The sequence below is a fragment of the Geomicrobium sp. JCM 19037 genome, from assembly GCF_000698105.1.
GTDB lineage: Bacteria > Bacillota > Bacilli > Bacillales > Marinococcaceae > Geomicrobium_A.
This window is the reverse complement of sequence record NZ_BAWZ01000034.1, coordinates 1-46,721: the sequence shown is the minus strand read 5'-3', so window position 1 is coordinate 46,721 and position 46,721 is coordinate 1. Positions and strand designations below refer to the sequence as shown.

The following is a 46,721-nucleotide window of genomic DNA, read 5'->3' as shown; positions in this document are numbered from 1 at the left end:
ACCGAGGCTCACCACCTGGCACAAGCATGTGATGGCCGGTCACGTATGTGACAATCCAGCTCAAACCGGGCACTTTCGACACGCAACTGTCACAAATCGCAATATTTGTGACAGTTGACACCGTTTATGTGCGCATTCACGTTTAAAATCATGATTTTTCTTTCTCAAGTGTCACATTAATGAATATATGGGGCATTTGGACTTCTTTCCACACACCGTAGCCAGGAGGCAAAAACGTGAACCGATGTTGCACTTGTACTCCGGAGTGCAAGCATCCGCCTGCAGTGGAAAGCAACAACAAACTGCGCAATTAGGAAAATCTTAAGTTCATTCTATATGGAGCGCAGAAAGCGGAAACTAGCGCGCACAATACGAACCTGCCCTACACGGTATAAACACCCTTAGAGTGATTCCGCTTTTGTCATAACGGTCCAATCGTATGAAACTACGATGAAATTTCCACATCCTAGCATCCCATCATTTTCTTTCGTTCATCCTATATAGATTTAATGACCTGCGATACCTCGTCCCGGCACCCGTTCCTATCGGTCGGAAGACCCGGAATTTGAAGAAGATGGCGGGCCGTTCTCTCCAAAATGCTTCATGCAAAAATCGGAGTACAGATCAAAAACGATCTGTACTCCGATTTTACTTTAGAGGCTTAATTACATTGGAACAGCTTTCTCGAAGAATTCTTCAAGCACAAGATCATGCTCGACGAGAATTTCTGCGATGTCCGTGCCGACGTAACGTAAATGCCACGGTTCATAACTGATTTCTGTAATGTCAACTTTGTGATCAGGATACCGAATGACAAATCCATAGTGGTGGGCATTTTCTTCCACCCATTCGCCTTCCGGTGTAGCCCCAAATTCTTCGCTCAGTAAAAAGGAGTTGCTTTCACTCGATACATCCATCGCTAAACCCGTTTGATGTTCGCTGTTCCCTGGATAAGCAATGGTTTCGCTCGCGGCGTCCTCTCCACGCTCAGTTGCTGCATTTGTAAATATAGCGTCTTGGCGATCAAAAGAGCGATATCCTGAAACAGCAAACAAATGGTAGCCATCTTCCTCAGCTGCGGCAAACAAATCTTCTAAAGCATCGGCAGCAGGTGCCCTTAAATAACGTTTTTCGACATCTTCATCGAAAGAAAAAAAGGACGTCTGGAACGACCAGGTCATCCGGAGAATAGTCTTCAGGTAGTGCGTAGTCGTGGTTGACGAGGACGGAAGGGTTATCAGGGTTTTGGATAACTGCTCTTCCGTCAACTTCCTCAATTACATTGAAGTGTTCTTCTTCAATGGCCCAAGGATTGGTCGTCGCTTCGGCTGATTGTTCATCTTCTACTTCTTCTTGCTCTGGTTGTTCGCTAGTTTCTTCAGGGACAGGCTCTTCATCGGTGTCAGCGCAGCCGACAAGAAGCACTGAAAACAAAAAAACTGCTGCATATATAGATGGGAAACGAGCCATGTGTGTCCCTCGCTTTCTTTGGTCATTAAGACTTCTTTGGTTTTGCCAAAAACAGCAAAACGGAAATAATCGTGAAGGCAACGAGTGCTTGAAATGGAATTGTAATAAACCCGAGCAGGTTCATATACTCCGCACTACAAGGTACGCCAGACTGGCACGGCGCTACACCGCCAAAACCGGGGATTTTTTGTTCAGCGTAATGAAACGCTGAAATGATCGCACCGAGAATCGAGATCGGTAAGGCGTACAATCGAATGTGGGCATCAGAACGAAACGCTGCAATCCCTAAGATGAGTGCGAGTGGGTACATAGCAATTCGTTGATACCAGCACATGTCACACGGGATATAGCCCAGACCTTCACTGTAGTATAGGCTGCCCATCGTTGCAACGATGGCCACAAGCCATGCTACATACAACATGATGCTTTGGCGAGTCATGAGTTTTCCTCAAGTTGTTCCTCAATGATCCGTTCTATTTCATTGTAATCAAACGGGTCACTCACTTCGACATCGTTTACGAAAATGGTCGGCGTTCTCTCAACACCAAACTCTTCAATCAGTTCATGTTCAGCATATAATTCATCCATATATTCTTGCTCCGTAATAGATGTTCGAAGCTCATCTTCATCCACATCAGGCGCGTGTTCTGATGCAATATCCACGACAAAATCGATGTCGACTTGGGAGCCTTGTACACCTGCTGCTTGCATGAGTGCATGATGGAAATCCCAGAATTGATCTTCTGAAGCTTCATGATAGATTTTTTGGCTAGCTAAAGACGCAATCAGTGACTCGTTTTGGAAACCGATAAAGTTCACAAAAGAGAACGAGATGTCTTCGTGATCTAAGTAGTCACTTTCAAGTTGGTCGAATACTTCGCGATCCCACGTGCCACATGCCGGGCATTTATAATCCCCAAATTCCACGATGGATACGGCTGGATCGTCATTGCCATACGTCGCTAGATCATCGATCGGTGGACGGTCTTCATGAGTGCTGGCTGAATTGCTTCCGCCGTTACTGTTCACAACAAATAATAAAGCGGCCATTACGACGACGAGCAATGCCGTAACGATAACAAGAAATTTCATCGGTGCTTTATTGGTTTTAGTATTCTTTCTTTTTTTATTTTTAGCCAATACGTTTCACCTCTCCTAAAATCGGATAAAGAAGTAGTAGTTTGTCACCATCATAACACTATCACGTGAAGCTTATACAGTGAAGGTGTGACATTTCTTAAAAAATCAACCGCCAGTCCGAGGTAAAATTCGATCAATTGCGGAGGAGACTACTTATGTCTAATCGACTAACAACGAACCAAGGTGTCCCTATTCAAGACAACCAGAATTCACGAACGGCAGGTCGTAGAGGACCAACATTATTAGAAGATTATCATCTTGTTGAAAAGCTTGCCCACTTTGACCGGGAGCGAGTGCCCGAACGAGTTGTGCACGCAAGAGGCGCAGGCGCTCACGGTGTATTTATTACAAAAGAGAGCCAGAAACGTTATACGAGGGCTCATTTTCTACAAGAAGCTGGTCAGGAAACACCCGTTTTTGCTAGATTTTCAACGGTGATTCACGGACTTCACTCTCCAGAAACATTACGTGACCCGCGCGGTTTTCGGTGAAGTTCTATACCGAAGAAGGAAACTACGATTTTGTCGGCAACAATTTGCCGGTATTTTTTATTCGCGATGCGATTAAGTTTCCGGATGTGATCCATTCATTAAAGCCTGATCCAACAACGAACTTGCAAGATCCAAACCGTTATTGGGACTTTATGGCAAACTCACCTGAATCGGTGAATATGCAATTACACTTGTTTAATGACGAAGGAATTCCCCGTTCTTATCGACATTTACGAGGGTCAAGTGTGCATGCGTTTAAGTGGATTAACGCACATGGAAATACTACGTATGTAAAATATCGGTGGGTGCCTCGTGCAGGCATTGAAGGCCTCTCTCCTGAAGAAGTAAAAGAGATTCAAGGGGAAGACTTTAACCATGCCACGAGAGATTTGTACGAAAGCATTAAAAACGGTGATTACCCGGAGTGGGATTTGTATATCCAACGTTTAGACCCTGCGGACTTAGACAACTATGATTTTGATCCATTAGATGCGACAAAAGATTGGCCAGAAGAACAGTTTCCGTACGAGCTCGTTGGTACGATGATTCTGAATAAAAATCCGAACAATATTTTCTCAGAAACTGAACAAGTTGGGTTTAATCCTGGTGTTCTCGTACCTGGTATTCAAGCTTCTGAAGATAAGATGTTGCAAGGAGGATATTCTCTTATTCAGATACACAGCGGTACCGTATTGGTGCAAACTACTTGCAGTTGCCGATTAATTGCCCGTTTGCACAGACGAACAACAATACGCAAGACGGGGTAATGGCGAACCCTAACTTTCAGCCAATGGATTCAACGAACTATGAACCGGGTGAACATGCACTTGAAGAGAGCTCAGAAGAGCTGGAGTTTGATCAGCCGTTACAAGGCGATGTTGCTGGACGAAACCGTACAGACAAAGCCGATGATTTCCGCCAACCTGGAGAGTTATACCGTGGATTTGACAGAGAAAAGCAACAGCAAATTATTCGAACATTAACCGAAGAGTGGTCCGGTGTTCATAATGAGCAAGTTGTTTTAAAGCTCATCTGTAATATGTACCGAGCCGATGAGCAATTAGGAAGAACGCTCGCGGACAACCTCAATGTCGATATTACGCCGTATGTTGGTCAAGAAACAAAATAAAGCGTTCATTCATAAGCTGCCTTCAAAGTGCGCACACTTTGAAGGCAGCTTATTGTTTGCCAAAATGGTGTGTAGACCGTTCCGATCATAAAACCATAAATATCTACTAGAACAATGAAGCGGGGACACGGTATACTAGAAAGAAAAAAGATAGGTGGAAATCACATCATGAGCAAACGTGAACAGCAAAGGGCGATGGGGAAATCACATACGTTGCAAACGCATCTTGTTAGTCCACAAGATACGAATCATTTAAATACCATTTTCGGGGGCAATATTCTCGCATACATTGATGAAGCAGCTGCGATTGCTGCGATGAGGCATTCTGGAGAAGTAGTCGTTACAGCATCTGTAGATAGTGTCGATTTTCACGCCTCTGTTCGAAAAGGTGAAATTGTTATCGTGCAAGCGTGGGTAGCGTCTACAGGGCGTTCCTCCATGCTCATTTATGTGCACGTGAGTGTCGAAAATCCGATCACCCACGAAGTGAAAACGACGACCACCTCTTTTGTTACGATGGTCGCTATTGATGAAAATGGAAAATCAACAGAAGTACCAGGAGTATACGCTGAAACACAAACGGAACATGATATTGTTGCACTCGCAAACGATCGCACATCTCGATAAATGCCGACAAGAAACGAGTAGAGAAAAGATAATCTGACACACTTCTTTTACCATTTGTAGAAAAATCATTGCAGGATATACCCATCGATGATAGTCTAATTATGGTTTGAAAACCGTTTCATGATTTTAATTATATTACGTACATTGGGGGGTCCTACAATGGACAGTATCCTATATATCCTTTGGGGAATAGGGGCAATTATTGTTTTAATGGGTCTTGCATACTTATTATCTCTGGATCGCAAATCAATTAATAAACGTACCGTCTTTGGTGCTCTTGCGATTCAAATTCTGATTGGAGCCATTTTTCTTGGTTGGGACGGCGGACAATGGGTACTTCAGCAAATTAGCGGCGCTGTTGTTGAAGTGTTAGGGGCGGCAAATGAAGGGATCGGTTTCCTCTTTGGCGATTTGGCTGAAGTTGGTGGCCATGTTTTCTTTATTGACGTTCTCTCAGTCATCATTTTCTTTGCCGCGCTTATGGGTATTCTTTGGTACATTGGCGTTATGCCATTTATTGTGAACACGCTCGGGTTCGCCATTTCGAAATTGTTAGGGACGAGCCGTGCAGAATCAATTGCGGCAACGGCGAACATCTTTGTTGGTGTTACTGAATCTCCATTATCGATCAAGCCTTATCTGGCAAAGATGACCCGTTCAGAACTATTTACAGTTATGACCGTTGGTTTAGGTACAGTTGCCGGTTCCGTGCTTGCCGGTCTCATTCAAATGGGAACGGATCCAGGGTTCCTTATCGTAGCTAGTTTTATGGCTGCTCCAGCTGGTCTTGTTATGGCGAAGATCGTCATTCCGGAAACTGAGAAAACAGAGACGTCTGAGAATATTAAACTTGAAAAAGATACAGACGTTGCCAACGTTGTAGACGCAGCAGCAAAAGGTACGACAGATGGTCTAAAACTCGCACTGAATGTAGGTGCGATGGTACTCGCTTTCGTATCACTCGTAGGCCTCGTTAACATTGGCCTCGGTCTATTTAGTGACCAGCTCACACTTGAGATCATTATGGGTTATGTGTTTGCCCCGTTTGCGTTTCTTATCGGGATTCCTTGGGAATACGCTCCACTCATTGGTCAAATGATTGGTGAGAAAACGATCATGAACGAATTTATCGCATTTGCCTCACTAAATGATGCAATTGCGACTGGAACATTAACGGACCCACGTATGATTGCAATTGCAACGTTTGCTCTTTGTGGTTTTGCAAACATCGGAACGATTGCAATCCTTATCGGTGGTATGGGTGCTCTCGTGCCGAGTCGTCGTGCAGATATTGCTAGATACGGTCCGCGTGCATTGCTTGCCGCCATCCTCGGTAACCTTATGAATGGTGCGATTGCCGGTATGATGTTCTTCTAATGAAATGGAATTATTGAAAAACGCGAGGGTTATTTCCTCGCGTTTTTCCCGTTTTAACGAAGACATTTTAGGTTATGTAATCGTAAGGAGGTATAGCCATATGCAATTGCTTGATAAACCATTGTTTCGACCGGTTCATTTGCTCGCCCCGGTCCTATCCGTTGAAGTGTTGTTTCTCGTCTCTTTCGTAGCTGGCGGAGCTACACTCGTAAGTATGGAACTTTTATTCGCGCTTATGCCGCAATTATCAATCGGTTTTGTCTCTTTTGTGGAATTGTTTGAGGTAGAATATGCGTCGCTTGCAGGACAAAGTATTGCGCTAGGAATTACGATTTTGATTATTCCAATTCAAGTGCTCATGATGGGTGGATTTATCCATCTGTTGGCATATGCATGGCTAGATGAAAAAGCGGTTCATTGGTCGGCATTTTTCCAAGGAGCAAAGCGGATATTCTGGAAATTGTTATTATTCAACCTTTTACTTGGTGCTGTCGTTTTTGGTGTCGGGCTCATCTTAGGATTGTTCGTTGTAGGAATTGGCATCATGAATGTCGAAGCCGTTATCGTCATGGGAGTCATTTTCGTTGCGGCTATATTGGTGCTGCGCATTCTCTTTTTGTATTTGGAATTTACTATCGTGTTAACTGATTACACATTACTCGAGAGCTTCAAAGAAAGTTTTCGAATTCGAAGAGACGGGTCCACTCCGTATTTTCGAGTCATTGCGCTGATGTTTGTCGTGAGCATCGGGACGACACTCCTCATTTACGCAATGCCACAAATGCTTTGGGTGTATCCAATCATTGGGATCATTTATATCGTTGCGATGGTACGCATTCAATTAGCATTGATGAGAACATTCTTATTAAATGCAGCACAATATGATTCATCGGCACTTTATGTGTACAAAGAGCAATCAGAACCGCAAAAGGTAGAGGAATAGAAAAAGCGTACCCTTATAAGAAGACGTTAGCTTTCCTAACCGGTAGGAAAGCTAACGTCTTTTTTTAGATGGATAGTTCGTTGACCTACACAGGCAGCGCTGTTCAAGATATAAAATATGGGGGGATGAAGAGATGTAAACATCGTCAATCCAATTGGTTCCGTGACTGTAATCAATACAATGAAGAATCTCGTTCTCAGCTACAGACATTGCCGAAAAAAGCTCGTGTACGAAGTGAGCATTATTGAGTTTCTTATTGAACCAGATCGAACATCGGTCTGGTTTTTTCGTATGCGTTACGATTAGGCTACATAAATATTCAAAAATCACTGTACATTTTTCCTTTGATGTTATACTGTATATATAGACATACACATTATAACAGTTAATGGAGGTGTTCATTTGAAGAATGTGCTTGCTTTAATGCGTTTTGAGCTTCAAAAAACAAGCGTAACCCATACATTGTGGTTTCTGTTCGTCTTCACTGGACTCAGTTTTTTCTTAGCAGGGATGTTTCATGAGTTTGGTCACGTGTTGCCCCTTGATTTCTTAATCGTGTTAAGTGTTTGTTTATGGTCGAGTACCTTTTCATTCGCAGGGAAAGGGTTCTTCTTTACAGATCTAGGAGATCGGATGAGTTCACCATTTTACACATACATGAAGCGCTTCCCGATCTCAGAAAGTGAGTTGTTCGTAAGTCGCGCACTGATGAAGCTCGTCGTCGGTACCGTGCTCGTTGGAGCATGTTTACAGCCGCTCTGATCGTTTCACAAAATGCACCGTTTCAGTTCGGTAGCTTTTCGTACGTCGCGTGGATCTTACTGTGGATAAGTTTTAGCCATATTTCCATCATGAATGCCAATGGAGAAATCGGCTATTCACATCGGGAGAGGCCAGCGTTATTCCGAGAAGGAATGTGGTGGAATTTCAGTTTTCTCGTTTTCTATGCACTCGTTCAACTTTTGCTCTTCGTCACGACTGGCTCTACCATGAGTATTTTTTCGATGACAGTGAACGTCTCAAGTTATTATCCAATGGTCGCAGTCGGCATTGCATTATTCATCTCAGGGACGGCCATTTGTTGGTCACTCGTACACGGGACAAGGAAGCTGAAGAGGAGGGAAACGCAGTGAGTAACGTAGTGCAATTGCTCAGTTGGCGATTCGGTCATTATTCAATGATTGAATGGGGGATGATGCTTGTTTGGTTTTTTGCATATGGATTAACGGCAGCGCTGTTAATGGGATTAGACAATCAAAACGTGACGATCGTTAATTATATGATTGAAATTGTGTTTTTCTACGGACTGTTTATATGGATTGGCAATTTTGGTCATCTGTCCACGCAACTGTTTCACGGCAATCCTTTTCCCTATGTGCGAAGACTACCCATTCCAGAATCTGCGCTATTGATGGCACGAATGGTATTGTCGGCAGGGTTCGTGTTTATCGCCGCATTTTTCAGTATTATTATTTTCGTTTTATTAGGGGATGTGCACGTGAACATCTTGTCCCTACTCGTATTTTGGCTTGGCATAAGCTTTTTGCGACGGCACTTGTACTTACAGAGTTCAGGCAGATCAGTCCAAATGAATTCATAGCAAAAGGAATCATAGCTCCACTTTGTGCAGTTGTTTATGTGATCGTTGGTGCTGCTTCCTTTCTCCAAGGAGGGAATACTTTTTACATTTGGACCATTCAATCCATCGCAAAGATGCCGGTCATTGTACCACTCATCGCAATGGTTCTAGGACTGACTGTCATGTTCGGTGTGTATCGATTTGGAAAGCAACAGATTCAAAGAAAGGTGGGTGCTCATGAAATTACCGGTTGAGGTGAATGAACAAAGTCAAGAACCCATCTATCATCAGATTGAAGAACAAATCAAAGCATTAATTGTTTCTGGATCCATACCAGCAGGTACAGCATTACCTTCCATTCGTGCACTAGCGGCTGATCTAGGTTGTAGTGTAATTACTACGCGAAGAGCGTATCAGAACCTTGAACAACACGGCTACATCAAAACACAAAGAGGGAAGGGGACGTTCGTGCAAGAAGTCGATGTGAATGAGCGAGATTCAATGAAAGAAAAGACTGTCACCGAAGCATTGCAAAGAGCGATTCGTACCGCAAATCAACATGACTACACCGAAGAAGAGCTTCGAAAGTTATTTGAGCGTGTATTAAGAGAGGAGACGACCGATGCTTAAGTTGCAAGATGTGACGCGGAAAATGGGGAAAGAAGCTGTTCTAGGGCCGATTGATTTACACATTGCACCGGGGACGATTACGGCGATCGTTGGCAACAACGGTGCAGGGAAGACAACACTATTTCAAGCGATTAGCGGGGATTATCCTGGTTCTGGATCGGTGAGAGTGGAAGGGCATTCTGTTCATTCAATTGCAGGCAAAGCGCAGTTGTCTTACGTTCCGCAAACGTACCCAGAAGTTGAAGCGTTCCGATTAACGGATTTGCAAAAGTTACACAAGGAACATGATTTTTCGTGGCAAGACGACCGATTTCAAGCGATTGCGAGGCAATTCAAACTTCCAATGAAAAAGCCGATACAAAAATTGTCGGTCGGTATGAAACAAAAAGCGGTGATTGCAACCCAGCTCGCAAGAAAAACGAATGTGAAACTACTGGATGAACCGTTCGCTGGTCTAGATATGGAAGGGCAATCACTCGTAGAGCGACTGTTGCTCGAAGAGTTAGAGGCGAACCCAAACGCAACGATTGTTTTTGCCACACACGTCGCCGATGAAGTGCAGCGACTGGCTGATTACGTTTGTTTTATGCATGCGGGCAAGCTATCTGAACCTGTTGAGAAAGATTGGTTACAAGAGCGTTGGAAATACGTTTGGCTTCAAGAAGCGTTGCCGGGAATGGACCGAGCGCCAGGGGTAGAAGAAGTGAGCGTTGACCCGATGCCAAAAATCTTAACGAGAAATGCTTTAGAAACAGAGGCATGGGTGCGTGAAAATGACGGAACGGTAGTGAAGCGTTTAAGTTTACGTTTGCACGAATCGATCCCACACATCTTGCGAAAAGGAGAGCAAAACGATGACGAATAAAACAGTATTGGAGCTAAAAGAGGTAAACAAATGGTTTCGAGATAAACATGCGGTCCAAAACATTTCCTTTGCCGTCCAAGAAGGAAAGATTACCGGTATTCTCGGTCCGAATGGCGCGGGCAAGTCGACACTCATCCGAATTTTAATGGGCATCATTCGTCAAGATGAAGGAGAAGTCGGCTATTTGATCGGTAAAGATCATAATCTTCCACGTGAACTCATCGGCTTTTTGCCTGAAGAAAGAGGGTTATATAAAAACGAGAAGATCATTGATGTGATTCTCTATTTAGCAGACTTGAAAAACTATGATCTGAATAAAGCGAGAGACCGGGCAAGTATGCTATTAGAGAAGCTCGGCCTAAAAGGGTATGAGAAAACGAAGATTGAAGAGTTGTCAAAAGGGATGGCGCAAAAAGTCCAATTTATCGGAAGCATTATCCACGAACCGAAATTCCTCGTTCTTGATGAGCCTTTTTCAGGCTTAGACCCGGTCAGTCAAGACACGTTTAAAGCGGAGATCGAGAGCTTGCAGCGAACGGAACGGCAATTCTTTTGTCATCACACCAGATGAATATAGTAGAACAGTTGTGTGATGAGATTCTCCTCATTCATCACGGTCAGAAAGTGGCTTACAATACGGTTGCAAACATAAAAGAGCAATTCGCAAACTATAAGTGTGTGCTTGTTGGTATTAATGAAGTCGTGAACTTTGAGGAAGACAGTCGGGTGGAGCGAATGGAGCGAGAAGGGCAAACGGTTACGATTCATTTTCAACAAGATGTTCACCCACTTCGCTTTGTTCGCGATTTACCAGATTCACTCGAGTGGGATGAGATGCATATCGATCGAAAATCATTACATGACATCTTTGTATCGATAGCGAAAGAGGAGGGATAACGATGGGAAAGTGGACGAAAGTGGCACGTTGGGAAATTCGGAGAAACCTCAAAAATAAAACATTTATTATCTCTTCATTGATGACTCCTGCTATTTTTCTAGTCATGTTCTTTATTTTTGGTGCGATCGGCGGGGACGATACAGCAACTGAAGTGGGTCCAGACTTAGAAGAGCGTGACATGACAGAGTTATACGTGATGGACGAGGCCGAAGCATATGAGGATTTTGCGTCTACGGTTGAGGCTCTTGGGTTGCCATATGAGCCGGTAGAAACAGAGATGACTGAGGCACAATTACATGAGCAAGGTGAAGAACAGTCGATTGCTTATTTAGTCTTAGGTAGTGATCAATTTGAGGCCGGAGTGTCCGAAAACCACACTACGTCTCCTTTTGAATTGCAAGCGGATCTAGAGCTTGTTCAACAATCGATGCTGCTCGGGGAGTTTGGTGTCGAGCCTGAAGCTGTAGGAGAGGTATTGGCTTCGTCTCATGTTACGGTGTCAACGCTTCAATCAGGTATCGATGAAGATCCGTTGGCGGAATTTATCCCTGCAATTTTTGGTGGCGTCGTTCTTCTTAGTATTATCATTACCGGAATGATGACATTAAACAGTTCGATGCAAGAGAAAAAAGACAAGATGGCGGAGACATTACTTTCGTCAGTCACTCCGAATGACATGATGAAAGGGAAGATTTTTGGGTACTTTGTGCTCGGCATGTTGCAAGTAACTTTATGGTTGGTCATCGGAATTCCGATCGCACAGTTTTACGGAGACCTCCCAGTTCTTGAAAACATTGTTTCCCCGCTTACTCTTTTATTCTTATTATATGGCGTACTCGGTTACTTGTTTTTTGCATCCATGTACGTTGCGCTTGGCGCTACGATCGAAGATGCGACGACTGCAGGAAACTTTACAGGGATTTTTATGATGCTTCCGTTTTTGCTTTCCCGTTTATCGGCGCCTTTATTGCTGACCCGTCAGGCGTCATCGCAACGGTAGCAAGTTACTTCCCGTTTACAAGTTCAATGGCGATGATTGTTCGTGTCGTGATGTTAGATGAATTCCCACTCCTTGAAGTGATCTTGTCTCTTGTTGTGCTCATCATTTGTGTAGCATTAATGATGAAGATTGCTGGGAAAATTTATAAAACAGGCATGCTTATGCACGGTAAAAATGCAACCCCAGCCGAGATGTGGAAGTGGATTCGACAATAAAGGACTCATGAACGATACGCACACCACCCACCTTTCATTGGTGTACGGTGTGCGTCTTTGTTGTTTTCAAAATACGTGCTTTGAGTAACTCTCTTTGCCGAGAGTACTCGGATGGAGTAGAATATAGAGACAAGTGATAAACACAAGGGGTTGAGGACGATGAATTTTGACGAGATCATTGAACGAAATCAGACGAATTCAATGAAATGGGATGCCGTGAAAACGATATATAAATCCGATGATGTCTGGCCAATGTGGGTCGCTGATATGGACTTTAAAGCGCCCCAGCCTGTCCTAGACGCTCTCCATAACGTGACTGAACACGGGGTGTTTGGCTATCACCTCCCGCCAGAATCATTAAGAGAAGCGATTTCTGAATGGATGCTTAAGCGCTTCGATTGGCAAGTAGAGACGAAACAGATAACATTTACGCCCGGGGTTGTACCGGCAATTCATCACCTCATTCAAGCACTTACGAATGAAGGCGACAAGGTGATCATTCAACCGCCAGTGTATTACCCGTTCTTTTCATTAGTGAATGTGAATAAACGCGAGTTGCTAGAAAACTTCTTGTTGGAAGATTCTGGGTCGTATCAGATGGACATGGATGACCTTGAAACCCACATGAAGAACGGTGCAAAAATGCTCATTTTATGTAACCCCCATAATCCGAGCGGTCGGATGTGGAAACATGATGAGCTTGTAAAACTGCTTGAACTGTGTAAGAAGTATAATGTAACGCTCGTCTCCGATGAGATTCATTCCGACGTGATTTTGCACGGTAAGCATGTTCCGTTAGCGTCCATAGCTGGAGCAGAAGACGTTCAAGTAGCCACATGCATGGCCCCGAGTAAGACGTTCAATCTTGCAGCATTGCAACTTTCTTATGTGATTTCTAACGATGATGAGTTGCAGAGAAAGCTTGAACTGCAGATGAAAAAAACGTTCAGTGGCATTGGCAGTCCATTTGCATCGGCAGCAGCCGAAGCTGCGTACCGTGAGGGGGAGCCTTGGCTCGAAGATATGCTTGCTTATGTTCAAAGCAATGTGGACTACGTGAAACAACGTTTAGATGAACAGATGCCAAAAATCCGCTACATGGACCCTGAATCAACGTACCTCCTTTGGTTAGACTTTAGAGCCTTGAATTTTGAGGAGAAAGATCTGGAGCAATGGCTACGACAAGATGCTAGACTTGCATTGAATGATGGCCATACATTTGGGAAGCCAGGGTCTGGATTTGCAAGAATGAATCTCGGATGCCCAAGAAGTCATGTGAAAGAAGGACTAGATCGGCTACAAAAAGCGTATGAGCAACTCGTATAGTCTGGCATACCCATTTTTTACTGCAAAATTTAAAGGAAAATGTACATGTTTATCGAACCTATGTAATAGACATGTATAGACGATTTTCCAAAAGGGCGAAAAGGGGAATGTCTGAATGGATTTGATTGAAGAATTCAAGCAAGCATTGGAGCGTCCGCTGACCGACCAGGAAGAACGTTTCCTGATCTGGCTTCAAGAAGACAATAAACGAAACAATCAGCGATCTCACTCAATGAATTCATGGATGTGATGAATAGATGAAGACGTTTAGACTAAAGGGATTGCGATTACTACTAGAAAAAGATACAGAGCCGGGTCAAGAGAAGATTGAATTGCATGAGGGACTTGTCATTAACCGTGAAGAGGGCGGTTGGTGGCTTCTTGAAGTCGTCGTTGATGCCGACGCGAAGAAAGTGTTCGACCCACTCAAAGAACAAGAAACCGATGTCATGATGGAAGTCATTATTTCCCATGAGAACAATGACCCGGCGACGATGGTCGGGCGCATTCGCTCTGGGAGAGAGCTTGAGTCCACATATTCTTATTTAATTGACAGTAAGATGGCGATGAAAAAAGAAGATGTATTCAATTACATTTTGGATTCGCTCATTGCCGATGGCTACACGGGAGATCAGTTGATTGAAGAATTCAAGAACCGAAAAGCAGACAACGCCAACTGGTCACAACAGATGGCACGCTCTCTTTATGAGCAGTATAGAGAAAAAGGTTCACCGCTTAGTGAATAAGTAAGGCAGGCCGATCCAACATGAGATCGGTCTTTTCGTCATACACTATAAGAAAAAAGGATTTCGATTATGCACAAGTTCCGCGATTATTATGGGAATCATGTTCGTCTGTCGTTTGAACGGGAAACCTTCTCGACAGACCCAAAACACGTCTGGGTCATCTGCCGGCTCAAAAAAGAGTGGCTACTCACTCAACATAAAGACCGAGGCTCGAATTCCCCGGAGAAAGTGGAACCTGGAGAAAATCCGGAGATGGCAGCCGTACGAGAAGTATGGGAAGAAACGGGTGCTCGGATCCACAGCCTCGAATACATCGGGCAATATGAAGTACAGGCAAAGGCAGAAACCGTCATAAAAAATATTTACTTTGCAGAAGTTGCAACGCTTGAAAGGCAAGCCAATTACTTTGAAACGAAAGGTCCTGTCTTACGTAAACAATTACCGGTTAAAATTAAGCAAGATTCGGCGTATAGCTTCGTCATGAAAGATGATGTTTTGCAGCTCTCGATGGAGCGTTTGAATTTATAGTCGTTCAAATGCTCTTTTTTTGTGAACCTGAACTCTTTCGTTTGCCGAAGTTTTTGATTCGGCGTATAATCTTCTATTAGTCTAAGTTAAAATGGTAGATTCAAATAGGGAGTCCTACATGAAGCAAAACGAACCATATAGTAAAGTGTTAATCGCCTCATTGTTAATTGCAGGGTCATTTGTAGCTGTTTTAAATCAAACGTTAATGATTACAGCGATCCCACCGATCATGGATGAAATGGGAATTACCGCAAATACAGCGCAATGGCTAACGACAATCTTTATGCTGATCAATGGAATTATGATTCCGATTACTGCGTTTTTAATTGAAAAATTTACAACACGCCAACTATTTTTAACTGCGATGCTCGTATTTTTAGTCGGCACGATTTTTGGCGGGTTAGCGACTAATTTCCCGACACTCATTACAGCAAGAGTTATTCAATCCATCGGTGCAGGCGTGATGCTTCCCCTCATGCAAACCGTTTTTCTGTTAATTTTCCCGGTCGAAAAACGGGGAACTGCAATGGGTACATCGGTTTAGTCATTTCTTTTGCCCCAGCAATTGGACCGACAATATCAGGATGGGTAACGTCGAATTATGAATGGCGCTTTTTATTTTGGGGAATTGTACCACTCACAATTGTGATGATTGTCGTTGCCTTTTTCGCGATGAGAAATGTAACTGAACAACGAGAACGTACAGTGGACGTGCTGTCCATAATTTTATCCACACTCGGTTTCGGTGGTTTATTGTATGGCTTTACGAGCGCTGGTAACCAAGGGTGGACAGATCCAATCACACTGCTCGTTCTGTTTGTCGGGCTAGTCTCTTTAATGTTGTTTGTGCACAGACAGTTAACGATGAAACAACCGATGTTGGAGCTACGTGTATTCAAACTTCGCATATTTACGATCTCATCAATTATCGCTGCGATCGGGTTTCTCGGATTAATTGGTTTAGAAACGATCATTCCGCTTTATTTGCAAAATATGCGCGGGTTTACAGCAATGGAGCAGGGCTCGTCATTTTACCCGGGGCGCTCATTGCCGGATTGATGGCCCCGATTACCGGTCGGATTTTCGACCGAATTGGGGCGAAAGCACTTGCCGTACCTGGTCTCATTCTAATGAGTGCGTCCACAGTGGGTCTTATGTTTATTGACCAAACGACGACGCTCGTTTACATTTCCGTCATGTTTGCAATTCGGATGTTTGGGTTTTCGATGGTGATGATGCCTGTCAATACGGCAGGGTTGAATCAGCTTCCGCCTAAACTTATCCCTCACGGTGCAGCAGTAAGCAACACCGTCCGTCAAATGGCGGCTTCGATCGGAACAGCGATGCTCGTCACAACGATGACGACTACAGCCGTTGTAGCAGATCAACAAGGAACGACGTTTGATCCAGATATTTTAGGTGCAATAATGGCAACAGGTGTCATTGCTCTTCTCACGGTAGCTGCCCTTCTCTTATCGTTTAAGGTTACACGCACATACCCATTAACCGATGAAGAATGGGATGAAAGAGAACGGCAAAAACGCGAACGCACATAGTTCGTGATGTCGCGTCGTGATTAAAGGAGTTCTTAGTGACGACAAGAGTAGAGTTTGAGGTTGATACACAAGGTTAAGAAAGAATTGACGCGTTTCCTCGTTAACCACCTGGTTTTTGTGGGCTAGACAAACGAAGGAGAACGAATCACTCGTTTGGTCAGAGAGGGAGTTGAGCCTCTCTCGCTTTTTATGGGACAATCGAGCAGGCATATCGGGCTATGTATTGCCCGATATGCCCCGTGAATTTTGAATTGTCACCATTCCTAAGCTTTATGAGACATTTGTCGGTCCCGAACGCTGGTATTTCAACCTGAACTGTCACATACCTAGCTATTTGTGACAGTTTGTGCTACAGGTACAGCACCCTCATATACACTTCTCTTCGACTGTATGGGGTGGAGGGCCGGGAGCTCATTTATGTGACCATTCGTGCCACAGACCCGGCTCATATCGACTCAGATGGTCACTTACCTTGCTATTTGTGACCAGTTGGAACTTTTATGAGACATTTGCCTGCTCCAAACGCCGGTATTTCTGCCTGAACTGTCACATACTTAGCTATTTGTGACAGTTCGCTCTTTTTATCAAGGCGACAAGCTTCCATCTGCACGTAACCCGCTCTTAAAAAAGAGACACTGTACCGTGAAAACCGGCACAGTGTCTCTTTTTAATCATGTTGATTCAATAAAATGCTATTGTCTACGCTTCTTGTTCATGGATCGCTCAATGATTGCAACCCCTTGATACATAAGCGTCGCGAGTATAGCTACGAGAACAAGGCTGAGCATCACCATGTTAAAGTTAAACACTTGGAATCCGTAGATAATCATATACCCGAGGCCTTGATTTGATACGAGATATTCCCCAACGATGACTCCGACCCATGCTAAACCGACGTTGACTTTTAATGCGGAAACCATTGCCGGATAAGACGCTGGAAGAATAACGTAGCGGAAACGTTGTGAACGCTTAGCTCCAAACGTATCGACGACTTTTACAAAATTGGGGTCTGTCTCTCTAAACGCATTGTAGATGACGAGTGTTGTGACAATAATGGAAATGAGTACCCCCATAGCGATTACGGAACTCATATTCGGTCCAAAGCTGACGATGAGAATGGGTCCAAGCGCGACTTTAGGCATCGCATTTAAAATGACGAGATAAGGGTCAAGCACACGAGAAAGAAAAGGAGACCACCATAAACTAGCGGCAATGACAATTCCACCGATCGTTCCAATGATAAACCAAGGATTGTCTCCAGTAGCGTGACGCCGATATGGACGTGTAGCGTACCACTTTGCAACATACTTACAAATAATTCAAATACGTTGGAAGGGGAGCTAAACAATAAAGGATCGATCCATTGCATTCGACTAGCAACTTCCCATAAAACGAAGAAACTGATCAAGATAAAAAGTTGGGTCCCTCGAATTTTCCACGTTTCTAATCGCTTGGCTTTTAGATGCTTTTCGTATTGTTCTTTAATTTGTGGTTTCAAGGGATTCTAACTCCTTCCAAATCGTCTGGAACCACCATTGGAACTCGCTATGATTTCTCGCTTCTAATGGCGTTAATGCCCGCAATTCAGTTGGAATGCTAAACACTTCTTGAACGACAGAGGGACGGTGGCTTAGTAAGATGACGCGATCGCTCATCGCAATCGCTTCACTAATGTCGTGTGTAACAAGCACGGTTGTTTTCTTCCTTGCTTTAAGCGTTTCGTGAATTAGATCTTCTAAATATAATTTTGTTTGATAGTCAAGAGCAGAGAAGGTTCATCAAGTAATAAGAGGGATGGCTTTGCTGCAAGCGTGCGGACGAGAGCAGCACGTTGCCTCATGCCGCCAGAGAGTTCAGAAGGCATCTGATCAATGTGGCGAAGGAGCCCCATTTGATCTAACAGGTCCTTCGCATAATCCTCATTTTCCTTCGTTTTCGTTCGGGTAATATCAAGACCGATGTTAATATTGTCGCCAATCGTTAGCCACGGAAAAAGATAATCTTGTTGAAGCATATAACCAATGTTGGTTGTCTGAGAGGTAACTTTTGCCCCGTCGAATTCGACATCACCGCTTGATGGTGTTGTTAAGCCCGCAATCATAGAAAGTATTGTCGTTTTTCCGCAACCACTCGGACCGATGATAGAAACGAATTCACCATCGTCAACTTCCAAATTCACATTACGAATCGCTTCAACAATATCAGATCCGGTAAAGAAATATTTTTCGATGTTTTGCAATTGCAGTCGTGCCACGGATCTACCTCCTTTAATCATATATAGAGGGGAATTGAACATTGAAGAGGGCTCCTGAACCGCTTCAGAAGCCCTGAACTAAACGATTACTCTAATGCTTGATCCGTAATGGAACGATTGACGAGTTCTTCGTAACCAAATCGCTCTGGAAGCTCCCCAGAATCGTCCATTATATTTTGTAAATGCTCCCATCCGTCTTCATCAATGTACGGATCTTTTGCATAGGAGTCTTGGTTGCGGTACCTTTCGATAACTTGAGCAATCAGTTGTTCAGATGTTTCATCAAAATAAGGAGCGATGGACGTGGCGATTGTGTCAACATCTTCCTCTTGAACGAACTGCTGTGCTTTATAAAGTGCACGGTTAAATTTCACGAGCATCTCTTCATTATTTTCAATTGTACTTTCTTTCGTAATAAAACTTGTATACGGTAAAATGCCTGACTCTTCCCCAAAGCTTGCGACGACATAACCTAATCCTTCTTCCTCAAACTCAGTCGCTTGTGGTTCAAAGAGTTGAACAAAATCTCCAGACCCTGATGCAAATGCACCTGCAATATTGGCAAAATCAATGCTTTGGTCAAGGGTTACATCTTCATCAACATCAATGCCATTTTGAGCAAGTGCGTATTCTCCGGCCATCTGTGGCATTCCTCCAGCCGCTGACCAAGGTATTCCTTGCCACGTAAGTCTTCAAATGTGAAGTCTTCAATCGGTTCTCTCGATACTAAAAAGGTTCCATCTGTTTGTGTTAAAGCCCCGAAGTTGACGACGCTGTCACTTGGGTTTTGAGCGTGAACATAAATGGATGTTTCCGAACCAACTAAAGCAACATCCGCACTGTCTGCTAGCAACGTGGTCATCGTTGTGTCGCCGCCCCACGTCGTCGTAATGTTAATATCTAAGCCTTCATCGGCAAAGAAGCCTTCCTCAACCCCTACGTATAGCGGCGCATAAAAAATCGAGCGAGTCACTTCTGCAACTTCTACCGTTTCTGTTTCTGAGTCCGTGCTACAAGCACTAAGAAGCAGCACCGCTAAAACCGGAGCAACCAGTCGTCGATATGATTTTTTCATATGATCTTCTCCCCCAAAATGTTTCAATACACCTATCATATGCGGATTGTATAGACGGGTGTTTGTTTATCTGAGAAAACATCTCGGGATTTTTAAACACAAAAAAGCTGTTCAAACCCATCACTAGATGAATTCAAACAGCTGTACAGATATTATTTATGATTCAAATGTTGGTCCTGCTTTTCGAATGTCATCAGACACGTGAGAGAAGCGTGCAAAATTCTCTTTGAACTTGCGAGCCAGCTCTTTTGCCTTTGCGTCATATTCTGCTGATTCGTTCCATGTAGATTTTGGTTGCAACACTTCATCCGGTACACCAGGTACACGGGTAGGAATATGCAGTCCGAAAAACGGATCAGCAGTCGTATCAACGTGGTCAAGCTCCCCTTCAAGCGCAGCTTGCACCATCGCTCTTGTAAAGCTAAGTGGAATTCGTTCGCTCACTCCATAGCCGCCTGCATTCCAGCCAGTGTTAACGAGAAATACATTCACATCATGCTGATCAATCTTCTCACCGAGCATTTCCGCATAAACAGAAGCATGTCGTGGCAAGAATGGTGCACCGAAACAGCTTGAGAAAGTCGCTTCAGGTTCTGTAACGCCACGCTCTGTACCCGCAAGCTTACTCGTATATCCACTTAAAAAATGGTACATCGCTTGCTCTTTTGTAAGTTTACTAATTGGAGGAAGAACACCAAAAGCATCAGCTGTTAAGAATACAATTGTATTTGGGTGACCTGCCATACTTTGTGGAAGCATGTTCTGGATGTGTTCCAACGGGTAAGCAGCTCTTGTATTCTCCGTGTAATATCCATCGTCATAGTCTGGCTCACGACTTTCATCATCTAAGACGACGTTTTCGAGAACAGCCCCGAATCGAATGGCGTCATAAATGTCAGGTTCTTTATCCTTTGAGAGGTTGATCGTTTTCGCGTAGCAACCTCCTTCGATATTGAACACGCCGTTTTCTGACCAGCCGTGCTCATCGTCACCGATAAGAAAACGTGTACGGTCTGCGGATAGCGTCGTTTTTCCTGTTCCAGATAACCCGAAAAATAAAGCGACGTCACCTTCTTTACCCGTGTTTGCAGAACAGTGCATCGGCAATACATCTTGAGCAGGCAACAAGAAGTTCATAATTGAGAAAATGGACTTCTTCATCTCACCGGCATATTCTGTTCCGCCAATGAGGACAATGCGCTCTTCAAATGAAATGTGAACGAACGCTTCAGAACGTGTTCCGTCTTCGGCTGGGTCTGCTTTAAACCCAGGGCAGATACGATCGTAAAACCGTTCTCTTCCTCCGCTGGCGTTTCCCCTTGTTCAGGACGAATAAACAATTGACGGGCAAATAAATTATGCCAAGCAAACTCATTGATCACACGCAGGGGCAGACGATAATCTTTATCTTTTCCGGCATAGCCGTGTGTCACAAACAACGCTTCTTGTTGCCCTAAATAGTGAACAACTTTACGATATAAAGAAGAGAACACATCTTTTTCTACAGGGGTATTTACGACACCCCAATCAATGTCTTCATGTATAGTCGGTTCATCAACGATAAATTTGTCTTTCGGGGATCGACCCGTATACAAACCAGTGGTTGCTGCAAACGCTCCAGACTTCGTTAGCACACCTTCGTTGCGTGAGAGCGCTCTTTCTACTAATCTGGACTCAGGAAGGTCCTGTTCAACGTGTTCCCCTTTTAATAAATGTTGGAGGCAGATTCAAAAGATACGGTACTCATATTGGCAAAATCCTTTCTCACATTGTTCACGATACGAAAGTGTGAATTTGAAATTAGTATAACACATTTTAACTTATAGTCTATACTATTTTTCAATTTCACAAATGTGCCATGATTATTGTGTAAAAAACAAGATAGGAGCGATTTTGGATGAAAGCATGTGTTGTGTTTTATGATAGCCATTGTTCACTTTGTCAAAACACGAAGGAGAAGTTGCAAAAATATGCCACATTTCGCCAAGTTAAATGGGTGTCTACGCGCGAAGAAAACTTAGAAAAACACTATCCTTTTGCACGATACGCCGATTTTGAACGAGAGATGTACGTACTCGTTGATGATACGTATGTGTACGGAGGGTATGATGGTGTCATTCGGCTTTTACGTTTGCACCCGCTGCTTCGCACGCCGTTATACTTTGGGTCCAAAACTCCAATACGACCCATCGGCAAAAAGCTATATGAAAAAATTGCGGCGAATCGGCCGATGATTGGCAGTACATGTAAGGATGGACTTTGTAAAATTAGCTAAATTCTTATAAATGGTATAACACAATAAAAGAAGCCATCTCGTTTGCAATTCTTCTATATAACCTTTATATTATTCAAGTAGGCTTTTATCAGGAGAAGGTGGAGGGGCAGGCCCGATGAAACCCAGCAACCACTTGCCGAGTGCAGGAATGGTGCCAACCTGGCAAAACACGACTTTGTGTTCTGCAAGATAAGAGGCGAAAGGTGAAATGTAATGCTCCTTCCTCACAGGTGAAGGGGCTTTTTCATGTTCAAACGGCACGAATTAAGGATCTACACATATAGAGTAAGTAGGAATTGTTTGAGGAGGAAACAAACATGGAAGCAAATGGCCGGAGGCTTTTTACATCTGAATCAGTGACAGAAGGGCATCCAGATAAGATATGTGATCAAGTATCTGATGCAATTTTGGATGAAATTCTCACCCATGATCCGAATGCCGGGTTGCATGTGAAACTGTAGCGAATACGGGACTTATTCTTGTGACAGGGGAAATTACGACGACCACATACGTCGATATTCAGAAGATCGTACGAGAAACGTTGAGTGAGATTGGCTACACGAGGGCAAAATATGGTCTAGACGCAGAGACTTGTGCAATTATTACTGCCATTGATGAACAATCCCCAGACATCGCTCAAGGTGTTAATGCAGCGTTAGAAGCACGCGAAGGCGTTATGACCGACAAAGAGATTGATGAAATTGGTGCGGGAGATCAAGGGTTAATGTTTGGTTATGCAGATAATGAAACTCCAGAGTATATGCCAATGCCGATTTCGCTTTCTCACCGTCTTGCAAGACAACTAACGAAAGTACGAAAAGATGGCGTCTTGGATTACTTGCGCCCAGACGGAAAAACACAAGTGACGATTGAATATGACGACAATCATGAACCAGTACGCGTTGATACGATCGTTATTTCGACCCAGCATCATCCTGAAGTGACCCTCGAACAAATTGAAAAGGATGTTAAAGCAGAAGTCATCGGTCCGGTTGTACCAGAAAAATGGATCGACAGCAAAACAAAATACTTTATTAATCCGACAGGGCGGTTTGTCATCGGTGGTCCACAAGGTGATGCTGGCCTAACTGGACGAAAGATTATTGTCGATACGTATGGTGGTTTTGCTCGTCACGGTGGTGGTGCTTTTTCTGGTAAAGACCCAACAAAAGTTGATCGCTCTGGCTCTTATGCCGCGCGGTATGTCGCAAAGAACCTCGTTGCCGCTGGACTTGCCGACAAATGTGAAGTACAACTTGCGTATGCAATTGGCGTTGCCAAACCTGTATCCATCTCCATCAATACATTTGGTACCGGAAAGGTGTCGGAGAGCGTTTTACTCGAACTCGTTGACCGTCACTTTGACTTGCGACCGGCTGGCTCATTCGCATGCTCAATTTGAGAACACCGATCTACAAGCAAACAGCTGCATACGGTCATTTCGGAAGAACAGACGTTGATCTTCCGTGGGAACGTACTGATAAAGCAGATCAGCTAAAAGCAGAATCAGGAATCTAAACAAAAAGCTCAGCCAGTGGCTGGGCTTTTTTATATGAATGTAGGCTAGAAACAAAGTAGTCATGCCATTTATACAAGATCGTTTACCCTCTGATGGAGAAATTCTTATACTATATATTCACGTTATAAAAATAACACAGCGCGTCACGTTCATTTCCCGATTGAGCCATGCTAGCCGGAACTCCTGACACCCGAGTATACGAAAAAAGTTGCGTGTACATTCCAGTTCAACCAAGGTTGCCATCGTGTTTGTGAGCAAAAACTACTCGTTGTATAACATTTGGGTATTTTTAAGATGTCGGTGATCTAGATCACCCCCGGAACGATCTAGATCGTGTTAAAACGCTGGTTTTTTCCAGATACTGGTCGATCTAGATCGTTTTCATGATGATCTATATAAGTTGAACTTAAGAAATTCATTGAATCGGATGACTGAGATCGGTCTTTGCGGTTGAGTGTTTGCATATTGCGTGTTGAAATTCATCTCGTTGCACTTCGACAGCTTCGTTGTCGATCGTTGTTCGTCACTGCAAGGGTTAGGGGCAACACGAAAAACGTTTGCCGAAGGGTGAAAAGTCCTCACCGAGGCCCACCACCTCGCACAAGCATGTGATGACCGGTCACGTATGTGACAATCCAGCCTCAAACCGGGCACTTTCGGCATGCAACTGTCACAAATTGCACGATTTGTGACAGTTGACACCGTTTATGTGCGAATTCACGTTTAAAATCATGGTTTTTCTTTCTCAAATGTCACAAATATGAAGATATGGGGCATTTGGACTTTTTTCCACACACCGTAGCCAGGAGCAGCATCGAACCGATGTCGCCCTTGTGCTACGAAGACGTCGGCGCGAACCGCACCGAACCGAGTCCGATTTGGCCTCGGCCCCGCTGGGGCCGACAGGTTGCTTGCTTATGGGCATTGAATCTGCGCTCCAGTTGGAACAAACTGCGCAGGAGTTTAGCTGAATGAGCGCCAAAATTGGTAAACTAGGCAAACTTACGCGCAAAATGGCACCCAGCATCGCGCTACCCCTCCAACCTAACAACCAACAGCGTTAATCAGGAAAATCTTCATTCTATATAGGTCGCTTCAAAACAACACAGTTCACCTCATAATGGACGATCTATGAACGTTCATTTTCTAAATCAAACTTCAACCTTGTTTTATGCACATAAACTTCCAGAGCACAAGCGATCCGCCAGCATTGGAAATCAATAAGTAGTAGCATTTCATTTTAAACAAAGTACGTTGATTGGTCATTGCGGCATTTCGTCACCGCCGATTAGATTACATGGCGATGCAAAATAAATGAACTCGTTTAATTTGGGAATTTATGCTAAGTGGTACATGCCTTAACCCTTTACCTACAAAGAAAGAAGAAAAACTCTGCAAGCCACTAAGAATGGAATCGTCAAAAAACAATGTCGAATTTTGTTGACACCGCTTTCACCTAGGGCTATAATTCGTTTTAGAAAAAGTGAAACAGCGTTCCTTAATGAAGAACAGGAGGGGGATGATGATACAATCAATCGACCGAGCCTTGCGCGTATTAGATTTGTTGAAAGATCATCATTTTGGACTTGGTGTTACTGAATTATCCCATCGTTTAGGGGTGGCAAAAAGTACAGTGCACCGCATTCTCAGTAGTATGGAAGATCATGGTTACGTAAGGCAAGAACCGAATAATGGTAATTATCGGTTAGGTTTAAAATTTTTAGAAATGCAACAATATGTTCTAAAACAAATGGAAATTACGGCGATTGCGAGGCCGTTTCTAGATGATTTGAGTAGAGAAGCAAATGAGATTGTCCATCTCGTTGAACAACAAGACTTTGAAGTTGTTTACTTGGATAAAGTAGAACATCATTCGAATACGATTCGAATCTATTCAAGGATCGGGCGTCGGGCACCTATGCATTGTACCGGTGTAGGGAAAGTATTATTATCACATCTAACCGATTCGAAATTGGAACACTATTTCCAAAATGTGACGAGTCGAAAGAAATTCACAGAGCATACATTAACGACAAAAATAGAGATAAAAGATGCCATTACACGTATTAAAGATTTGGGATATAGCGTAGATAACGAAGAACACGAACGAGGCATTCGGTGTGTAGCAGCGCCCGTTTTTAATCATCTTGGAGAGGTCAATCATGGTGTGAGTGTTACAGGTCCGTTGGACCGTATGGATGATCAAAGACTCGAAGAAGTGATTGGATTATTAACAGCGACGTGCGGGAGAATATCGAAAGAATTAGGATACCAATAGATTTCTTTATCTCATTTAAGAAGAACAGCGTTCCGCAATAAGGAACAAAGGTGCAGTGAAACAGAATATAGGGGGAAGTTTTAATGAAAAAATATTTTCTAAGTTTAGGAATGCTTGTGCCAGTATTAGGTCTTGTAGCATGTGGCGGGGACGATTCAACAGATGCGAACGGCGAAGATGCTGCGGCTAATTTCCCAAGTAGTTCAATGGAAGTTATTGTTCCTTATGCTGAGGGTGGCGGAACAGATTTGGTAGCAAGAGCTTTTGCAGATTATTTGCAAGATGAAATTGGTGAGTCTGTCAGTGTGTCAAACCGTGAAGGTGGCGGTGGTGCAGTAGGTATGCAAGCAGGTGCAAACAGTACTGCGGACGGGCATTCAATGACACTCGTGACGGTCGAATTGTTAACGCTTCCTCATAGTGGATTAGCGGACTTAAATTATGAAGAAGATTTTAAACCTGTCGCTCTTCTTAATGAAGACTCAGCTGCTATCACTGTGCAAGCGGATTCTGAATACGAAACGATTGACGACTTTATTGAAGCGGTAGAGTCTGGTGAGAATTTGCAAATCGGTAACTCTGGAACAGGTGCGATCTGGCATTTGGCAGCTTCAGCATTAGAGCAAGAAATCGATGGTTCTTTTAACCATGTGCCGTTTGAAGGAGCTGCTCCAGCAGTGAACAACTTATTAGGTGGGCATATTGATGCCGTTAGTGTGAGTCCAGCTGAAGTGATTAACCAAGTGGAAAGCGGAGATTTACGCGTCCTTGCTGTTATGGCGGACGAGCGTGTGGACGCTCTACCAGATGTGCCGACATTAAGCGAATCTGGAATTGATCTGTCTATTGGTACGTGGAGAGGGATTACAGTGCCTGCAGACACGCCTGATGAGGTTGTTGACGTCCTCGCTGACGCTGCAGCAGCTACAGCCGAAAATGAAGAGTTTATCGAGCGAATTGATACGCTGCAACTCGGATATCGTTATGAAGATCCAGCAGGATTTACAGAGTTGATGAACGACCAAAATTCATTATTTGAAGAATTGATTCCTTCCTTAGATTTAGATTAATAGAAGGGGACGAGCCGGATGCAAAAACTTCATGCTAACCACGTGATTAGCCTATTATTACTCGTGTTTGCAGTCGCTGCTTTTATTATGGCTCAAAGTTTCAACTCATCGAGCGGGACCGCACCAGGTCCCGCCTTTTTCCCACAAGTTTTGAGTGTGTTGTTACTTGTGCTTGCCATTATTTTAGCCTTTCAAACACCCGCCAAGTCAAATAGCAAAATGAACATAAATGTTGTTCTTATTATGATAATATTTGGTGTCTATGTGTTTCTAGTTCAACCGATCGGGTTTGTTGTCTCTACTCTGTTGTTTACCGTCGGTTATTTACTTATTCTCGGTGAACGTCGTTGGTATTTTATCGTCCCAGCAGCAATTTTGTTGCCAGTTACGGTTTCATATGCATTTGAACAATTGTTAAATGTTCCTATTCCTCATGGGGTGCTTTATTAAGGAGGGTTTTAGATGAACCTGTGGGAAGGCTTTCTCGGTTTAGCAGATCCCATGATTCTGATATTATTAATTACAGGGGTTTTGCTAGGTGTAATCATCGGTTCATTGCCAGGCTTGACGGCTACAATGGGTGTTGCTTTATTCTTACCTGTAACGTTTGGTATGGAAGCTATACCAGGGTTATTGTTGTTAGTTGGGATTTACTTCGGTTCCATTTACGGGGGATCGATTGCTGCGATCTTATTAAACACACCCGGTACACCAGCAGCGGCAGCAACCGCAATGGACGGTTATGCAATGACCAAAAAAGGAGATGCGCGAACGGCTTTAAATGTTGCGGTCATTGCTTCAGGGTTTGGGTCAATTATTAGTGTCCTCATGTTGATCTTTCTTTCCCCACAACTCGCCAACATTGCGCTTAGTTTTAGTGCGCCTGAAATGTTTGGTTTAGCTTTATTTGGTCTTAGTATTATTTCTAGTATTGCTGGGGCATCGCTCGTGAAAGGGTTAATTGCTGGGGTAGTCGGTCTCTTGATTGCAACCATTGGTATGGACCGATGACGAGTTATCCGAGATATACATTTGATCAACCCGTACTGCTAGAAGGTTTTGATTTTATCCCAATTATGATTGGTCTATTTGCGGTGTCTGAAGCTTTTATTATGGCTGACGATTACTTTAAGGAAAAAGGCGGACCGTTAAAAGTGACGGCCAAGTTGCTAAAAACGAATTGGCGGATAATGCCTAGGCTGTTTCCGACAATGACGAAATCATCGATTTTAGGGTCCTTAATCGGAATTATTCCAGGTGCAGGTGCAGACGTCGCTGCCTTTGTTTCATACAATGAAGCCCAGCGTTTTGCGAAAAAAGAAGATAAGGAACTGTTTGGAAAAGGGAATCCAAAAGGGATTGCAGCTGCTGAGTCTGGAAACCAAGGGGTAACAGGTGGAGCTATGGTTCCGCTACTAACATTAGGAATTCCTGGTGATGCAGTAGCCGCAGTCATGTTAGGTGCCTTTGTTGTTCAAGGAATCCAACCAGGTCCGCAAATCTTTCAAACGAGCGGTGAGTTAATCTACATCTTGTTTGCGGGTATGCTTGTTGCCGCAGTCGTAATGGTCATTATTGGACTATTAGGCATTCGTTTATTTACAAAAGTGCTACTCGTTCCGAAGACATTAATGATTACGATCATTCTCGTACTTTCCACAGTCGGCGCGTTTGCCATTAATAACAACATTTTTGATGTCTACGTTGTTCTTGGGGCTGGAATCATCGGCTTCTTTATGAAAAAGCATGGGTTCCCTGCTTCACCAATCGTTCTTGCGCTCATTTTAGGACCGATGGCAGAAAGTGAATTTCGCCGTGCGTTAACGATGTCTGAAGGCAGTATGATGATCTTTGCTACACGTCCAATTGCAGCAACCCTTATTGTATTAGCCATTTTATCGTTATTCACGCCGTTATTTATGAAGTTATTTAAAAATAGAAAAGGAAAGACGGTTTCACACGATTAGGAGGCTTCTATGGATGTAGTAACGATTGGAGAGACGATGGTCGTTTTTGAAGCGGGGTCGCAAGGCCCACTTCGATACACGCATACGTTTACAAAGCGCCACGGTGGTGCAGAGTCCAATGTAGCCATTGGCATTCAAAGGTTAGGGCACTCTGCAAGGTGGATGAGCCAAGTTGGGGATGATGAACTTGGCCAGTACTTACTTCAGTCCATTCGTGGAGAAGGTGTTGATACGAACTTTGTAACAACATCACCAACTGCACCAACGGGTTTGTTTATTAAAGAATTCCGAAGACCAAATGAAGGTTCGGTACATTATTATCGTGCAGGTTCGGCAGCGAGCCAAATGAGTAGTGACCTGATCGATGAGGAACTGTTTCGCAATGCAAAGGTTCTTCACATTACAGGCATTACTCCTCTCATTAGTAAAAGCTGTGATGAGGTCATTACGAAAGCGATACACCTCGCGAAAAAATTAGGGTTATTCGTTTCGTTTGATCCGAACTTACGTTTTAAAATTATGGAAGTGTACGGTGAAGACCGAGCACGGGATCGCATGAGAGAACTCGCTGGATTAAGCGATTTGTTCCTCCCAGGCTTAGATGAGGCCGAGTGGATGTATGGGACAAACGATGAGTCAGAAATCGCGCATCGTGCGTTCCTAGACGGTGCGAAACAAATTGTCATAAAAAATGGTTCCACCCATTCCTATTATGCCGAGCGAGATGGAAAAAGTGGTTTTGTAAACAGTCATTCTGTTGATCGCGTCGTTGATCCGATTGGTGCTGGAGACGGTTTTGCTTCCGGTGTCATTGTCGGAATACTAGAGGAGATGACGTTGCATGACGCCGTCAACCTCGGTGCAGCGGTAGGTGCTTTAGTGGTGAGTTCACCGGGAGATATTGAAGGTCTACCTACGCGCAAAGAAGTAGACTTGTTTTTAAATCAAACGAGTAAAGACGTTTTACGTTAGGAGAGATCACGATGGAGAAAATTGATCAGTTACTCGAATCAGGCGTTGTGGCAGTGTTAAGGAAGCTGCCATTTGACAAGATTGAACATATTGCTCGTGCGCTCGTTGAAGGTGGTGTCACCGGTCTTGAAGTGACCGTTGACTCTGAGCGCGCACTAGAGGCTATCCAGAAGTGTAAGCAAGTGGCTGGGGATCGGGCTGTCGTTGGGGCAGGGACCGTGCTGAATGGTCAAGCTGCTCAAGAAGCGATTGACGCAGGAGCAGAGTTCATATTTGCTCCGATTTTAGATGAAGAAACCATCCGTGTTGCAAATGCCAACCGTGTGATCGTCATCCCCGGGGTATACACGCCGACAGAAGCGCACCAAGCTCACGTTTTCGGAGCAGACTTGGTTAAGATTTTCCCGGCAGATACGCTCGGTCCAGCTTTTATTAAAGGACTACAAGGGCCGCTTGGCCACATTAAAATGATGCCAACCGGTGGAATTGACGAAACAAACATTGCATCATATATTCAAGCAGGAGCAGTAGCTGCTGGAGCGGGCGGGGCACTATTAAAGAAATCGTTCATTGACGAGCAAGATTGGCAAGGCTTACGTGATCACGCAGCCAAGTTTGTAACGGCTGCTACGGGAGTCAAATCAAATAATCACGAAGAAAAACCCGGCACCTACTGGGTTTTTTCTTCGTGATTTACTAGGCGTCTTGTACATGTTAGAAGAGCACCGTCGACAAATAGATGAAAAAGGTGACGCTAATTGCGCTAAGAAGCGTAGTAAAAAGTACGATTTGCCCAGCTGTTTCTTGCAAAACATCGTGTTCTAATGCCAACGTAGCACTGTTACGTGACGTCGGCAATGCGCTGGCAATAAGCAGAGACTGTGCGATAATGCCATCAATCTGAAGCGTCCAAATGACAGCGAGGGCAACAGCAGGCCCGACAAGCAGTCGGCCAATCGTTCCCCATATGATGACGCGGTTCAGCTTACTCATTTTGATGAGGCAATTTGTGCGCCTAGCAAAATGAGGGCGACTGCCATGAAACCATCTGCTAAATATTCGATCGGTGTTAAAAGTGGTGTTGGGATCGGTATGTTCCATACATTGAAAATAATGCCTAAGATCATCGCATGGATGACGGGCAGTCGTAACATGGCGATGACAATTTCAAGTCCACTTTTCGTAGCAGAGATGAGGTTGTATAGACCGTACGTGTACGTAAGAATGTTTTGAAAGATTAAAACGATAATTTGAACGCTCAACCCGATGGGGTTCGCTTGAAATAGCATCTGACTAATCGGCAATCCGTAATTTCCGGAATTCATTAGACCGATGCTGTTTTTAAGTATTGCCGATTGTTTTTGATCTAATTGCAACGATTTTCCGAGTAGTCCCGTAACGATCATCATGAGTGCGGTATAGATGATTAAAAACACGAGCACTTGGCCGAGCAGTTGGACGTCTAGCTCGGTTTGTGCGAGGTTAAGAAATACGGCAGCAGGCATAAAGCAGTACGTGAGTAGATTTGCCAGTGCCGGATATTAAACTGAAACTTCTTTTGCATGAGAATACCAATGACCATTAACAATAAAATCGGAAAAATCACATCAAGAAATACAGACAAAAAGTAGCCCATTGCAGGAACTCCTATTCACAAGGAAAAGCACCCTCGTCAAGAGGGTGCCCGTCACAAAAGTTTAAATCGCCCAGGCGCCTTTTCTAAAGACAGGTTCACGTGTACCATCTTCATGAAGGCCATCAATATCCATATCCGCATTTCCCATCATGAAATCGACATGCGTAATGCTTTGATTAATGCCTTTATCTTCAAGCTCTTCTTTGGACATGTCTTTTCCACCTTCGATGTTAAAGGCGTATGCACTTCCGAGCGCTAAATGGTTCGAAGCATTTTCATCAAACAGTGTATTGTAGAAGATAATATTCGTATCCGAGATCGGGGAGCGATGTGGAACTAGCGCCACTTCGCCAATATATTTTGATCCCTCGTCACCTTCCAAAATTCCTTTGAGCGTAGCTTCACCTTCCTCAGCTCGGTAGTCCACAACTTTTCCATCTTTAAACGTGAGCGTGAAGTTCGTAATAAGCGTTCCACCGTAATTTAGCGGCTTTGTGCTCGTTACAGTTCCGTTTACTCCGGTTTTCTTAGCAGCAGTAAACACCTCTTCAGTTGGAATGTTGGCAACGAAGTTAACGCCTGCTTTGCTTTCACTTCCACCAGATGCCCAAATGTGGGACTTTGGAAGCTCAATAACGAGATCAGTGCCTTCGGCTTTATAATGCAAAGCGTGGAACTTCTTATTGTTCAACGTTTGTTGCTTTTCATCTAATGTGGCCAGGTGGTTTTTCCAAGCGTCAACAAAATCAGGCTCATGCATGCGCGTTGCAGAGAAAATGGATGACCATAATTCATCAACTGCTTCTTCTTCACTCGAGTCAGGGAAGACTTTCTTTGCCCACTCTGGTGAAGGGACGGCAACAATAGACCAGCTCACTTTGTCGGATTGGATATAGCTACGGAACGTTTCTGACGCTTTACCAGCCGCTTTTTGTTGCGTGGCTACGTGTTCAGGATTCGCATCTTTTAAGAGATCAGGGTTACCTCCTGTAATACTTAAGAAAGCAGCGTCGTCCTCTGCCGCTTTTACAAGGGGATCCGCTTTCCATTGAGGAAACTCGGAGAAGGCTTCGTCAGGTGCATACTCAAACTTAATGCGAGTCGCTTCTTCGTCATTCCATTCAATATGTACATTTTTAGAGCCCATCTCATATGCACGCTTCGTTAAGGCACGAACAAAAGGGGCAGCATACATCGGAGTGCGTACATAGAGTGTTTGTCCTTTTTGCAAGTTTACGCCTACTTTTAGTGCGAGATCTGCGTAATTTTCAAGGTTTTGCTCGATCGTTGTCATCGGTCTGTCTCCTTTATTCATTTTTTTTAGTATACACTAGTTTTTCTCAGTAATTGCACGGTATTGCTTTCCGCGTTCAACATACGTATCACGTACACGTTTCATCTCTTCTAAGTCCTCTTCAGAAAGTTCACGTACCACTCTAGCTGGACTGCCGAGGGCAAGGTTCTTGGTGGAATGGTTGTCCCGGGTGTGACGAGAGCTCCTGCACCGATAAACGCTTCTTCACCTACTTCGGCTCCATCTAAAACCGTTGCTTTCATGCCGACGAGTGCGCCTTTTTTGATCGTACAACCGTGAAGGGTTACTTGATGACCGACACTCACATCATCTTCGATAACAATCGGATTACCAGGGCTTTGGTGAATCATGCTGAGATCTTGGATGTTTACTCGCTTCCCGATCGTTGTGTGGTCCACATCGCCACGAATAACCGTATGAAACCAAATGCTTGAATCTTCTTCAATGGCTACGTCGCCGCTAATCACGACGCCATCTGCGATATATACACTCGGATGAACGTTCGGGGACATTTCCTTAAATGGATAGATATACATCAAAAATCTCCTTTCTCTATCGTCAGTGTATCAGAAATTACACGTGATCATGTGCGAAATGCTTCAATTGCTAGAGGAAAGGTCAAATCATACAGATGGCAGATGAAAAATCTGCCACATATGGTCTAATAGAAAGAAAGGTGTCGTTTTATACGGGAGGAATCAACATGCGCATTTGGGAAGCTGAACATGCCATTGGTGTGATTGTCATTGTTCATGGTGCAGGAGAACATTATGGACGTTACGACTGGCTAATTGAGCGGTTAAATCGTGAGCATTTTCATGTTGTCGCCGGCGATTTGCAGGGTACGGGCGAACGAGAGGGAAACGGGGTCACGTCGACCACTTTCAACAATATATTGATACGGTTCACCATTGGTACAAAGAAGCGGTAGCGTTTGAGCTGCCGGTATTTCTATTTGGTCATAGCATGGGGGGACTCGCGGTCATTCGCATGATGATGGAAAAGCAACTGCCGGTTCGTGGTGTGATTTTATCTTCACCATGTCTTGCGTTGTATGATCCACCAAACAAAGCGCTGACAGCAGCCGCAAAAACAATGCACCGAATTGTCCCGGGATTAAGTTTTAAAAATGGCATTCGAGCTGAGCATGCGACGAGAAGTCCAGAAGTGCGTACAGAATTTCTTAAAGATGAACTGTTTGTACATACGGTTTCTGTTCGTTGGTATCAGGAACTGTCAAAAGCGATGAAAGTGAGCTTAGACCACGCGTACGAATTTCCAAACGTGTCACTTCTTGTCCTACAGGCTGGAGAAGATTACCTTGTGGACAAAACTGCTGCTCATGAATGGTTTAACCGGCTAAGAATTGAAGACCGAGCGATGAGAGAATGGCGAGGTTTGTATCATGAACTGTTTAATGAACCAGAGCGTGAAGAAGTGTTCCGTTTTATGTTATATTTCACATGGCAAAGATTGGTAGACTTTAAGTTGAATGAGGAGAGTGTCCGATGAATTTTCATGTTCCGACCAAGCCATGGTCGATTCTTTACCGAACATATAGAGAAACCATTCCTGAAGTACATCAGCAGCTAGAATCTTGGAAAAGGTTAGCCGATGAAATTCCAGAACAAGAATTACGTAATCAAGCGGTATGGACGATTGATGATAAAGATTTCCATTGTGAAGGTGGGAGTGTGCTCGCGCTCCTTGCTGGCGGCAATAAAGAGGCATTTATTCGATTTTTATGTGCCTACCAGACCATTTGTGATTACTTAGATACGCTTTGTGACAAAAATGACTCACAAGACCCAGATGATTTCAGAGCGTTACACGATGCGCTACTTGATGCATTAACGCCAGGTGAACCGACGAAAGATTATTACCGTGTTCGAGGGGGTCACGATGATGGCGGCTATTTGCATGAGCTCGTTAAGGAATGTCAACAAACGCTAAAAACGTTCCCAGGTTATCCGGCGATGAAAAGTGCAATGAAAGAGCTCGCCCAGTACTACGTAGACTTTCAAGTGTACAAGCATGTGCCTGAGGATGAGCGTGAAGGCTACTCATTGCCTTCTATGAAGAACATGCCGAGAAGTATCCGGAGTTGCGTTGGTATGAGTTCGCATGTTGCGCCGCTTCGACGCTCGCTCTTTATTGTTTGGCTGCCTATGCAGCTGCAAAGCCGCGCACCGAGCAAGAAGCAGAGAAACTAAAAAAAGGATATTTTCCTTGGATGCAAGGCGTTCACATTATGCTGGATTACTTCGTTGACCAAGAGGAAGATTTTGAAGAAGAGGAAATGAACTTTGCGGCTTATTATACGAGTGAAGATGAAATGGTCGAGCGGTTTCACTTTTTAGATGAAAAGGCGAGCCATTACCTTACAGGACTTCCAGACGAATCTTTTCACCGAAAGATCAAGCAAGGTTTATATGCGATCTATCTTTCTGATGGCGATGTGCAAAACAACTTGGAGATGAAGCATGCAGCGAAGCGCTTGATTGGTCTAGGTGGTGCTTCAACAAAATTCTTTTATTACAATAGCTGGGTATTCAGAAGAAGAAATAAGAAATAGTGTTCTACAATGAAACACGTGCCGCATTCAAACCGAATGCGGCACGTGTTTTTTCGATCATGGAGTTCTATTCTGAGCCAACCGATCTTAGTCTTCACCTATGAATTAGGGGAGTCCACAGAACGGTCGCTCAAAAACTGACGAATTTGTAATAAGTGATGCTCATCATGTTCTAGAAAGTCATGGCGAAGTTGTTGGATCGTATATGGCACGTCTTCCAACCCTTCTCGGATTGTGAAGACGAGTGAATCTGGATGCTTTGAGAAGGCAGTAATGAGCTTACGCCGTTGCCTTAAAAATTGTTGAAGCACCTCTTTCGGTGATCGTCTTTGAATTTTCTCCATCGCTTTTTGATTAAACTCATCATGACTAGGAAATTCGGGTAATGACACGCTCTCCTCGATATATGGCAAAACGTGTTCACATAAATAGCCGTCCCAATAATACATATGACCAATAATTTCTTTAATCGACCACTTTTCTGGGGCGATGGGGGCCGTGAGTGTCGTGTCATTCAATCGACATAACTGGGTCACTTCATCGTTTATAAACGCGTCATGTTGCATAAAGGGAAACTCCTTTCACTATTGTTTTCGAGGATGGTGGAAATCTCCTTTTTTTCCACCTGTCTTTTCTACGAGGTATGTTTCTTCGATAATCATTGCTTTGTCCACAGATTTACACATATCATAAAAAGTTAGTGCCGCCGCTGTTACCGCCGTCAATGCTTCCATCTCAACACCCGTACTCGCATCAACAGTGACAACTGCAGTAATGGACAATAAGTAATCATCTCCATCTCGTTCATAAGTAAAGTGGAGATCTGTTCCTTGCAACATAATCGGATGGCACATCGGAATCCACTCCGACGTTTTTTTTGGCGGCCATAATGCCGGCAACTTGAGCGACGGGAAGGGGGTCTCCTTTTTGAATGCTGTCAGAATGAATCGCTTCATAAAGTGTTTTTGATAAACGGACTCGACTTGTCGCCGTTGCTGTACGCACTGACGGCTGTTTTTCTGAAATATTGACCATCTGGGGTCGGCCTTGGTCATTGTAATGAGAAAAATCTTTCATCTTAAAAACTCCCTTGCCAATCATGTTCGGAATTGATGTTTAAAAATCCTTTTTCTTCGTCTGCAAAAGCAAGATATTTTGTTGATGAAGCGTCATAAAGCGCACCCATATGGTCAGCATGTTCAATGATTGTTTCGAGTGTGTGTAATGTTCGCCGATGGTATAGCGCATGCAATGGTTGTGCACGTCCTTTATGAATGGGAAGAACGATGTCTGCTTCTACGTCTTCAATTGCAGTATTTTGGAGGGTGAGTAGCAGTTCTCCGTGAATCATCGGTAAATCTCCTGCGAGAACTTGAAACCATTCACCGGGTTCGTTTTTGAGCGCATGAAATCCATGATAGAGCGCACGTAACGGGCCACCGTGAGCTTGTGGTTCAACGATTACAGAGTGTCCAGCTCGTTGAAACGTTTCGGCTAGCTGCTCGTTCGTCACAATCGAATAATTCGTGATGTTTGCGGCTTTTAAGGCGCGCACACTGCTCATGTAAAGGGCTCATTGTCGAATGTTTCAAATAGCTTTTGTTTTCCGTAGCGGCTTGACTTGCCTCCAGCTAGAATCAGACCCGTGACGTTCATTTTCGTAATTCCCCAGTTAGATGAGGCAAAATCGGTAAGATGAGTTCTCTCATAGCCAACTGAACAGCATTTGTCGAACCAGGTAAACTAAAAATGCTCGTTTGCTCGACAGACCCTGCGATTGCATTGCTCAGCATAGATTTTGGGCCAATTTCTTCGAAACTTTGGAGTCGAAATTGCTCTCCGAACCCTATCATCTCTTTCTCTAGTAGCTGTTTGATTGTCGAATGCGTCTGATCACGTCTGCTCATTCCTGTACCACCATTCGTAATGATCACATCCACAAGCGGATCTCTCACCCATGCGTTTATCTGTTCTTGAAGTTGGAAGGGATCATCTTTCATCATTTTATAATAAACAACTTCGTGCGTCGGCTTTAGTAACCATTGAATGGTTTGACCGCTGCGATCTTCAGCGAAGGACCTCGTATCACTAAGTGTTAAAATGGCAACGGATACGCCAGTTGCGTCATGCTCATGATGCATTTTCTTTTCTCGCCTCACTCTCACTATGTTAAACTGTTAGAAATATTTACCTTATCTACTCTTATAGTACGTGAGGTAAGGAGGGATCGTAAAGTGGCAAGAAGCGAAGTTCACGATCAGTTAGACAGGCCACTGAAAGATTTGCGCATCTCCATTATGGATCGCTGTAACTTTCGCTGTACGTATTGCATGCCGAAAGAAGTGTTTGGACCAGATTATGCGTTCATGGATTCTGAAGAGTTGCTCTCTTTTGACGAGATTGTGGAGTTGGCAACGGCGTTTGCTCATCTGGGGGTAAATAAACTGCGCATTACGGGTGGAGAACCTTTGCTAAGAAAAGATGTGGCTCAATTGATCCACCGTTTAGATGGGATTGACGGTATTGAAGATATTGCACTGACGACCAATGCGTGATGCTTCCACGATTAGCACAACCGTTAAAAGAAGCAGGCTTACGTCGCGTTAATATTAGTTTTGATGCGTTGTCTGTTGCCACGTTCCAACAGATGAGCGGTCGGAAAACGAACCCTGAGGCAGTCATACGTGGCATCCAGGCGGCAAAAAAAGCAGGGTTAGGCGTGAAAGTGAACATGGTTGTGCAAAGAGGAGTCAATGAACATGAAGTCATTCCAATGGCACAATTTTGTAAAGATGAGTGCATAACCCTTCGGTTCATTGAGTTCATGGATGTGGGTCAAACGAATGGATGGGATTTCTCTCAAGTCGTATCTAAAAAGGAACTTTATGACCGTGTTTCTACAATTGCACCTCTTCGGGCACAAGAAGAAGACTACTTCGGTGAAGTCGCTTCTCGCTATGCATACGAGGATGGTTCAAATGTAGAAGTAGGGTTTATCTCTTCTGTCACCGAGACGTTTTGCGGGACGTGTACGCGGGCACGGTTAAGTGCAGACGGCAAATTGTTCACCTGTTTATTCTCAGAACGAGGTACGGACCTAAAATCTGATGTTCGAAACGGGATGTCTGCCACACAACTTCGAGAGCGAATTCGCAGTATATGGAATCTTCGAGCGGATCGCTATTCAGAATTACGAACGAATGAATCAGCAAAGCAACGTAAAAAGATTGAGATGTCCTATATTGGAGGGTAAAGGTTCGCGATTGTCCACTCTCTAACAATTAAATAATGAAAGAAGGCGAGGAATCAGTGGTAGAAATTCGCAAACCCATTCGAATTGCCGAAGCCGTTGGCAAAGTGATGCAGTATGAACTGTCGGAACGAGTCGATCATGTTCCTTTGTTGGAATCAGATCATCGTTTTTTAGCAAAAACACTCGTTGCAGACCATGATGTTCCTCCATTTGACCGTTCGCCATACGACGGTTATGCGGTGCGTTCTACCGACACGAGTACAGCGAATCGAAACGAACCAGTCACACTGTCAGTCGTTGGTGAAATTGGTGCGGGCACGGTTTACCCGAGAACGGTCCAAGCGGGTGAAGCGGTGCGGATTATGACAGGGGCAAAGATTCCCGACGGTTGTGACGCGTCGTGATGCTAGAGCTCGTGAATGAAATCAACGCCGAGGAAATATCCCTCGTCCGTCCGCTTTTGCACAATGACAACATTAGTTTTCAAGGTGAAGATACGCGAAAAGACGAATCTCTCGTTCAAAGGGGAAGCTTTATTCACCCAGGGGTCACAGCTTTGCTCGCGACGTTTGGTTATGATGTTGTTCCAGTCGCGAGAAAGCCTAAAGTTGGCATTCTTGCTACGGGTAGTGAACTGCTAGATGTGCATGAGCCTTTGTCTCCAGGGAAGATTCGAAACAGCAATGCTTACATGGCAGCGGCTCAAGTGAAGCGCGCAGGTGGGGAACCGGTTATGTTCGGTAAACTTCCAGATGATCTCGACCAATGCGTAACCGCAGTATCTGAACATTTACAAGAAGTAGACGTCATGATTACGACAGGAGGAGCTTCTGTCGGTGACTTTGATCTTGTGCCAGCCATTATTGAGCGTTTAGGAGCGGACACACTCTTTAACAAAGTAGCGATGAGACCGGGTAGTGTCACAACGGCAGCCGCTGTGGAAGACAAGCTTATGTTCGGATTGTCTGGTAACCCAGGCGCTTGTTATGTCGGGTTTGAAGTGTTTGTCCGTCCCCTCATCCGCAAGGCTTTAGGCACGAAGTTTGCACACTTACAGAGAAGCAAAGGCGTTCTCGGTGTCGATTTTCCTAAGCCGAACCCGTTTACACGCCTCGTCCGTGGGGTGATTGAAGAGTCAGAAGGTACACATATTGTCCGTCCTTCGGGGTTAGATAAGTCTGGGTCGGTCATTTCACTCGGTGAAGCGGATGTGTTCATCGTCTTACCAGGAGGCACAAGGGGATACGAAAAGGGAATGGAAGTGGACTTGTTATTTTTAGAGAATCAAAAAGGCAGTGAGTGGCCGTGGGACAACCTTGTCGCATCATACAAGTCGTAGGCTATAAAAACGCTGGAAAAACGACATTAATTGAACAAATTACGCGGGAGTTATCGTCGAAAAACGTTACGGTAGGTGTCGTCAAACATCATGGACATGGCGGTGAGCTTGCAAAGAGCACAGATAGCGCACGTTTTTTCCGAGCGGGCGCTTCTGTCAGTCTTGTTGAAGGAGAGGGTCATGTGCAAATTGACGTACATAACAGCACTTCTTCACTTGATGCGTTGATTCAACTCCAACAACAGCTGCAAAAAACGAGCTGCGTTCTCGTTGAAGGGTGGAAAAGAGAGGATCGGTATGCTTCGATCGTCATCATTCGAGACGAAGCCGATTTCCATTTGTTAAAGCGTGATCACATCGTGACCGTCATTACCCATGTGCCATCGACCGTGGTCTAGACGTGCCTGTTTTTGATTATGAAAACGTACATGCGTACGTGAGCTACATTGTCCACTACATCATGAAAGGAGGAATTGGCAGAGATGTTTCAACTGACGAAAGAACCCATTGATATCCAACCGCTCATAGACGAAGTTTCACACCGGAATGCAGGGGCGGTATTAACGTTTCTAGGCACGGTTCGTGAACTAACGAATGGCAAGCGTACGGTGCAACTTGAATACCATGCGTACGAATCAATGGCTCAAAAAATGCTCCAAAGAATTGGAGACGAAGTGCAAGAAAAGTGGCCGCATGTCAACATTGCGATTACTCATCGCCTCGGTGTTTTGCATATTTCAGAAGTTGCTGTGGCAATTGCTGTCAGCTCACCACACCGAAAAGATGCTTACGATGCAAATGCTTTTGCGATGGAGAGAATCAAAGAGATGGTTCCGATTTGGAAAAAAGAGCATTGGGATGATGGCACAAGTTGGATTGGAGACCAACAAGAGGAGAATGGGAGGGAGGAAGCCGCCCATGGTTGAAATTCTTTTCTTCGCTTGGATTGGCGATAAAGCCGGTGAGAGTCGCATCAAAGCAAGTGTTGATGGCTACTCTGTGCAAGAAGTAAAGAGTTGGGTAGAGATGAAGTATCAACTAGGAACCGGAGCGTTAAGCAAAACGATGACCGCAATTAACGAAGAGTTCAGCGAAAATGATGACCGTGTACAACATGGCGATACGCTAGCGCTCATCCCCCAGTAAGTGGAGGATAAAAAAACCGGCAGCGTCAGCTGCCGAGTAGTTAATTAGGCTTCTCTTTTAATTTCACCTTGCTTTTTATTGCTAATGTAAAAATAAAGACCCCCGACAAATAATGCTCCACCAATAATGTTGCCAATCGTCACAGGAATCAAATTATGCACAAACCCTGCCCATGTTACTGTGTCAGAGCCACCGTGCATGAGAGCAATGCCTAGAATAGACATATTCGCAATACTATGTTCTAAGCCTGCGGCGATAAATGCAAAGATAAGCACAAAAATTAAAAACAGTTTTGCGATGTCACCTTCAGCGCGAAGTGATGTCCAAATCGCTAAACAGACGATCCAGTTACACAGAATTCCACGAAATAGAAGGTCCATTGCCGGCGCATTCATTTTTTCAGCCGATAGCGAGAACATGTAGTGATGCTCGGGCACGTCTTGAAAGATGCCTGTCATGACAATAAGTACCGTGAAGAATGCAGCACCGATAAAATTTCCAACATAACTCCACAACCAGATGATCGATGTTTGTTTCCACGTCGTCACTTTTGATAATGAACTAACCGTAAAGATAAGGTTGTTGCCCGTAAAGAGTTCAGAGCCTGCCCAAAGAACGAGTGCTAGAGCGATCCCGAATGTGGCACCGGTTAAAATGTCTAAAAAAGGGGAGCCAGCTGCTTGCAAAGGACCTCCTACAGAAAATAACACGATGGTTCCGACACCGACATAAGCGCCTGCTAACATTGAGGCGATTAAATAACGAAGCGGTGAATCAGTGAACAATTGATATTTTCCTCTTGCTTGGTCGTTCAACGTATGTATGGTGTCTTTATACATGGTGTCCTCCTATCCGAGTAGAGTCTATATACCCAAAAGTAATCGTTTTAAAACGATTTGGAAATGTTTGAACCTAGAAAGATCAGGGAAAAAGTTGGAAAGTTCACGTTTGCATAAAGAGAGGGGAATATAAATTGAGCGAACATTTGAACGTAACCGTAAATGGCAGACAGGAGAAGGTCTCAACCGAAGATTCAGTTCTTAATTATTTGACGAAAAAAGACATTCAAATTCCAAGTTTGTGCTATCATCCGAGTCTTGGGGCAATTGAGACGTGTGACTCATGTATCGTGAAAGTGAACGGGGAATTTGTAAGGCTTGCTCGACGCCAATTAAAGACGGCGATGTCATTGAGTCTGCAGGAAGTGATGTGCACGAAGCACAGCTTATTGCCATGGATCGAATGCTTGGAAACCATGAATTGTATTGCACAGTGTGTGATTTTAATAACGGCAATTGCGAGATACATAACACAGTCAAAGAGATGCGCATTAGCCACCAAGAAACACCTCACACGAGCAAAGAAGCTCCTGTTCAAAGAAACGCATTTTATCGCTATGACCCCGATCAGTGTATTTTGTGCGGAAGATGTGTTGAAGCTTGTCAAGACGTCCAAGTGACCGAGACACTATCGATTGACTGGAACTTAAAACGTCCACGAGTAATATGGGACAAGAACACTTCGATCGATGATTCCTCATGTGTGAGTTGTGGACATTGTTCAACTGTGTGTCCGTGTAACGCGATGATGGAAGTCGGCATGGAGAAAGAAGCGGGTTTCTTAACGAAAGTAAACGATGAAACGATGAAACCGATGGTCAACATTACGAAAAATGTAGAAACGGGTTACGAGTCGCTCATGACGATTTCAGATTTAGAAGCGACGATGCGTGAAGAGCGAATTGAAAAGACGAAAACAGTGTGCACGTATTGTGGTGTTGGCTGTGCTTTCGATGTCTGGACAAAGGACCGTCAAATTCTAAAAGTGGAACCTCAGCAAGAAGCGCCTGCAAACGGCATTTCCACATGTGTAAAAGGAAAGTTTGGTTGGGACTATGTGAACAGTGACGAGCGCTTGACGAAACCACTCATTCGTGATGGTAATGCTTTTAGAGAAGCAGAATGGAAGAAGCGCTGGACTTGATCGAGAAGAAGTTCAAGAAAACAGCGAAGCAAAAGGGGTCTGATGCACTCGCGTTTATTTCCTCATCAAAATGTACGAACGAAGAATCATACCTTATGCAGAAGTTGGCACGGTCAGTCATCGGCACGAACAACATCGATAATTGTTCGAGATATTGTCAATCACCCGCAACGATGGGGTTATGGCGCACCGTCGGTTATGGAGGAGACTCCGGAGGAATTGGCGATATTGCGCAGTCAGGACTTGTCATCTCCATCGGTTCCAATACCGTTGAGTCACATCCAGTATTAGCGACACGTGTAAAACGTGCACAAAAACTGAACGGACAGAAAGTGATCGTCGCCGATTTGCGGAAACACGAACTTGCAGAACGAGCGGATTTGTTCGTAAAACCAGCGCCCGGCAGCGACCTCGTTTGGCTATCAGCAGTGACGAAATACATCATTGACCAAGGGTGGCATGATACCGAGTTCCTCGCACAACATGTGAACAACGTGGACGAGTATTTGAACAGTCTTGATTTGTACACACTCGACTACGCTGCTGAAGTCACGAACATGAGTAAAGAAGAGCTAATTCGAATCGCAACGATGATTCACGAAGCAAAGACGACCTCGGTGCTTTGGGCGATGGGCGTAACACAGCACGGGGGTGGAAGTGACACGAGTACAGCAATTTCTAACATGCTTCTTGTGACCGGTAACTACATGAAACCAGGTGCAGGTGCGTACCCACTTCGTGGACATAACAACGTACAAGGGGCGAGTGATTTTGGTAGCATGCCAGACCGTTTCCCTGGCTACCAATTTGTTACGGATGATGATGTTCGTGATCGGTTTGCAAAGAAATGGAACTCAGAGCTTTCAGCTGAACCTGGCCTAAATAACCATGAGATGGTTGACGCTATCCATGAAGGAAACTTGGAAGTCCTCTATATTAAAGGGGAAGATATGGGGATTGTCGATGCAAATATTAACTATGTACAAGAAGCCTTTGAAAAGCTGAAATTCTTCGTCGTTCAAGATGTATTTTTTACGAAAACGTGTGAATATGCAGATGTCGTATTGCCAGCGAGCCCAAGCCTTGAAAAAGAAGGAACATTTGTCAATACGGAACGTCGTTTTCAACGGTTATACCAAGTGCTTGAACCCTTGGGAATTCCCGTCCGGATTGGAGAATCATTCAAGACATCGCGAAGCGTTTAGGTGCGGATTGGAATTACACACACCCGAGCGAGATTATGGAAGAAGCTGCGTCGTTAACGCCATTGTTCGCGGGTGTAAGCTATGACCGTTTGGAAGGCTATAATAGTTTGCAATGGCCTGTGGCTGCTGATGGCACAGATACACCGCTCCTGTTTACAGACGGATTTCCTTTACCTGAAGGGAAAGCAAGACTTTGGCCAGTAGAGTGGACCCGACCGCTAGAATTCGAAGAAGAGTATGATTTGCATGTGAATAACGGGCGACTTCTTGAACATTTTCACGAAGGGAATATGACGTATAAGTCTGAAGGTATTTCAAGCAAGACACCGAAAGCCTTTTTGGAAGTTTCGCCTGAACTTGCGAAAGAACGTGATCTAACAGACGGTACAAAGGTGCGCTTAACATCTCCTTACGGAAGTGTAAAAGTTGATTGTGTCGTCACCGATCGTGTCGTCGGTAAACAAGTGTACTTGCCAATGAATACGTCTGGTGAAGGAGCGATTAATTACTTGACGAGCTCCCACTCTGACAAAGATACAGATACACCAGCATACAAAGAAATCTCGGCGAAGATGGAAGTGTTGAAGCCTAGAGGGGAGCACCCATTGCCGAGGAAGAATCATCGTTTTGGTAACCCGCAACCGCAAATTGGCGTTAATGTTGAACAGAAATGGGCAAGGGCAGACTACACATTCCCAGGCGACATCGTGAAAGAGAGGAGGGCGAAGCGCTAATGGCAAAAGCGACGAAGGTGATTCACAAGCTAGAAATTGATCCGGCTGTCCAACGTGAGAACGACCGATGTGAAGTGGAAGATCTATTAATTAATAACAAAGAAGTACTTCGCGATGCGCTAGAAGTATTGGACAGACTAAAAGAGCACGAAGTGTTTGAAATGATGAATGCAGGACTTGGTCAGAGTGATAAGCTCTTGCACAGAATCGTTACTGCTGTTGATGATCATAATACAACCCGTTCAATTAAAAATGCGTTGCTTTTGTTTGAGCTGTTAGGCACACTAAACATGAACGAAATCGAGCCTCTTGTTCTCAAGGTGAACAAAGGAATTTCAAAGGTTGCAGACTATGAACATGCCAATCAAAGAGGCGGCTATACCGCACTAATTGGTGCATTGAAAGACCCTGAAGTAATTGAAGGGATGAACGTCCTCGTTGCGCTCGTGAAAGGAATGGGCGTTGAACAAGATTCGAAAGAGTTGATCGAACCCCAACTGGAAAGAATGAAGCATCCAGAAAAAGAAATGAAAACAAGAAGCTCCGTGCAAAAAAATAAGCAGACGCCGCCACAATGGTTAGGGTTCGCTTTTGGAGCTGCTTGCTTTTTGCTCCCATTTCTTCTTAGGAAGATTAAATGACAAGCACAACAACAAGAGAGATTGTACGGTTTCATGGCGACCAACGTGAAACGTACAGGATACGATCGCAAGTGAAATGCCTGTAACGATTAAGATAAACGGGGAAGAATTTGTGACCCTCATCTGTTCGCCGACGTATATTGAGGACATGGCGATTGGATTTCTCGCTTCAGAAGGGGTCATTAGCGGATATTCCGATGTAAAAACGTTACGTGTAGATGAGGGCGAAGGGTTTGTTCACATTTATCTGCACAAGGAAATTAGTCGGCTGCACCAAGACATGCAAACGAAACGCTACATCACATCCTGCTGTGGGATGAGCCGGCAAAGTTTAATTTTTGCGGCAGATGCTAAAACCGCAAAAACGATGCATTCCAGAAACGTTCAAATCACGAGCGGGCAATGTTACGCACTTATGGAAGCCTTGCAAAAGCGAGCGGACGTTTTTAAACATACCGGTGGTGTGCATAATGCAGCAATTGCAACAACGGATGACATTGCACTCATGCGTTTGGATATTGGCCGGCACAACGCATTGGACAAGCTATACGGTCATTGCTTACGTACCAATATTTCGCTTGAGAACAAGCTGTTAATTTTTAGCGGAAGACTTTCTTCTGAAATCGTTCTAAAAGCAGCCAAAATCGGGTGCGAGATGATTTTGTCTAAGTCCGCTCCAACAGAACGGGCATTAGAAATTGCCGAAGAGCTCGAGATCACCGCCATCGGCTTTATCCGTAAACAATCAATGAATGTATACACGATTCCCGAACGAGTCGTAACTGAAAGGGTTGCTCTTTATGAGCGACCCTTTTGCGTAGAAAAGAGATTTACGGAAGATTAGAAGTAGTGTGTTGATCCATCTAGTGTGAACTTTAGGTTTTCGTGATTGCGCAGTTTGTTGTTGCTTTCCACTGCAGGCGGATGCTTGCCGCGGAGGACCGGCCGAGCCTCCTCGGTCTTA

Annotated in this window: 37 protein-coding genes, 17 pseudogenes and 1 riboswitch; of the genes and pseudogenes, 38 read left to right on the top strand and 16 right to left on the bottom strand. The window is 44.2% G+C overall.

Features of this window, described 5'->3' with window-relative positions:
- Positions 1–665: 665 nt before the first annotated feature.
- From JCM19037_RS30265 to JCM19037_RS16965, 3 genes and pseudogenes are all read right to left on the bottom strand, one after another.
- Positions 666–1,470 (bottom strand): annotated as a pseudogene (locus JCM19037_RS30265) (M15 family metallopeptidase).
- 25 nt (positions 1,471–1,495) lie between these two features.
- The gene (locus tag JCM19037_RS16970) at positions 1,496–1,909 is read right to left on the bottom strand and encodes a disulfide oxidoreductase (protein WP_042403225.1); all 414 of its coding nucleotides are present in this window, start codon (positions 1,907–1,909) and stop codon (positions 1,496–1,498) included.
- Positions 1,906–2,610, bottom strand: coding sequence for a thioredoxin domain-containing protein (locus JCM19037_RS16965; RefSeq protein WP_042403223.1), 705 nt, complete (start codon positions 2,608–2,610; stop codon positions 1,906–1,908). The genes JCM19037_RS16970 and JCM19037_RS16965 overlap by 4 nt, the downstream gene beginning before the upstream one ends.
- Before the next feature lie 155 nt (positions 2,611–2,765).
- Between JCM19037_RS16965 and JCM19037_RS16960 the strand changes: the two are divergent.
- The 19 genes and pseudogenes from JCM19037_RS16960 (at position 2,766) to JCM19037_RS16885 (ending at position 16,520) form a co-directional block, all read left to right on the top strand.
- A pseudogene (locus JCM19037_RS16960) lies at positions 2,766–4,230 on the top strand (catalase).
- 168 nt (positions 4,231–4,398) lie between these two features.
- Positions 4,399–4,857 (top strand): acyl-CoA thioesterase, encoded by a 459-nt coding sequence (locus JCM19037_RS16955; RefSeq protein WP_042403221.1) that lies wholly within the window; start codon positions 4,399–4,401, stop codon positions 4,855–4,857.
- 159 nt (positions 4,858–5,016) lie between these two features.
- A complete protein-coding gene (locus JCM19037_RS16950; RefSeq protein ID WP_081829391.1) occupies positions 5,017–6,234 on the top strand; it encodes a NupC/NupG family nucleoside CNT transporter in 1,218 nt (405 codons plus the stop codon).
- Between the two features lie 100 nt (positions 6,235–6,334).
- Positions 6,335–7,177: a hypothetical protein gene (locus tag JCM19037_RS16945; protein WP_042403216.1), complete on the top strand. Its 843-nt coding sequence runs from the start codon at positions 6,335–6,337 to the stop codon at positions 7,175–7,177.
- Positions 7,178–7,579: 402 nt separating this feature from the next.
- Entirely contained in the window at positions 7,580–7,939 is a 360-nt protein-coding gene (locus JCM19037_RS16940) for a hypothetical protein (protein WP_042403215.1), read from the top strand.
- Positions 7,921–8,310, top strand: a complete 390-nt coding sequence (locus JCM19037_RS16935) for a hypothetical protein (protein WP_042403213.1) — start codon at positions 7,921–7,923, stop codon at positions 8,308–8,310. Before JCM19037_RS16940 ends, JCM19037_RS16935 begins: the two co-directional genes overlap by 19 nt.
- Positions 8,307–8,777 carry a hypothetical protein gene (locus JCM19037_RS16930; protein ID WP_042403212.1) on the top strand — a complete coding sequence of 157 codons (471 nt, stop codon included), beginning with the start codon at positions 8,307–8,309 and terminating at the stop codon, positions 8,775–8,777. The genes JCM19037_RS16935 and JCM19037_RS16930 overlap by 4 nt, the downstream gene beginning before the upstream one ends.
- 38 nt (positions 8,778–8,815) lie before the next feature.
- Complete coding sequence (locus JCM19037_RS16925; protein WP_042403210.1) at positions 8,816–9,010, top strand: hypothetical protein; 195 nt, start codon at positions 8,816–8,818, stop codon at positions 9,008–9,010.
- Positions 8,994–9,386 (top strand): GntR family transcriptional regulator, encoded by a 393-nt coding sequence (locus tag JCM19037_RS16920; RefSeq protein WP_042403208.1) that lies wholly within the window; start codon positions 8,994–8,996, stop codon positions 9,384–9,386. Before JCM19037_RS16925 ends, JCM19037_RS16920 begins: the two co-directional genes overlap by 17 nt.
- A complete protein-coding gene (locus JCM19037_RS16915) occupies positions 9,379–10,251 on the top strand; it encodes an ABC transporter ATP-binding protein (protein WP_042403206.1) in 873 nt (290 codons plus the stop codon). Before JCM19037_RS16920 ends, JCM19037_RS16915 begins: the two co-directional genes overlap by 8 nt.
- Complete coding sequence (locus tag JCM19037_RS29565; RefSeq protein WP_307189857.1) at positions 10,241–10,822, top strand: ABC transporter ATP-binding protein; 582 nt, start codon at positions 10,241–10,243, stop codon at positions 10,820–10,822. The genes JCM19037_RS16915 and JCM19037_RS29565 overlap by 11 nt, the downstream gene beginning before the upstream one ends.
- Complete coding sequence (locus JCM19037_RS29560; RefSeq protein WP_307189856.1) at positions 10,819–11,148, top strand: DUF4162 domain-containing protein; 330 nt, start codon at positions 10,819–10,821, stop codon at positions 11,146–11,148. The genes JCM19037_RS29565 and JCM19037_RS29560 overlap by 4 nt, the downstream gene beginning before the upstream one ends.
- A gap of 2 nt (positions 11,149–11,150) precedes the next feature.
- The gene (locus JCM19037_RS16905) at positions 11,151–12,149 is read left to right on the top strand and encodes an ABC transporter permease (RefSeq protein WP_052363986.1); all 999 of its coding nucleotides are present in this window, start codon (positions 11,151–11,153) and stop codon (positions 12,147–12,149) included.
- Between the two features lie 32 nt (positions 12,150–12,181).
- Positions 12,182–12,364: a hypothetical protein gene (locus tag JCM19037_RS23270; RefSeq protein WP_152549118.1), complete on the top strand. Its 183-nt coding sequence runs from the start codon at positions 12,182–12,184 to the stop codon at positions 12,362–12,364.
- 159 nt (positions 12,365–12,523) lie between these two features.
- Entirely contained in the window at positions 12,524–13,690 is a 1,167-nt protein-coding gene (locus tag JCM19037_RS16900; protein ID WP_042403203.1) for a MalY/PatB family protein, read from the top strand.
- 115 nt (positions 13,691–13,805) lie between these two features.
- Entirely contained in the window at positions 13,806–13,940 is a 135-nt protein-coding gene (locus JCM19037_RS28720; protein WP_255357936.1) for a hypothetical protein, read from the top strand.
- 7 nt (positions 13,941–13,947) lie between these two features.
- Entirely contained in the window at positions 13,948–14,436 is a 489-nt protein-coding gene (locus JCM19037_RS16895; RefSeq protein WP_042403201.1) for a YwpF family protein, read from the top strand.
- Positions 14,437–14,505: 69 nt separating this feature from the next.
- Positions 14,506–14,964, top strand: coding sequence for an RNA deprotection pyrophosphohydrolase (gene ytkD, locus JCM19037_RS16890; protein ID WP_042403199.1), 459 nt, complete (start codon positions 14,506–14,508; stop codon positions 14,962–14,964).
- Positions 14,965–15,082: 118 nt separating this feature from the next.
- A pseudogene (locus tag JCM19037_RS16885) lies at positions 15,083–16,520 on the top strand (DHA2 family efflux MFS transporter permease subunit).
- Positions 16,521–17,212: 692 nt separating this feature from the next.
- Here JCM19037_RS16885 and JCM19037_RS16880 read toward each other — a convergent pair.
- From JCM19037_RS16880 to pckA, 4 pseudogenes are all read right to left on the bottom strand, one after another.
- Positions 17,213–18,018, bottom strand: a pseudogene (locus tag JCM19037_RS16880) (ABC transporter permease).
- Positions 18,002–18,774 (bottom strand): annotated as a pseudogene (locus tag JCM19037_RS16875) (ABC transporter ATP-binding protein). The pseudogenes JCM19037_RS16880 and JCM19037_RS16875 overlap by 17 nt, the downstream one beginning before the upstream one ends.
- Before the next feature lie 86 nt (positions 18,775–18,860).
- Positions 18,861–19,849 (bottom strand): annotated as a pseudogene (locus JCM19037_RS16870) (ABC transporter substrate-binding protein).
- Between the two features lie 156 nt (positions 19,850–20,005).
- Positions 20,006–21,576 (bottom strand): annotated as a pseudogene (gene pckA, locus JCM19037_RS16865) (phosphoenolpyruvate carboxykinase (ATP)).
- Between the two features lie 170 nt (positions 21,577–21,746).
- Here pckA and JCM19037_RS16860 point away from each other — a divergent pair.
- The 8 genes and pseudogenes from JCM19037_RS16860 to JCM19037_RS16825 all read left to right on the top strand — a co-directional run bounded on the left by JCM19037_RS16860 (position 21,747) and on the right by JCM19037_RS16825 (position 30,622).
- Positions 21,747–22,124 carry a thiol-disulfide oxidoreductase DCC family protein gene (locus JCM19037_RS16860; protein WP_042403197.1) on the top strand — a complete coding sequence of 126 codons (378 nt, stop codon included), beginning with the start codon at positions 21,747–21,749 and terminating at the stop codon, positions 22,122–22,124.
- 82 nt (positions 22,125–22,206) lie between these two features.
- Positions 22,207–22,320: riboswitch (SAM riboswitch) on the top strand.
- 121 nt (positions 22,321–22,441) lie between these two features.
- Positions 22,442–23,642, top strand: a pseudogene (gene metK / locus JCM19037_RS16855) (methionine adenosyltransferase).
- A 1,523-nt stretch (positions 23,643–25,165) separates the two neighbouring features.
- Positions 25,166–25,921, top strand: coding sequence for an IclR family transcriptional regulator (locus JCM19037_RS16850; RefSeq protein WP_152549120.1), 756 nt, complete (start codon positions 25,166–25,168; stop codon positions 25,919–25,921).
- A gap of 83 nt (positions 25,922–26,004) precedes the next feature.
- Positions 26,005–26,991, top strand: a complete 987-nt coding sequence (locus JCM19037_RS16845; protein ID WP_042403194.1) for a tripartite tricarboxylate transporter substrate binding protein — start codon at positions 26,005–26,007, stop codon at positions 26,989–26,991.
- Positions 26,992–27,009: 18 nt separating this feature from the next.
- Positions 27,010–27,441: a tripartite tricarboxylate transporter TctB family protein gene (locus JCM19037_RS16840; protein ID WP_042403192.1), complete on the top strand. Its 432-nt coding sequence runs from the start codon at positions 27,010–27,012 to the stop codon at positions 27,439–27,441.
- Between the two features lie 12 nt (positions 27,442–27,453).
- A pseudogene (locus JCM19037_RS16835) lies at positions 27,454–28,958 on the top strand (tripartite tricarboxylate transporter permease).
- A gap of 9 nt (positions 28,959–28,967) precedes the next feature.
- Positions 28,968–29,930, top strand: coding sequence for a sugar kinase (locus JCM19037_RS16830; protein WP_042403189.1), 963 nt, complete (start codon positions 28,968–28,970; stop codon positions 29,928–29,930).
- Positions 29,931–29,941: 11 nt separating this feature from the next.
- Positions 29,942–30,622: a bifunctional 4-hydroxy-2-oxoglutarate aldolase/2-dehydro-3-deoxy-phosphogluconate aldolase gene (locus JCM19037_RS16825; RefSeq protein WP_042403186.1), complete on the top strand. Its 681-nt coding sequence runs from the start codon at positions 29,942–29,944 to the stop codon at positions 30,620–30,622.
- 22 nt (positions 30,623–30,644) lie between these two features.
- On the opposite strand, the pseudogene JCM19037_RS16820 reads toward JCM19037_RS16825, so the two are convergent.
- The 4 genes and pseudogenes from JCM19037_RS16820 to JCM19037_RS16810 form a co-directional block, all read right to left on the bottom strand.
- Positions 30,645–31,435: pseudogene (locus tag JCM19037_RS16820) on the bottom strand (AEC family transporter).
- Positions 31,393–31,566 carry a hypothetical protein gene (locus JCM19037_RS30260; protein ID WP_373901125.1) on the bottom strand — a complete coding sequence of 58 codons (174 nt, stop codon included), beginning with the start codon at positions 31,564–31,566 and terminating at the stop codon, positions 31,393–31,395. The pseudogene JCM19037_RS16820 and the gene JCM19037_RS30260 overlap by 43 nt, the downstream one beginning before the upstream one ends.
- 61 nt (positions 31,567–31,627) lie before the next feature.
- Positions 31,628–32,860: an aminopeptidase gene (locus JCM19037_RS16815; RefSeq protein WP_042403184.1), complete on the bottom strand. Its 1,233-nt coding sequence runs from the start codon at positions 32,858–32,860 to the stop codon at positions 31,628–31,630.
- 36 nt (positions 32,861–32,896) lie between these two features.
- Positions 32,897–33,417 (bottom strand): annotated as a pseudogene (locus JCM19037_RS16810) (gamma carbonic anhydrase family protein).
- 95 nt (positions 33,418–33,512) lie between these two features.
- Between JCM19037_RS16810 and JCM19037_RS16805 the strand changes: the two are divergent.
- The 3 genes and pseudogenes from JCM19037_RS16805 to JCM19037_RS28715 all read left to right on the top strand — a co-directional run bounded on the left by JCM19037_RS16805 (position 33,513) and on the right by JCM19037_RS28715 (position 35,456).
- A pseudogene (locus JCM19037_RS16805) lies at positions 33,513–34,393 on the top strand (alpha/beta fold hydrolase).
- Positions 34,390–35,094 (top strand): DUF2600 family protein, encoded by a 705-nt coding sequence (locus JCM19037_RS16800; protein WP_255357935.1) that lies wholly within the window; start codon positions 34,390–34,392, stop codon positions 35,092–35,094. Before JCM19037_RS16805 ends, JCM19037_RS16800 begins: the two are co-directional and overlap by 4 nt.
- The gene (locus JCM19037_RS28715) at positions 34,986–35,456 is read left to right on the top strand and encodes a DUF2600 family protein (protein WP_255357934.1); all 471 of its coding nucleotides are present in this window, start codon (positions 34,986–34,988) and stop codon (positions 35,454–35,456) included. The genes JCM19037_RS16800 and JCM19037_RS28715 overlap by 109 nt, the downstream gene beginning before the upstream one ends.
- 98 nt (positions 35,457–35,554) lie before the next feature.
- On the opposite strand, the gene JCM19037_RS16795 is transcribed toward JCM19037_RS28715, so the two are convergent.
- The 4 genes and pseudogenes from JCM19037_RS16795 to JCM19037_RS16780 all read right to left on the bottom strand — a co-directional run bounded on the left by JCM19037_RS16795 (position 35,555) and on the right by JCM19037_RS16780 (position 37,597).
- Entirely contained in the window at positions 35,555–36,022 is a 468-nt protein-coding gene (locus JCM19037_RS16795; RefSeq protein WP_042403180.1) for a DinB family protein, read from the bottom strand.
- 18 nt (positions 36,023–36,040) lie between these two features.
- Positions 36,041–36,533 (bottom strand): annotated as a pseudogene (gene moaC / locus JCM19037_RS16790) (cyclic pyranopterin monophosphate synthase MoaC).
- Between the two features lies 1 nt (position 36,534).
- Positions 36,535–37,020 carry a molybdenum cofactor guanylyltransferase gene (locus JCM19037_RS16785; RefSeq protein ID WP_042403178.1) on the bottom strand — a complete coding sequence of 162 codons (486 nt, stop codon included), beginning with the start codon at positions 37,018–37,020 and terminating at the stop codon, positions 36,535–36,537.
- Between the two features lie 88 nt (positions 37,021–37,108).
- Entirely contained in the window at positions 37,109–37,597 is a 489-nt protein-coding gene (locus JCM19037_RS16780) for a molybdenum cofactor biosynthesis protein B (RefSeq protein ID WP_042403177.1), read from the bottom strand.
- A 156-nt stretch (positions 37,598–37,753) separates the two neighbouring features.
- Between JCM19037_RS16780 and moaA the strand changes: the two are divergent.
- From moaA to JCM19037_RS25950, 5 genes and pseudogenes are all read left to right on the top strand, one after another.
- Positions 37,754–38,709: pseudogene (moaA, locus tag JCM19037_RS16775) on the top strand (GTP 3',8-cyclase MoaA).
- A 56-nt stretch (positions 38,710–38,765) separates the two neighbouring features.
- Positions 38,766–40,048, top strand: a pseudogene (gene glp / locus JCM19037_RS16770) (gephyrin-like molybdotransferase Glp).
- On the top strand, positions 40,015–40,446 hold the full coding sequence (gene mobB / locus JCM19037_RS16765; RefSeq protein WP_052363984.1) for a molybdopterin-guanine dinucleotide biosynthesis protein B: 432 nt from the start codon (positions 40,015–40,017) through the stop codon (positions 40,444–40,446). The pseudogene glp and the gene mobB overlap by 34 nt, the downstream one beginning before the upstream one ends.
- An 84-nt stretch (positions 40,447–40,530) precedes the next feature.
- Positions 40,531–40,974: a molybdenum cofactor biosynthesis protein MoaE gene (locus JCM19037_RS16760; protein ID WP_042403175.1), complete on the top strand. Its 444-nt coding sequence runs from the start codon at positions 40,531–40,533 to the stop codon at positions 40,972–40,974.
- On the top strand, positions 40,967–41,194 hold the full coding sequence (locus JCM19037_RS25950) for a MoaD/ThiS family protein (RefSeq protein WP_052363983.1): 228 nt from the start codon (positions 40,967–40,969) through the stop codon (positions 41,192–41,194). The genes JCM19037_RS16760 and JCM19037_RS25950 overlap by 8 nt, the downstream gene beginning before the upstream one ends.
- Before the next feature lie 44 nt (positions 41,195–41,238).
- On the opposite strand, the gene JCM19037_RS16750 is transcribed toward JCM19037_RS25950, so the two are convergent.
- Positions 41,239–42,033, bottom strand: a complete 795-nt coding sequence (locus JCM19037_RS16750) for a formate/nitrite transporter family protein (protein ID WP_042403174.1) — start codon at positions 42,031–42,033, stop codon at positions 41,239–41,241.
- A 134-nt stretch (positions 42,034–42,167) separates the two neighbouring features.
- Here JCM19037_RS16750 and fdhF point away from each other — a divergent pair.
- The 3 genes and pseudogenes from fdhF to fdhD form a co-directional block, all read left to right on the top strand.
- Positions 42,168–45,116, top strand: a pseudogene (gene fdhF / locus JCM19037_RS16745) (formate dehydrogenase subunit alpha).
- Complete coding sequence (locus JCM19037_RS16740) at positions 45,116–45,757, top strand: DUF1641 domain-containing protein (RefSeq protein ID WP_042403173.1); 642 nt, start codon at positions 45,116–45,118, stop codon at positions 45,755–45,757. Before fdhF ends, JCM19037_RS16740 begins: the two are co-directional and overlap by 1 nt.
- A 49-nt stretch (positions 45,758–45,806) precedes the next feature.
- Positions 45,807–46,601 (top strand): annotated as a pseudogene (fdhD, locus tag JCM19037_RS16735) (formate dehydrogenase accessory sulfurtransferase FdhD); the annotation flags it as partial.
- Between the last annotated feature and the right edge of the window lie 120 nt (positions 46,602–46,721).

Coding starts and splice junctions, on each gene's coding strand:
- JCM19037_RS16915 (WP_042403206.1), top strand. CDS start 9,379: ATGCTTAAGTTGCAAGATGTGACGCGGAAAATGGGGAAAGAAGCTGTT.
- JCM19037_RS16825 (WP_042403186.1), top strand. CDS start 29,942: ATGGAGAAAATTGATCAGTTACTCGAATCAGGCGTTGTGGCAGTGTTA.
- JCM19037_RS30260 (WP_373901125.1), bottom strand. CDS start 31,566: ATGGGCTACTTTTTGTCTGTATTTCTTGATGTGATTTTTCCGATTTTA.
- JCM19037_RS16760 (WP_042403175.1), top strand. CDS start 40,531: ATGTTTCAACTGACGAAAGAACCCATTGATATCCAACCGCTCATAGAC.
- JCM19037_RS16955 (WP_042403221.1), top strand. CDS start 4,399: ATGAGCAAACGTGAACAGCAAAGGGCGATGGGGAAATCACATACGTTG.
- ytkD (WP_042403199.1), top strand. CDS start 14,506: ATGCACAAGTTCCGCGATTATTATGGGAATCATGTTCGTCTGTCGTTT.
- JCM19037_RS16945 (WP_042403216.1), top strand. CDS start 6,335: ATGCAATTGCTTGATAAACCATTGTTTCGACCGGTTCATTTGCTCGCC.
- JCM19037_RS23270 (WP_152549118.1), top strand. CDS start 12,182: ATGATTGTTCGTGTCGTGATGTTAGATGAATTCCCACTCCTTGAAGTG.
- JCM19037_RS16860 (WP_042403197.1), top strand. CDS start 21,747: ATGAAAGCATGTGTTGTGTTTTATGATAGCCATTGTTCACTTTGTCAA.
- JCM19037_RS16800 (WP_255357935.1), top strand. CDS start 34,390: ATGAATTTTCATGTTCCGACCAAGCCATGGTCGATTCTTTACCGAACA.
- JCM19037_RS16795 (WP_042403180.1), bottom strand. CDS start 36,022: ATGCAACATGACGCGTTTATAAACGATGAAGTGACCCAGTTATGTCGA.
- JCM19037_RS25950 (WP_052363983.1), top strand. CDS start 40,967: ATGGTTGAAATTCTTTTCTTCGCTTGGATTGGCGATAAAGCCGGTGAG.
- JCM19037_RS16740 (WP_042403173.1), top strand. CDS start 45,116: ATGGCAAAAGCGACGAAGGTGATTCACAAGCTAGAAATTGATCCGGCT.
- JCM19037_RS16815 (WP_042403184.1), bottom strand. CDS start 32,860: ATGACAACGATCGAGCAAAACCTTGAAAATTACGCAGATCTCGCACTA.
- JCM19037_RS16935 (WP_042403213.1), top strand. CDS start 7,921: ATGTTTACAGCCGCTCTGATCGTTTCACAAAATGCACCGTTTCAGTTC.
- JCM19037_RS29560 (WP_307189856.1), top strand. CDS start 10,819: ATGAATATAGTAGAACAGTTGTGTGATGAGATTCTCCTCATTCATCAC.
- JCM19037_RS16785 (WP_042403178.1), bottom strand. CDS start 37,020: ATGAGCAGTGTGCGCGCCTTAAAAGCCGCAAACATCACGAATTATTCG.
- JCM19037_RS16830 (WP_042403189.1), top strand. CDS start 28,968: ATGGATGTAGTAACGATTGGAGAGACGATGGTCGTTTTTGAAGCGGGG.
- JCM19037_RS16840 (WP_042403192.1), top strand. CDS start 27,010: ATGCAAAAACTTCATGCTAACCACGTGATTAGCCTATTATTACTCGTG.
- JCM19037_RS16780 (WP_042403177.1), bottom strand. CDS start 37,597: ATGCATCATGAGCATGACGCAACTGGCGTATCCGTTGCCATTTTAACA.
- JCM19037_RS29565 (WP_307189857.1), top strand. CDS start 10,241: ATGACGAATAAAACAGTATTGGAGCTAAAAGAGGTAAACAAATGGTTT.
- JCM19037_RS16845 (WP_042403194.1), top strand. CDS start 26,005: ATGAAAAAATATTTTCTAAGTTTAGGAATGCTTGTGCCAGTATTAGGT.
- JCM19037_RS28720 (WP_255357936.1), top strand. CDS start 13,806: ATGGATTTGATTGAAGAATTCAAGCAAGCATTGGAGCGTCCGCTGACC.
- JCM19037_RS16950 (WP_081829391.1), top strand. CDS start 5,017: ATGGACAGTATCCTATATATCCTTTGGGGAATAGGGGCAATTATTGTT.
- JCM19037_RS16905 (WP_052363986.1), top strand. CDS start 11,151: ATGGGAAAGTGGACGAAAGTGGCACGTTGGGAAATTCGGAGAAACCTC.
- JCM19037_RS16970 (WP_042403225.1), bottom strand. CDS start 1,909: ATGACTCGCCAAAGCATCATGTTGTATGTAGCATGGCTTGTGGCCATC.
- JCM19037_RS16850 (WP_152549120.1), top strand. CDS start 25,166: ATGATACAATCAATCGACCGAGCCTTGCGCGTATTAGATTTGTTGAAA.
- JCM19037_RS16895 (WP_042403201.1), top strand. CDS start 13,948: ATGAAGACGTTTAGACTAAAGGGATTGCGATTACTACTAGAAAAAGAT.
- JCM19037_RS16900 (WP_042403203.1), top strand. CDS start 12,524: ATGAATTTTGACGAGATCATTGAACGAAATCAGACGAATTCAATGAAA.
- JCM19037_RS16750 (WP_042403174.1), bottom strand. CDS start 42,033: ATGTATAAAGACACCATACATACGTTGAACGACCAAGCAAGAGGAAAA.
- JCM19037_RS16920 (WP_042403208.1), top strand. CDS start 8,994: ATGAAATTACCGGTTGAGGTGAATGAACAAAGTCAAGAACCCATCTAT.